The sequence below is a fragment of the Streptococcus sp. CCUG 71758 genome, from assembly GCF_011714815.1.
Lineage (GTDB): Bacteria > Bacillota > Bacilli > Lactobacillales > Streptococcaceae > Streptococcus > Streptococcus halitosis.
In genome coordinates, this window is sequence record NZ_RXXO01000008.1 from 7512 (window position 1) to 51323 (window position 43812).

Below are 43812 nucleotides of genomic sequence, written 5' to 3' on the forward strand. Positions count from 1 at the left end.
GTAGGCACATGGGAATTTACAGCAAGCCCGGTTCCAACAGTGACTCATAAAGCAGTTCACGAGTTTGTCAGCGGAACTTCAGGCAAAGAACTTCCACAAGAAGTGAAAACCTTGCTTCCAGCAGACCAAACAAACTTGAAAGACGGTAGTCAAGCGACTCCAACTCAACCAAGTCAAACAGAAGTGAAGACCGCAGAAGGTACGTGGAGCTTCAAGTCCTATGACAAGACATCGGAAACCATCAATGGAGCAGATGTTAAGTTTGTAGGCACATGGGAATTCACCCCAGTTCCAACAGTGACTCATAAAGCAGTTCACGAGTTTGTTAGCGGAACTCCAGGTAAAGAACTTCCACAAGAAGTAAAAGCCTTGCTTCCAGCAGACCAAACAGACTTGAAAGACGGTAGCCAAGCGATTCCGACGCAACCAAGTCAAACAGAAGTGAAGACAGCAGAAGGCACATGGAGCTTCAAGTCTTATGACAAGACATCTGAAACCATCAATGGAGCAGACGCACACTTCGTAGGAACTTGGGAATTCACTCCGGCCCCAATTAAAGATTCTGGAAATACTAGTCAACCAGAAGAAAGAAGTAGTCAAAATCAGAACTTGTTACCAAACACGGGTTCAGCAGTATCTGGTCTTCTTTCAATCATCGGTCTTGCCTTTGCAAGCCTAGCAGCTTTTGTTCTTCGCAAGAAAGACTAAGCTACTCTTAGGAAATAACAAAATGACTTCTTAATTCCTGAGTCTAAGAAGAGAGAACGAGAAATCGTTCTCTCTTTTTCGTTTTATACACTTGTTTAATTTCTTATCTAATCTACGGCTTTTTCAGACTTAAAAGGAAATACCAAGTAGATGAGAAGTAAGTTTCTAGGTCTGTAGACTGATTTTTAGCACTCTTAACAAAAGAGTGCTAATTTTTTGAGTTTTTGTCTTGACATTCTCTTCTAAGGGTGTATAATAGAATCATGAGTTAGCACTTGAATGCATAGAGTGCTAATCGATCAGACAGAGAGGAGTGATAAGATGGTTACAGAGCGTCAACAGGATATTTTAAATCTGATTATTGACATCTTTACCAAAACGCACGAACCTGTCGGATCCAAGGCGCTACAAGAGTCTATTAATTCTAGTAGTGCTACCATTCGTAATGACATGGCAGCTCTAGAGAAGCAGGGTTTGCTTGAGAAGGCTCATACCTCAAGCGGTCGGATGCCAAGTGTCACGGGGTTTCAGTACTATGTGAAACATTCGCTTGCTTTTGACAGACTGGCTGAAAATGAGGTATACGAGATTGTCAAAGCCTTTGATCAGGAGTTCTTCAAACTGGAGGATATTCTGCAAGAGGCTGCTAATCTACTGACAGACCTGAGTGGCTGTACGGTAGTGGCTCTGGATGTTGAGCCGAGCAGGCAACGGTTGACAGCCTTTGATATTGTTGTCTTGGGGCAACATACAGCCTTGGCAGTATTTACCCTAGACGAGTCCCGAACGGTTACCAGTCAATTTCTGATTCCAAGGAACTTCTTGCAGGAAGATTTGCTGAAACTGAAGAGCATCATTCAGGAACGTTTCCTCACTCATACCGTTCTGGATATTCACTACAAGATTCGGACGGAGATTCCGCAGATTATCCAACGTTACTTTACAACAACGGACAATGTCATGGATCTCTTTGAACACATTTTTAAAGAAATGTTCAACGAAAACATTGTGGTATCGGGCAAGGTCAATCTCTTGAATTTTGCCAATCTAGCGGCCTATCAGTTCTTTGACCAACCGCAAAAGGTGGCTCTGGAGATTCGTGAGGGTCTGCATGAAGATCAGATGCAAAATGTCCGTGTTGCGGACAGTCAGGAATCCTGTCTAGCTGACTTGGCGGTGATTAGCAGTAAATTCCTCATTCCTTATCGAGGTTTTGGAATTCTAGCGATTATCGGTCCGGTTAATCTGGATTACCAGCAATTGGTCAACCAAGTCAATGTAGTCAACCGTGTATTGACCATGAAGTTGACGGATTTTTATCGCTACCTCAGCAGTAATCATTACGAAGTAAATTAATTTTGAAATCATTAAAGGAGGCGAAAATGGCCCAAGATAAAAAGAACGAAGAAATGAAAGAAGAGGAAGTTGTGGAAACAACTGAAGAAACAACTCCTGAGAAGTCTGAGTTGGACTTGGCAAATGAACGCGCAGATGAGTTCGAAAACAAATACCTTCGCGCTCATGCAGAAATGCAGAATATTCAACGCCGTGCCAATGAAGAACGTCAAAACTTGCAACGTTATCGTAGCCAGGACTTGGCAAAAGCAATCTTACCATCGCTCGACAACTTAGAACGTGCACTAGCAGTTGAAGGTTTGACAGACGACGTCAAAAAAGGATTGGAGATGGTGCAAGAGAGCTTGATTCACGCTTTGAAAGAAGAAGGAATCGAAGAAATTGCAGCTGAAGGCGAATTTGACCATAACTATCACATGGCCATCCAAACTCTCCCAGCAGACGATGAACACCCAGCAGATACCATCGCCCAAGTCTTCCAAAAAGGCTACAAACTCCATGACCGCATCCTACGCCCAGCAATGGTAGTTGTCTACAACTAGGCAATTCTGACGGTTGCAACATACATAATAGAAAACTTGTCCGAAACGACAATAAACTATGAAAGAAAGATAAGAAATTGTTCAGCTTTGCAATAGTGAGCGAAGCGAACAAAAGACGATACTCTTCGCCGTGGCGCTATTTGCGCAAACTTTGAAACCTTAGGCTCAAAGTTTGGTCAAAGAGATTGACGAGTCAAGCTCTGACGGCGCCGCCACCTAAGAAGAGTACCAAAAAGAAAGAATATAAAATTTAAGGAGAAAAACACATGTCTAAAATTATCGGTATTGACTTAGGTACAACAAACTCAGCAGTAGCAGTTCTTGAAGGAACTGAAAGCAAAATCATCGCAAATCCAGAAGGAAACCGCACAACTCCATCTGTAGTTTCATTCAAAAACGGTGAAATCATCGTTGGTGATGCCGCAAAACGTCAAGCAGTTACAAACCCAGATACAGTTATCTCTATCAAATCTAAGATGGGAACTTCTGAAAAAGTTTCTGCTAACGGAAAAGAATACACTCCACAAGAAATCTCAGCTATGATCCTTCAATACTTGAAAGGTTACGCTGAAGATTACCTTGGTGAAAAAGTAACTAAAGCTGTTATCACAGTACCTGCTTACTTCAATGATGCACAACGTCAAGCTACAAAAGACGCTGGTAAAATCGCTGGTCTTGAAGTAGAACGTATTGTCAACGAACCAACTGCAGCAGCTCTTGCTTATGGTTTGGACAAAACCGACAAAGAAGAAAAAATCTTGGTATTTGACCTTGGTGGTGGTACCTTCGACGTCTCTATCCTTGAACTCGGTGACGGTGTCTTCGATGTATTGGCGACTGCAGGGGATAACAAACTCGGTGGTGACGACTTTGACCAAAAAATCATCAATCACATGATTGCAGAATTCAAGAAAGAAAATGGTATTGACTTGTCTACTGACAAGATGGCTCTTCAACGTTTGAAAGATGCGGCTGAAAAAGCGAAGAAAGACCTTTCTGGTGTAACTTCAACTCAAATCAGCTTGCCATTCATCACTGCTGGTGAATCTGGACCTCTTCACTTAGAAATGACCTTGACTCGTGCGAAATTTGACGATTTGACTCGTGATCTTGTTGAACGTACAAAAGTTCCAGTTCGTCAAGCCCTTTCAGATGCAGGTTTGAGCTTGTCAGAAATCGATGAAGTGATTCTTGTTGGTGGTTCAACTCGTATCCCAGCCGTTGTAGAAGCTGTTAAGGCTGAAACTGGTAAAGAACCAAACAAATCAGTAAACCCTGATGAAGTAGTTGCCATGGGTGCTGCTATCCAAGGTGGTGTCATCACTGGTGATGTTAAAGACGTTGTCCTTCTTGACGTAACGCCATTATCACTCGGTATCGAAACAATGGGTGGAGTATTTACAAAACTTATCGATCGCAACACTACTATTCCAACATCTAAGTCACAAGTCTTCTCAACAGCAGCAGACAACCAACCAGCCGTTGATATCCACGTTCTTCAAGGTGAACGCCCAATGGCAGCAGATAACAAGACTCTTGGACGTTTCCAATTGACTGATATCCCAGCTGCACCTCGTGGTATCCCACAAATCGAAGTAACATTTGATATCGATAAGAACGGTATCGTGTCTGTTAAGGCTAAAGATCTTGGAACTCAAAAAGAACAAACAATTGTTATCCAATCTAACTCAGGTTTGACAGACGAAGAAATCGACCGCATGATGAAAGATGCAGAAGCAAACGCTGAAGCAGATAAGAAACGTAAAGAAGAAGTTGACCTTCGTAACGAAGTAGACCAAGCTATCTTTGCGACTGAAAAGACCATCAAGGAAACTGAAGGCAAAGGCTTCGATGCAGAACGTGATGCTGCCCAAGCTGCCCTTGATGACCTTAAAAAAGCTCAAGAAGACAACAACTTGGATGAAATGAAAGCAAAACTTGAAGCGTTGAACGAAAAAGCTCAAGGCCTTGCTGTTAAACTCTACGAACAAGCCGCAGCTGCTCAACAAGCTCAAGCAGGAGCAGAAGGCGCGCAAGCAACAGGAAACGCAGGCGATGATGTCGTAGACGGAGAGTTTACTGAAAAATAAGATGCAAAGCCCGTTAAAACCTCACAGTGAAAATAGGAAATCTAACGCAGAAACTTTAGTTTCTAGGAAGATTTGTCTTTTTCACCAAGAGGTTAGGGCGTGCTTGATTCGGTAAGATGTTGAGGCGTTAAGAAAACGAAAGAAAAATAGGAAGCCATCGCCTTGTGCGATGCACAAAAGATGGCTTATCTTTTTTCCGAAGTTTTTAGCCGAAACTCAGTTAAGCATTACTAGTTTGATTTTTGAAACTCGAACGTCGTAATGATAAGAAGAAATCCAGAGGTTGCAACCCAGCCTCTGTTTTTCGGTAAAAAGGGACTGAACCTATTTTATTTGAGTTTTTATCATCAATATACAAAGAAAGGAATTGAACCCGACCTAAATCGTGGTCTCGTTCCGCAATATTAACAGAAAGGAACAAAGAGTGTTCGTAACTGAACACGGGCTACGGACTGTGCCAAAAAGATAGTTTTTTCTAGGACGCAAGCGTCCGTCGTCAAAACTCCTAGATGGTTGTGTCCGTTTGACGCCCTTTGTATTTTGAATTATGAACAATACTGAATTTTATGATCGTCTGGGGGTGTCAAAAAACGCTTCGGCAGACGAGATCAAAAAGGCTTATCGTAAGCTTTCCAAAAAATACCACCCAGATATCAACAAGGATCCTGGTGCTGAGGAAAAATACAAGGAAGTTCAAGAAGCCTATGAGACTTTGAGTGACGACCAAAAACGTGCAGCCTACGACCAATATGGTGCTGCAGGTGCCAACGGTGGCTTTGGTGGTGCTGGTGGTTTTGGTGGCTTTGACGGAGCAGGTGGCTTCGGTGGTTTTGAGGATATCTTCTCAAGTTTCTTTGGCGGAGGCGGTGCTTCGCGCAATCCAAACGCTCCTCGTCAAGGGGATGACCTCCAGTACCGTGTGAACTTGACCTTTGAAGAAGCTATCTTCGGAACAGAAAAGGAAGTTAAGTACAACCGTGAAGCAAGCTGTCGTACATGTAATGGATCTGGTGCTAAACCAGGGACAAGTCCAGTCACTTGTGGACGCTGTCATGGCGCCGGTGTTATTAATGTCGATACGCAGACTCCGCTTGGTATGATGCGCCGCCAAGTAACCTGTGATGTCTGTCATGGTCGCGGAAAAGAAATCAAAGATCCATGTACAACTTGTCACGGAACAGGTCATGAAAAACAAGCTCATAGCGTACATGTGAAGATCCCTGCGGGTGTGGAAACAGGCCAACAAATCCGCCTAGCGGGTCAAGGTGAAGCAGGATTTAACGGTGGACCTTATGGTGACTTGTATGTGGTGGTTTCAGTAGAAGCTAGTGATAAGTTTGAACGTGAAGGAACCACTATCTTCTACAATCTGAACCTCAACTTTGTCCAAGCAGCTCTTGGTGATACTGTGGAAATTCCAACCGTGCATGGTGATGTTGAATTGGTCATTCCAGAAGGAACTCAGACTGGCAAGAAATTCCGTCTACGTGGTAAGGGAGCACCGAGCCTTCGTGGCGGTGCCGTTGGTGACCAATACGTGACTGTCAATGTCGTGACTCCGACAGGTTTGAACGACCGCCAAAAAGCTGCGCTTAAAGAATTCGCAGCTGCAGGTGACTTGAAAGTCAATCCAAAGAAAAAAGGCTTCTTTGACCATATAAAAGATGCCTTTGAAGGAGAATAAAGTAAAAAGAGCCGATTGGCTCTTTTTTGTGTTATCATTGAACATTTAGCGTCGAAAAATCATTTTCCAGATAGTCTACTATTTATACTTTTGAATGAGCAAGCCAGCTGCATCCATATCTTGGATGAGCTGCTTGAGTTCCGCTTCCTTGCCAGGCTTCACAGTGACAGTATCAATATGCTTGATTGCCGAATTATCCTGAATATCCACTAAAGTCAAAGCTTTTTCATAGAATGCAATTCCCTTTTTAAGACTTTCCTGATCATCCCAAAAGAGAATTGAGTAATTAGGGTTAAATGTCTTCCCGATTTCTTGGAGATACTTCTTGCTCTCCTCCTCTAAAAACTGAAATAAACCGTGATTGAACAAGTTGTCTCCCACCTTATAGTAGGAAATATCTCCTGTCTGTAGGACATAGACTTCGAGTCGGTTTTTGGTGAGTTTTGGACTTTCTTTTAGGACGGGGTGGCTATTGACAACCTCATCTGAGAAAGTAACATAAAAATTTAAGCCTCCACCCTCGTATTGATAGTGTCCATCTGATTCGACTTTCTCGGGAGGGAGATCAAGGGAGATAAAGATTTGTTTTAAGGTTTCATTCCCCTCACGGATGTCACTCGGTGAAGCCTTGAAAAGATTCATCAGTACTAGAAATGCCAGGACTGCAAGAAGGCTAAGGCAGCCACAAGGGATCGCGATGACCTTCGCTAGAACTTTTAAAGACTGTTTCATTTTCATTCCCTCCCTTTTCTGTTCGAATCTAGTAACCCAAAATGGATTTAAGGAAAGTTGGAGGCTTTCTTATTTTTGTTTTTCTTCTTGGAGGACCGCCATTCTAGTCTGGAAATCCTTTTCCAAGACTTTGAATTTATAGGTTAAATCTTTTTGGTATTCCTTGATAAGGGATTTTTGTTGGTCGATGATTTGTAGGCTGTTTTGGATGATATCCAAATCATCCTTGATAGCTTCGACGCGGTCAGTTGTATCTAGCACTTCATCCTGAATGGCTTGGCGATTTTTCACGACAAAATAACTTCCAGCTGCAGCTCCTGCAAATAGCAATAGATTGGATAGTTTCATGGCAACTCCTTAAGCATTTTTAATGGTTTCAGCGACTTGGGCGAGTTTGTCAAAGTCTGGTTCGTGGGCGATAAAGTCAATCTTAAGGTCATCTTCTGCACTGTAGCGAGGTACGAGGTGCACGTGTGTATGAAAGACCGTTTGACCCGCGACTTCCTCGCAGTTGGCGATGATATTCATGCCGACAGCTTTGGTAGCCTTCATAACTTTTTGAGCTACTAGTGGCACTTGGGCAAAGAGTTGGCTGGCACTTGCTGCATCCATCTCCAAAAGATTGCGATAATGTTCTTTTGGTACGACTAACGTGTGTCCAGGCGTTACTTGAGAGATATCAAGAAAGGCAAGAACCTGCTCATCCTCGTATACTTTTGAAGCAGGAATCTCCCCTGCGATGATCTTACAAAAAATGCAATCTGACATAAAATCCACCTCTACTGTATTGAATTTTGATATAATATAGCTACATTATACCAGATTCGGAGAAAATATGTTAGAAATTAAAAACCTGACAGGAGGCTATGTTCACGTTCCTGTCTTGAAAGATGTGTCCTTTACAGTTGAAAGTGGGCAGTTGGTCGGTTTGATTGGGCTCAACGGTGCTGGGAAATCAACGACAATCAATGAGATTATTGGTCTGTTGACACCTTACAGTGGAGAAATCAAGATTAATGGTCTCACCCTGCGAGAAGATGCGACCAGCTATCGCAAGCAGATTGGCTATATCCCAGAAACGCCTACTCTGTATGAGGAATTGACCCTCAGAGAGCATATCGAGACGGTTGCCATGGCCTATGGTATTGAGCAAAAAGAGGCTTTTGATCGTGTGGAACCTTTGTTAAAAATGTTTCGTTTGGATCAAAAATTAGACTGGTTTCCAGTACATTTCTCAAAAGGGATGAAGCAGAAGGTCATGATTATCTGTGCTTTTGTCGTAGATCCGAGTCTTTTCATCGTTGATGAGCCTTTTCTTGGCCTCGATCCGCTGGCCATTTCTGACTTGATTCAGCTTCTAGAAGTGGAAAAGCAAAAAGGCAAGTCCATTCTCATGAGTACCCACGTGCTAGACTCAGCAGAAAAGATGTGTGATGCCTTTGTCATTCTCCACAAGGGAGAGGTTCGGGCTCAGGGGAACCTCCAGCAACTCCGCGAAGCCTTTGCCATGCCTGATGCTAGTTTGAATGATATTTACTTGGCTCTGACCAAAGAGGAGGAGCTATGAAAGACTTGTTTTTAAAGCGAAAACAGGCTTTTCGTAAGGAGTGTGTCGGTTATCTCCGTTATGTTCTAAATGACCACTTTGTCTTGTTCCTGCTAGTTCTCATCGGTTTTCTAGCTTACCAGTACAGTCAACTCTTGCAACATTTTCCTGAAAATCACTGGCCTATCCTCTTGTTTTTGGGGATTGTATCTGTCTTACTTTTGGCTTGGGGAGGAATCGCGACCTATATGGAAGAACCGGATAAGCTCTTTCTCTTAGTCAGTGAAGAGGAGGTTAAGTCTCACCTCAAAGGGCAGACAGTGCGCTCACTGGTCTTTTGGCTTTTTGTCCAGACCCTTTTCTTGCTTTTATTTGCGCCCTTATTTTTAGCCATGGGCTATGGCTTGCCAGTTTTTTTCATCTATGTGCTTTTATTGGGAGCTGGGAAATATCTCCTCTTTCGCCAAAAAGCTAGTAAATTTTTTACTGATACTGGTCTCGACTGGGACTTTGTCATTTCCCAAGAAAGCAAACGCAAGCAGGTCTTGCTTCGTTTCTTTGCTCTCTTTACTCAGGTCAAGGGCGTTTCCAATAGTGTCAAACGTCGCGCTTATCTGGATTTTATCCTTAAAGTAGTTCAGAAAGTGCCGAGCAAGATTTGGCAAAATCTCTATCTTCGTTCTTACTTGCGAAATGGAGACCTCTTTGCCCTCAGTCTCCGCCTCCTCTTCCTATCCTTGTTAGCTCTAGTCTTTATCGAACAAGCTTGGATCGCGACGGCAGTGGTGGTTCTATTTAATTACCTCTTGCTCTTTCAGTTACTGGCCCTCTATCATGCCTTTGATTACCAATACTTGACCCAGCTCTTTCCACTAGAAAAAGGGAAGAAAGAAAAGGGATTGAAACAGATCATACTCGGTGTGGGAAGTGCAGTTCTTTTGTTAGAATTGCTGGTCGGAGCAGTGGTTTTTCAAGAAAAAATAGCCTTGTTGGCTCTTGTAGGAGCAAGTCTCTTCCTACAATTGTTTTATTTGCCTTACCAACTAAAAAGATTGGTTGACGAATAGACCAAAAACTAGTAGAATAGTAAGGAAACTTTATACGGAGGAAAGAAATGGACTTGGGTGATAATGAGCTAACGCTGACCCCTATCCCTGGGAAGAGCGGCAAAGCTTATATGGGAAGCTACCCTGATGGGAAGCGCGTCTTTGTAAAAATGAACACCTCTCCAATCCTACCTGGCCTAGCCAGAGAACAAATCGCTCCTCAATTACTATGGACTCGTCGTTTGCCAGACGGCCGTGATATGTGTGCTCAGGAATGGCTGACGGGCAAAATCTTGACCCCTTACGATATGAATCGCAAGCAGATTATCAATATCTTGAACCGCCTTCACCGCTCGCGTCCTTTGATGAAGCAGTTGAGCCGTTTGGGATACACCATGGAAACACCAGTTGATTTGCTACGTTCTTGGCAGCAAGGAGTTCCAGAAATCTTGAAGCAGAATCACTTTTTGAACAGTGTGATTGCTGAGCTAGGTAAGACGGTTCCAAGTTTTAGGGAAGACCATGCAACGATTGTGCATGGGGATCTTCGCCATAGTAATTGGATTGAGACAGAGAGTGGACTTGTTTATCTAGTGGATTGGGATTCGGTTCGCCTGACGGATCGTATGTTTGATGTGGCGCATTTGCTATGCCACTACATTCCAGATCATCAGTGGCGCCAATGGTTGAGAGACTATGGCTATAAGTACAATCAGACAGTGTTAGATAAATTGTATTGGTATGGTCAGTATTCTTACTTGAACCAGATTGCCAAATACTGTGAAAATCAAGATTTAGACAATGTAAACCGGGAGATTTACGCCTTGCGTGTCTTCCGCGATAAGTATGGAAAGAAGAGATGAGAGTTAGAAATCGTAAAGGGGCGACAGAATTACTAGAGGCCAATCCTCAGTATGTGGTCCTTAATCCCTTGGAGGCTAAAGGGAAATGGCGAGACTTGTTTGGAAATGATCATCCTATTCATGTTGAGGTTGGAAGTGGGAAAGGGGCCTTCATATCAGGAATGGCCAAGCAAAACCCTGACATCAACTACATCGGGATTGACATCCAAAAGTCGGTATTGAGTTATGCCTTGGACAAGGTGCTTGAAGTTGGAGTTCCCAATATCAAATTGCTGTGGGTAGATGGTTCAGATTTGACTGACTACTTTGAAGACGGTGAGATTGATCGTCTCTACCTCAACTTTTCAGATCCCTGGCCTAAAAAACGCCATGAAAAACGTCGTTTGACTTACAAGAGTTTCTTGGATACTTTCAAGCGCATCTTGCCTGAGAATGGGGAAATCCATTTCAAGACAGATAACCGTGGCTTATTTGAGTATAGTCTAGTGAGCTTTTCTCAGTATGGGATGAAACTCAATGGTGTCTGGCTAGACTTACATGCCAGTGATTTTGAAGGCAATGTCATGACAGAGTATGAGCAAAAATTCTCCAGCAAAGGTCAAGTGATCTACCGAGTTGAAGCAGAATTTTAAGAAATAGCTTGAAAACCAGCTGTTTGAGTGCTAATACTTTACATAAATTGACAAACGTGCTATACTGATAGTAAGAATATGAGAAAGAGAGGCGGGGAAATATCTTCGCCTCTTGCTTATGAGGAGGTGGACGCAATCGCAACAATCGTAGAATTAGTCAGAGAAGTTGTAGAACCTGTCATCCAAGCACCTTTCGAACTCGTGGATATCGAGTATGGAAAGATTGGCAGTGACATGATTCTCAGTATTTTTGTAGATAAACCTGAAGGAATTACCTTGAACGACACGGCAGACCTGACAGAAATCATCAGTCCTGTCCTAGATACCATCAAGCCCGATCCCTTCCCAGAACAATATTTCCTAGAAATCACCAGTCCAGGCTTGGAACGTCCTTTGAAAACCAAGGATGCTGTCGCTGGAGCTGTTGGGAAATACATCCATGTCGGGCTCTACCAGGCCATCGATAAGCAAAAAGTCTTTGAAGGAACCTTGGTATCCTTTGAAGAGGACGAGTTGACCATGGAATATATGGACAAGACACGTAAGAAAACCGTCCAAATTCCATACAGTTTAGTATCAAAAGCACGTTTAGCAGTAAAACTATAGAAAAGAAAGGATAGCTTTTGAGGATTCAAAAGTAAAAAGAACATGAGTAAAGAAATGCTAGAGGCCTTCCGCATTTTGGAAGAAGACAAGGGAATCAAAAAAGAAGACATCATCGACGCAGTAGTAGAGTCACTTCGTTCCGCTTATCGCAGACGCTATGGCCAATCAGACAGCGTAGCCATCGACTTCAACGAAAAAACAGGTGATTTTACAGTTTATACTGTCCGTGAAGTGGTTGATGAAGTATTTGATAGCCGTTTGGAAATCAGCTTGAAAGATGCTCTTGCCATTAATTCAGCCTATGAGCTTGGTGATAAAATCAAGTTCGAAGAAGCACCAGCTGAGTTTGGTCGTGTAGCAGCCCAATCTGCCAAACAAACCATCATGGAAAAAATGCGCAAGCAAACACGTGCTATCACTTACAATACTTATAAAGAACATGAACAAGAAATCATGTCTGGTACAGTAGAAAGATTTGACAACCGCTTTATTTACGTCAACCTTGGCAGCATCGAAGCCCAATTGTCCAAACAAGACCAAATTCCTGGAGAGGTGTTTGCTTCCCACGATCGTATCGAAGTTTATGTCTACAAGGTTGAAGACAACCCTCGTGGTGTCAACGTCTTTGTTAGCCGAAGCCATCCAGAAATGATCAAACGTTTGATGGAGCAAGAAATTCCAGAAGTCTACGATGGAACTGTTGAAATCATGAGCGTAGCTCGTGAAGCTGGTGACCGTACGAAAGTAGCCGTTCGTAGCCACAATCCAAACGTGGATGCTATCGGGACAATCGTTGGACGTGGTGGTGCCAATATCAAGAAGATCACCAGCAAATTCCACCCAGCTCGTTACGATGCTAAGAGCGACCGCATGATTCCTGTCGAAGAAAACATCGATGTTATCGAGTGGGTAGCAGATCCAGCTGAGTTTATCTACAATGCCATCGCTCCTGCTGAAGTTGACCAAGTTATCTTTGATGAAAATGACAGCAAACGAGCCTTGGTCGTTGTACCTGATAACAAGCTTTCTCTTGCGATCGGTCGTCGTGGACAAAACGTTCGCTTGGCTGCTCATTTGACAGGTTACCGTATCGATATCAAGTCTGCAAGTGAATTTGAAGCTATGGAAGAAGCAGGTCAAGTGGATTACGCAGCTGCGGATGAATTGACAGAAGAATAAAAGCTGCTAGAGGAGGGAAAGATGAAAACAAGAAAAATCCCTTTGCGCAAGTCTGTTGTATCCAACGAAGTGATTGATAAGCGTGATTTGCTCCGCATTGTCAAGAACAAAGAAGGACAGGTCTTTATCGATCCGACAGGCAAGGCCAATGGCCGTGGCGCTTATATCAAGCTAGACAATACAGAAGCCCTAGAGGCAAAAAAGAAGAAAGTCTTTAACCGCAGCTTTAACATGGAAGTGGAAGAAAGCTTTTATGACGAGTTGATCGCTTATGTGGATCATAAAGTGAAAAGAAGAGAGTTAGGACTTGAATAAGCAAAAGATAAGCAATCTCTTGGGACTTGCTCAACGAGCAGGCCGGATCATATCGGGTGAGGAATTGGTGGTCAAGGCCATCCAAGCTCAGAAAGCCAAGCTAGTCTTTCTAGCCCATGATGCTGGCCCCAATCTAACCAAGAAGATTCAAGATAAAAGTGACTATTATCAAGTAGAAGTTATAACCGTGTTTTCAACACTGGAATTAAGCATAGCAGTCGGAAAATCGCGAAAAGTTTTGGCTGTGACAGATGCTGGATTTACAAAGAAAATGAGGTCTCTTATGGAATAGAAGAGGAGGACATGATTTGTCTAAGAAAAGATTGTACGAAATCGCAAAAGAACTTGGAAAAGAAAGTAAAGAAGTTGTAGCGCGTGCAAAAGAGTTGGGCTTGGATGTAAAAAGCCACTCATCGAGCGTGGAAGCTGCTGCTGCTGAACAAATCGCAGCTAGCTTTAAACCAGCTGCTCCGAAAGCAGAAGCAAAACCTGCGACACCAAAAGCAAGTGTAGAAAAGAAAGCGGAAAAGCCTGCATCAGCTAAACCAGTAGCTGTTAAGGAAGAAAGTAAACCAGCTACACCTGTAGCTCCTAAGGAAGAAAAAGTAGTGGCCGCAAGACCACAAAGTCGAAACTTCAAGGCGGAGCGTGAGGCGCGTGCCAAAGAGCAGGCAGAGCGACGCAAACAAAACAAGGGCAACAACCGTGACCAACAACAAAACGGTAACCGTCAGAAAAATGACGGCCGTAATGGTGGAAAACCTGGTCAAGGAAACCGCGACAATCGCCGATTTAACGACCAAGGGAAAAAACCACAAGGTCAGGGAAACCGTGGCAATAATCGCCGTCAGCAACAAGACTTCCAGCCAAAACAAGCTGGACCACGTGTTGACTTTAAAGCCCGTGCAGCAGCCCTAAAAGCAGAGCAAAATGCAGAGTACGCACGCTCAAGCGAGGAGCGCTTCAAACAATCGCAAGCTGCTAAAGAAGCCTTGGCTCAAGCTAATAAACGCAAGGAGCCAGAGGAAATCTTTGAAGAAGCTGCTAAGTTAGCTGAACAAACGCAACCAGCAGTAACAGTAGTTCCTGTAGCGAAAGAAGCGCCAGTGGATACACGTCGTAAAAAACAAGCTCGACCAGACAAAGAACGTGATGATTATGATCACGAAGAAGATGGTCCTAGAAAACAACAAAAGAATCGAAGTAGTCAAAATCAAGTGAGAAATCAAAGAAATAGTAACTGGAATAACAATAAGAAGAACAAAAAAGGCAATAACAAGAACAACCGTAACCAGACTCCAAAACCTGTTACAGAGCGCAAGTTCCATGAATTGCCAACAGAATTCGAATATACAGATGGTATGACTGTTGCGGAAATCGCAAAACGTATCAAACGTGAACCAGCTGAAATCGTTAAGAAACTCTTTATGATGGGGATTATGGCCACACAAAACCAATCTTTGGATGGAGAAACCATTGAACTCCTCATGGTGGATTATGGTATCGAAGCCAAACAAAAGGTTGAAGTGGACAATGCCGACATCGAACGTTTCTTCGTCGAAGATGGTTATCTCAATGAAGATGAATTAGTTGAGCGTCCACCAGTTGTCACCATCATGGGACACGTTGACCATGGTAAGACAACACTTTTGGATACCCTTCGTAATTCTCGTGTTGCAACAGGTGAAGCGGGTGGTATCACTCAGCATATCGGTGCTTACCAAATCGTGGAAAATGGCAAGAAGATTACCTTCCTTGATACACCAGGACACGCGGCCTTTACATCTATGCGTGCGCGTGGTGCTTCTGTTACCGATATTACCATCTTGGTTGTAGCGGCCGACGACGGGGTTATGCCTCAAACTATCGAAGCCATCAACCACTCAAAAGCAGCGAACGTTCCAATTATCGTAGCCATCAACAAGATTGATAAACCAGGTGCCAACCCAGAACGCGTTATCGGTGAATTGGCTGAACACGGTGTTATGTCAACAGCTTGGGGTGGAGATTCTGAATTTGTTGAAATCTCAGCTAAATTCAACCAAAACATTGATGAATTGTTGGAAACAGTCCTTCTTGTAGCTGAAATCCAAGAACTCAAGGCAGACCCAACAGTGCGTGCTATCGGTACCGTTATCGAAGCGCGCTTGGATAAAGGAAAAGGTGCGGTCGCAACCCTTCTTGTGCAACAAGGTACTTTGAATGTCCAAGATCCAATCGTTGTCGGAAATACCTTCGGTCGTGTCCGTGCTATGACCAATGACCTTGGTCGTCGTGTTAAGGTTGCTGGACCATCAACACCAGTATCTATCACAGGTTTGAACGAAGCACCAATGGCGGGTGACCACTTTGCCGTTTACGAAGATGAAAAATCTGCGCGTGCAGCAGGTGAAGAACGTGCGAAACGTGCTCTTATGAAGCAACGTCAAGTAACTCAACGTGTCAGCCTTGAAAACCTCTTTGATACGCTTAAAGCAGGCGAGCTCAAGTCTGTTAACGTCATCATCAAGGCCGACGTACAAGGTTCAGTTGAAGCCCTTTCTGCCTCGCTTCAAAAGATCGATGTAGAAGGTGTCAAAGTTACCATCGTTCACTCAGCGGTCGGTGCCATCAACGAATCTGATGTGACTCTTGCGGAAGCTTCAAATGCCTTTATAATCGGTTTCAACGTGCGCCCTACACCACAAGCTCGTCAACAAGCAGAAGAAGATGATGTAGAAATCCGTCTCCACAGCATTATCTACAAGGTTATCGAAGAGATGGAAGAAGCCATGAAAGGGATGCTTGATCCAGAATTCGAAGAAAAAGTTATCGGTGAAGCAATCATCCGTGAAACCTTCAAGGTATCTAAAGTGGGAACCATCGGTGGATTCATGGTTACGAGTGGTAAAGTTACCCGTGACTCTAAAGTCCGTGTTATCCGTGACGGTGTCGTTATCTATGACGGTGAACTTGCAAGCTTGAAACACTACAAAGATGACGTCAAAGAAGTTACGAACGGCCGTGAAGGTGGTCTCATGATTGATGGCTACAATGATATCAAGATGGATGATGTGATTGAGGCATACGTCATGGAAGAAATTAAACGTTAAGATTTTTGCTCCTTTCTTAGGTGGTGAGGGACGCAAGCAAACCGATGGTTTCATTGCTTGTTTTTGAGCCTAGTGTCTCAAAAATCCCCTGTGATGGGACTGATAAATCAGTTCCATCACTTTCACCACAGCGAAAGAAGCAGACAAGTTCAAATTGAACTTCGTTTCAATTTGAACTGAAAATCAATAAATTTAAAAATAGCTAGGTCTGCTGGCCTAGCTTTTGGTTCAAAGTAGAGAAAGGAATATCATGGCAAATCATTTCCGTACGGATCGTGTGGGCATGGAAATCAAGCGTGAAGTCAATGAGATTTTGCAAAAGAAAGTCCGTGATCCGCGTGTCCAAGGTGTGACCATTACAGATGTTCAGATGCTAGGTGACTTGTCTGTTGCTAAGGTTTACTACACCATTTTGAGTAACCTTGCTTCGGATAACCAAAAAGCTCAAATCGGGCTTGAAAAAGCAACTGGTACCATCAAACGTGAACTTGGTCGCAATTTGAAATTGTACAAAATCCCAGATTTGACTTTCGTCAAAGACGAATCCATCGAATATGGAAACAAGATTGACGAGATGCTACGCAATCTGGATAAGAACTAAGAAAGAGGGGCAACCCTCTTTTTTGGTGTATGCTAATCGTCCTTATGGTATAATATAAGCAGGAAAATCATTTTAGAACATACATGGAGGTCGTCATGGACAATATCATCGATGTGTCAATACCCGTTGCAGAAGTGGTAGACAAGCACCCGGAAGTCTTGGAAATCCTAGTGGAGCTCGGTTTTAAACCACTTGCTAATCCCTTGATGCGCAATACAGTCGGTCGCAAGGTATCGCTTAAGCAGGGTTCTAAACTTGAAGGAACTCCTATGGACAAGATTGTCCGCACGTTGGAAGCGAACGGCTATGAAGTGATTGGATTAGACTAATGGCAGATGAACGGATTCATATCCTACGGGATATTTTGTTAGAATTGCACAACGGCGCCTCTCCCGAGTCAGTTCAGGAGCGTTTTGATGCGACCTTTACAGGTGTGTCAGCCATCGAGATTTCCCTCATGGAGCACGAGCTGATGAACTCAGACTCAGGTGTCACCTTTGAAGATGTCATGGAACTCTGCGATGTCCATGCTAATCTTTTTAAAAATGCTGTTAAGGGCGTCGAAGTGGAGGATACTGAACACCCTGGCCACCCAGTTCGCGTCTTCAAGGATGAAAATCTGGCTCTCCGTGCTGCCTTGATTCGCATTCGGAGATTGTTGGACACCTATGAGTCTATGGAAGACGAGGAAATGCTGGCAGAGATGCGTAAGGGTTTGGTTCGTCAAATGGGGCTGTTGGGCCAATTTGATATTCACTATCAGCGCAAGGAAGAGCTCTTCTTTCCCATCATGGAGCGCTATGGACACGATTCACCTCCTAAGGTTATGTGGGGAGTGGATGACCAGATCCGAGAACTCTTTCAAACAGCTTTAACGACAGCCAAGTCACTACCTGAAGTATCGATTAGCAGTGTAAAAGAAGATTTTGAAGCTTTTGCGACAGAGTTTGAAAGTATGATTTTCAAGGAAGAGTCCATCCTCCTCATGATTCTCCTTGAGTCTTTCACCCAGGATGACTGGATTCAGATTGCGGAGGAGAGCGATGCCTACGGCTATGCCATCATCCGTCCGTCAGAGAAATGGGTGCCAGAGCGCCAGAGTTTCGTTGAGGAAAAGAGTGCAGAGGAGCCCGTGCAACTAGACACGGCTGAAGGTCAAGTTCAGCAAGTTATCGATACACCAGAAGGCCAGTTCACCATTACCTTTACCCCTAAGGAAAAGGAAGCAGTGCTGGACAGCCATAGCCAACAGGCTTTTGGCAATGGCTATCTCTCAGTCGAGCAGGCCAACCTCATCCTCAATCACCTCCCTATGGAGATCACTTTTGTTAATAAGGACGATATTTTTCAGTATTACAATGACAATTCGCCAGCTGATGAGATGATTTTCAAACGGACACCGTCCCAAGTCGGGCGCAATGTCGAATTATGTCATCCTCCAAAATATTTGGAGAAAGTCAAAGCCATCATGCAAGGTCTTCGTGAAGGGCTCAAGGACAAGTATGAAATGTGGTTCAAGTCGGAGTCGCGAGGCAAGTTTGTCCACATCACCTATGCTGCAGTACACGATGAGAACGGGGAATTTCAAGGAGTCCTAGAGTATGTTCAGGATATCCAGCCTTACCGTGAGATTGATACGGACTACTTCCGTGGATTAGAATAAGGAGAATCAATGAGTTACGAACAAGAATTTATGAAGGAATTTGAGGCCTGGGTGAACACCCAGATCATGATCAACGACATGGCGCATAAGGAAAGTCAGAAGGTTTACGAAGAAGACCAAGACGAGCGTGCCAAAGATGCCATGATTCGCTACGAAAGCCGCTTGGATGCTTATCAGTTCTTGCTTGGTAAGTTTGAAAATTTCAAAGCAGGCAAGGGATTTCATGATTTGCCAGAAGGATTGTTTGGCGAGAGAAACTATTAATCGTTGTAAATCAAAAAGTGCGTATGAACGCACTTTTTCTGTTTATACGTGATGTGTGTGTTTGGTAATCCATTGTTCCATTTTAATATGCAACCAGAATGAATAGATGCCCAAAGTGATGATGGTGAGCAAGAACCACTTGATCCAGTTCCCGAATAATTGAGAACCTGTTCCGTCAAAATAGAGGCGACGCCCATCGATGACAGTGTGATTGACTTTCCAGTTTTGCATCATACAAACTGCCCAAGGCGTAGCGATTCCAATAGTAAAAACTATGATAAGCATGGCTAGGATAGCATATCCAACGTAGCTCAAAAGACCACCATCAAAGTAACTTTCATTATTCATATTCTTCTCCTTATCAGCTTTTTACGTGAATTAGTCTTGCACATTACTGCATGTTTTATCAAGAAGTTGAATCATTGTCAAATTAGATTGAAAGAAAAAACGGCTAGATTTTTAGGAGCAATCTCGTTTCCTTTCTTGATTTTTTCCCAAAATCTTGATAGAATATCTTTATTAAATCCTTGTCAGAACAGGGATTTTTTATTGAAAGGATTTTATCATGTCAAAGAAACTCCAACGGAAAAAACAATTACGAAACAGCCTTCGTCGTTCAGGTGCATTTTCAAGTACGGTGACCAAGGTTGTCGAAGAAACAAAAAAAGTTGTGAAACATGCAGAAAAATCTGCTAGCGAAGCAGGGAAAGTTGTCTCTAAAAAAGTGGAACAAGCAGTAGAAGCAACTAAAGAGCAAGCTCAAAAAGTTACAAGCTCTGTAGAAGAATTCGCATCCAACCTAGGTGGACTTTCAGTCGACCGTGCCAAGACTTTCTACGATGAAGGAATCAAGTCTGCTGCTGATTTCAAAAATTGGACAGAAAAAGAACTCCTTGCCTTAAAAGGAATCGGTCCAGCTACCATCAAGAAATTAAAAGAAAACGGCATCAAGTTCAAGTAATCTTTCTTGCCCCTTGCATTTCCGTCAAAAACTTGTTAAAATAAAGCCATTAGAGGTGTTTTGAGTTCCACATTTTACAGAAAGTGGCGGTGTTGAGAAGTCCACAAATGTGTCGAAACTGGTTGCTAATGGATGAAAAATTGAAATAAAAGTGTCTTTTTGTTTTAAAGACGAGAGTTGCGGGCTCTGCCCGAAATTGGGTGGTACCGCGGATAAACACATTCGTCCCTGTCATGGATATGGCAGGGGCTTTTTTTTGCGTCTTAGTCAAAGGAGGTTTTCATGAAGCAATCCTTTAAAACCAGTAAGCTCTACTATGGTTTTCCTATCTTTATTTTAGGCTATCAGGACCAGAACTTTGGTCACAATATTACGACCTGCAGTTCCTCTTATAGCCTAGGAGATTGACTAGTCATCGGTGTCGGCGCTGAGGAAAATGCAGCTAAGCAAATCAAGCATTATCAACAGTTCACGGTGAACATACCTGATGAAAACCTCATGCTCGAAATGGAGCAGGCTGGTTTTATTAGCCACCGAGAAAAGTTGGGACACTTGGGGCTTGACTACGAGATTTCTGAACGGACTCAGGCACCGATTTTAAAGGTCTGTCCAGTCGTATTGGACTGTCAGGTAGATAGGATTATCGATGAAGACGGCATCTGCCATATCTTTGCTAAGATTATCGAGCGACTTGCTGATCCTGAGCTCTTAGATGACAAGGGGCATTTTAAAAATGACCGTTTTTCGCCAACTTACTTTATGGGGGACGGCTACCAGCGCGTTTATCGTTATTTAGATGATCGTGTCGACCCTATGGGGAACTTCATCAAGAAAGCGAGGAGGAAGGATGGCAAGAGTAACATTACCTGAGCGAATCGAAACGGAGCGACTGGTCTTGCGAGTCCGCACCGTTGCTGATGCCGAGGATATCTTTGACTATGCCAGTCGGCCAGAAGTCTCCTATCCAGCAGGCTTTCCGCCCGTCAAGACCTTGGAAGATGAGATTTATTATCTGGAGTACATTCTTCCCGAGCGCAATGAAAAGGACAATCTCCCAGCTGGTTACGGCATTGTGGTCAAAGGAACTGATACAATCATCGGCTCTGTTGATTTCAACCATCGACACGAAGACGATGTGCTGGAAATTGGCTATACCTTGCACCCAGACTATTGGGGTCTAGGTTATGTTCCAGAGGCGGCACGTGCCTTGATTGACCTAGCTTTTAAAGAACTTGATATTCACAAGATTGAACTGACTTGCTTTGGGTATAACCTTCAAAGTCAACGAGTTGCAGAGAAGCTTGGCTTTACCCTCGAAGCTCGCATAAGAGACCGCAAAGATGCCCAAGGAAATCGCTGTGACAGTCTGATATATGGCTTGCTGAGGAGTGAGTGGGAAATTTAGTAATGAAAAGAGATGAATAATGGCAAAAAAAGAAGTAAATACTGATTTATGGGTTCATGAACTTTTAAAAGAAGCAGGAATCCGTGAAAATTTTGATGCGCAGGGAAGTAATGTTAAAGAGATTAATGAAGCACTGAAGACTGCTTCGAAAAAAGGGACTGGAAATTCAGGCTTCCCAGAATACGTTGGAATTGTTAAAGACTTCTTAATCATTATTGAAGATAAACCTGGATTATCAAAACATATCAATTATACAGATGATGATTTGATTGCTGATGATGTCAAATCAAATACAGACTATGCAGTAAACGGAGCGGTCTTTTATGCTAAACATTTAGCAGATAAGGTTAGTTACAAAAAAATCATTGCTGTTGGAATTAGTGGCAATGAAAAAAAACATCGCATTACTCCTGTTTTTGTAAATGAACGTGGTGAATATTTTGAACTTGCGGATATTGAGACCCTTATTTCCTTTTCAATAGATAATATTGATGAGTATTACGTAAAAGAGATTCTTCAAGAAGAAACCAATTTTGAAAAAGAAACTGCTGAAATTTTAAAAGATGCCGCGACTTTACACAATGATTTGAGAAATTACGGCAATATTGAGGAAAAGAACAAACCTCTGATTGTTTCAGGAATTCTGTTAGCATTGAGAGAAACGGAGCATGGAAACTTCTCTCTGGAAAGTTTAACTGGAGATACTGTAAAAACAGACGGCTCAAAGATTTATACTGCCATCAAGTCTAACCTTCAGCGCGCTAATGTGTCTCCTGAAGTAAAAAAAGATAAACTACTTAGTCAGTTTGCTATCATCAGAGACGATGTGAAAATTAATGAAAAAAATGCTAATCTAGGTAAAACACCTATCAAACATTTCACAGAATTTCTTTATAAGAGTATTTATCAAAGTTTAAGATATAACAGTTCTGCTGAAGATTATCTAGGTCGTTTTTACGGAGAATTCATGTCTTACTCTGGAGGAGATGGCCAGAACTTAGGCATTGTTTTAACACCAAAGCATATCACGGAACTGTTTTGTGATTTGGTTGATTTGAAACCGACGGATAAGGTTTTTGATCCGACTTGCGGTACAGCAGGCTTCCTAATCGCTGCTATGCATGATATGTTAACAAAAGCAGAAAATGATTCTCAACGTGACCAAATTCGGAAACATCAGCTCTTCGGGATTGAAGAACAATCTTATATGTTTACAATTGCTACGACGAATATGATATTACGAGGTGATGGGAAAAGTAACCTTGAAAACCAAGACTTTCTACGCCAAAATCCTAGTAAGCTTCAGCTAAAACAATGCAACGTTGGTATGATGAATCCGCCATATTCAATGGGTTCGACAGCCAATACAGATTTGTATGAAATCAACTTTACAGAACACCTGTTAAATTCTTTAGTTGAAGGTGCTAAGGCGGTTGTCATCGTTCCTCAGTCCACCTTTACAGGGAAGACCAAGTTTGAAAAAGAAACTAAACAAAATATTTTAAAACACCATACTTTAGAAGGTGTTATTACACTTAATAAAAATACCTTTTATGGCGTGGGAACAAACCCTTGTATTGCAGTATTTACAGCTGGTATACCGCATCGTCCGGAAAAAGAATGCAAATTTATCAACTTTGAAAATGATGGTTTTGAAGTCTCTAAACACATCGGTCTAGTTGAAACAGCTACGGCTAAAGATAAAAAACAACACTTGCTTGATGTCTGGTTTGATCGCACTGAAGCAGAAACTAAGTTCTGTGTTCAAACAACGATTGAAGCTGATGATGAGTGGCTCCACTCTTTCTATTACTTTAATGATGAAATTCCTTCTGAGGAAGATTTTCAAAAGACCATTGCAGATTATCTAACTTTTGAAGTCAATATGATTACTCATGGACGAGGTTATCTTTTCGGAATAGAAGAGAAAGAGAATTACCAAGAAATTACCGATATTGAGGAACTTCCGATGGTAGCGGAAAAAGGTGACGATTATGAATGAAATTTCTAATTTTGTCCTATATACGACACCTAATGGTGATGTTAATTTAGATATTCTATTACAAGATGAAAATCTTTGGTTGACACAAAAAGAGATTTCTGACTTGTTCGGAGTTTCTAAATCAACGGTTAGTCACCATTTATCAAATATTTATAGTGATGGCGAGTTAGACAAGCTGGCAACTGTTCGAAAATTTCGAACAGTTCAAAAAGAGGGTAGTAGAGCGGTTCAGCGCGAATTAGAGTATTACAATCTTGATTCCATTATATCAGTTGGTTATCGCGTCAATTCAACTAAGGCGACACAATTTCGAATTTGGGCAACGAATACCTTAAAAGAATTTATTATTAAGGGGTTCGTACTTGATGACGAGCGTCTTAAACAGGGACAAACGGTCTTTGGTAAAGATTACTTCCGTGAGCTCTTAGAGCGAATCCGTTCAATCCGTGCCAGTGAACGCCGTATTTATCAGCAAATAACCGATATTTTTGCGGAATGCGCTATTGACTACGATAGAAACTCTGAAATCACTAAGAATTTCTATGCTATGGTGCAGAACAAGTTTCATTTTGCTATTACAGGTAATACCGCTGCTGAGATTATTTATCATAAGGCAGACGCTGATAAGAAACAAATGGGATTAACGACTTGGAAGAATGCACCAGATGGTCGAGTACTGAAATCGGATGTGACAGTTGCTAAGAATTATTTGCAAGAAACCGAAATCCGTCAACTAGAGCGTACCGTAACCTCTTACTTCGACTATATTGAAGGTTTGGTTGAACGCCGTAATACCTTTACCATGCAATCTTTGGCGGAAAGTATTGACCGCTTCCTTTCTTTTAATGAATATGAAATTCTAGAAGGAAAAGGATCTATTTCGAAAAAACAGGCAGACGAGAAAGCCAGTCAAGAATATGAGAAGTTCAACCGTACCCAGAAAATCGTATCGGATTTTGACAAGCAAATCAAAAAACTAATGGCAGGTGACAAAGATGAGTAAGTTAAAATTGACGGATGTGGAGTGGGGAGAGTTTAAGATAGGGAATATTTTTGAAATAGCTAGAGGTAAGCGCCACATTGAAAAAAACAGAAAAAAAGGGAGTATCCCGTATTACTCAGCTAGTTCAGTAAATAATGGAGTAACTGATTTTATATCTAATCCACTGTTTGTGATGAGGAATAAAATTATTGTAACTACATTTTGCGATGCTTTCTATGCAGGAAACACCTTTACAGCTAGTGATGAAATAACTATTTTAGATAATAAATATATCAATAAACATAATGGATTATTTGTTTCAAATAGTATAATGTCTAATAAGTCCAAATATGCTTTTGGGAGAAAAGCATTTACTGAGAGAATTAAAGAACAAATTATTATGCTCCCTATCGATTTCCAAGGTCAGCCGAACTGGCAGTTCATGGAAGACTACATCAAGCAAGAACAGAAACAACAAGCTCAGAAAATCATTGATTATTATGAGCGTAAATTGGTTGAACTAGCTGGAGATGTGGCAGGACTAGACAAGGTAGAATGGAAAACATTTCGTTTCACTGAAGTTTTTCAAGAAATTCAAAGAGGAAAACGTCTGACAAAAGCTAATCAGACAGATGGTCCTAAACCTTATATTTCCTCAACTTCCGAAAACAATGGTGTAGATGCCTTTATTGGAAATGAAACAGGGGTTCGGAAATTTGAAGATGTCCTCACTCTTGCCAATAGCGGAAGTGTCGGTTCCACTTTTTATCAGCAATTTGAGTTTGTGGCTAGTGATCACGTAACAGCTTTAAAGTCTGAGAATGCAGACAAATACGCTTATCTATTTTTATCTACCGTTGTTAAACGCTTAGAAGAAAAATATTCTTTTAACAGAGAGATTAACGACACCCGTATAAAAAGAGAAAAACTCATTCTTCCAGTTGATAAAGAAGGTAACCCTAATTTCCAATATATGTCTGACTTTGTGAAAAAATTAGAACTGGATAAAGCCCAAGAAGTGCTCGAATATATATATATATATATATATATCAGAGTGAAGAACATTCTTGAAGAAAAAGTTTGTGAAATTTCTTGGAAAGATTTCTGGATTGAGGATATTTGTGAGATTAAATCAGGCGTTCGTTTGACAAAAGCAAATCAAGAAATTGGATTGAGACCATTTGTAGGTGCTAGCGATAGTGATAATGGAGTTACAGCTTTTGTATCTAATACAAATAAAAGTCTTGATGCAAATGTACTCGGTGTAAATTACAATGGTAGTGTTGTTGAAAATTTCTATCATCCCTACGAAGCCATTTTTTCTGATGATGTCAAACGTTTGAAATGGAAGGACGAGATATACGGAAACAAATATACCTACCTTTTCTTGAAACAAATGATTTTGTCGCAAAAAATCAAGTATGCCTATGGTTATAAATTCAATGGCGAACGCATGAAACGTCAAAAGATTATGTTGCCAGTTACTAAAACTGGATTGCCAGATTATGACTATATGACTTCTTATATGAAAAAACAAGAATTAGAACAAATTTTTAAGATATTGAACTACTTAAACAAGGAGAACACACATGTCTAAAGAACTTTCACCTAAATACAATCCAGCTGAGGTTGAGGCTGGTCGTTACCAAAAATGGCTTGATGCTGATGTTTTCAAGCCTTCAGGCGATCAAAAGGCTAAGCCTTATTCAATCGTCATTCCACCACCAAACGTAACTGGGAAACTCCACCTGGGTCACGCTTGGGATACAACTTTGCAAGATATCATCATCCGTCAAAAACGCATGCAAGGTTTTGATACGCTTTGGCTTCCAGGTATGGACCACGCTGGAATTGCCACTCAGGCTAAGGTTGAGGAGCGCTTGCGTGGTGAGGGCATTAGTCGTTATGACCTCGGTCGTGAAAAATTTCTAGATAAAGTCTGGGAATGGAAAGACGAGTATGCGACGACTATCAAGGAACAATGGGGCAAGATGGGGCTTTCTGTAGACTACTCTCGCGAGCGTTTCACCCTTGACGAAGGTTTGTCAAAAGCCGTTCGCAAGGTCTTTGTGGACCTTTACAAGAAAGGTTGGATCTATCGTGGTGAATTTATCATCAACTGGGATCCAGCAGCTCGCACAGCCCTTTCTGATATCGAGGTGATTCACAAGGATGTCGAAGGTGCCTTCTACCACATGAACTACATGCTAGAAGACGGCTCACGCGCCCTTGAAGTGGCGACTACTCGTCCTGAGACCATGTTTGGGGACGTTGCCGTTGCGGTCAATCCAGAAGACCCACGCTACAAGGACTTGATTGGTAAAAATGTCATCCTTCCAATCGCTAATAAATTGATTCCAATCGTTGGAGATGAGCACGCAGATCCCGAGTTTGGTACTGGTGTCGTGAAAATCACGCCTGCCCACGATCCAAACGACTTCTTGGTTGGTCAACGTCACAACTTGCCGCAAGTCAACGTCATGAACGACGACGGAACTATGAATGAGCTTGCCTTCGAGTTTGCAGGTATGGACCGTTTTGAAGCTCGTAAGGCAGTCGTTGCCAAGTTGGAAGAAATTGGTGCCTTCGTTAAAATCGAAAAACGTGTCCACAGTGTTGGTCACTCAGAGCGTACAGGTGTAGTGGTTGAACCACGCTTGTCTACGCAGTGGTTCGTCAAGATGGACCAATTGGCTAAGAATGCCATTGCCAACCAAGATACAGAGGACAAGGTAGAATTCTACCCACCTCGTTTCAACGATACCTTCCTCCAATGGATGGAAAATGTCCACGACTGGGTCATCTCTCGTCAGCTCTGGTGGGGTCACCAAATCCCTGCTTGGTACAATGCTGAGGGTGAAATATATGTCGGCGAAGAAGCTCCAGAAGGTGACGGTTGGACTCAGGACGAAGACGTCTTAGATACTTGGTTCAGCTCTGCCCTTTGGCCATTCTCTACTATGGGCTGGCCTGATGTCGACTCAGAAGACTTCAAACGTTACTTCCCAACATCAACTTTGGTGACTGGTTATGATATTATTCCGTTCTGGGTGTCTCGGATGATTTTCCAAGGTTTGGAATTTACTGGCAAGTCGCCATTCAAAAATGCCTTGATTCATGGTCTCATTCGTGATGAGCAAGGACGCAAGATGTCGAAATCTCTTGGTAACGGGATTGATCCAATGGATGTTATTGATAAGTACGGAACAGATAGCCTTCGTTGGTTCCTTTCAAACGGTTCTGCACCAGGCCAAGACGTGCGCTTCTCTTACGAGAAAATGGATGCTTCATGGAACTTCATTAACAAGATCTGGAACATCTCTCGCTACATCCTCATGAACAATGAAGGCTTGACCCTTGAGCAAGCAACTGCTAATGTCGAAAAAGTGGTCAACAAGGAAGCTGGAAATGTCACTGACAGCTGGATCCTCCACAACCTCAACGAAACAATCGGAAAAGTCACTGAAAACTTTGATAAGTTTGAGTTTGGTGTGGCTGGACACATCCTCTACAACTTTATCTGGGACGAGTTTGCGGACTGGTACGTTGAGTTGACCAAGGAAGTCCTTTATAGCGATAACGAAGAAGAGAAAGTCATTACACGTTCTGTTCTCCTTTACACTTTGGACAAGATCCTTCGTCTCCTTCACCCAATTATGCCATTCGTGACAGAGGAAATCTTTGGACAAATCTCAGAAGGTTCTATCGTTACAGCAGAATACCCAACTGTCAACCCAGCCTTTGAAGACCTTGCAGCCCACACTGGTGTGGAAAGCCTCAAAGACTTGATTCGTGCCGTTCGGAATGCGCGTGCGGAAGTAAACGTAGCACCAAGTAAGCCAATCACTATCCTTGTTAAGACAAGCGATAGCGACTTGGAAGCCTTCTTTAACAGCAATGTCAACTACATCAAACGCTTCACAAATCCAGAACACTTGGAAATCGCATCAAACATCCCTGCACCTGAACTCGCTATGTCAAGCGTCATCACAGGAGCAGAAATCTACCTGCCACTCGCTGACCTCCTCAATGTCGAAGAAGAACTGGCTCGTCTCGACAAGGAACTGGCTAAATGGCAAAAAGAACTGGACATGGTTGGTAAGAAGCTCTCTAACGAACGCTTCGTAGCCAATGCCAAACCAGAAGTCGTCCAAAAAGAACGCGACAAACAAGCCGACTACCAAGCCAAGTACGACGCGACCGTCGCACGTATTGATGAGATGAAGAAACTCGTTAAATAAATATAGAAACACGGTGATGAACCGTGTTTTTTACTTTAATTTGTGATAAAATTGTAATAATAAATTTTAATGACTGAAAGAGAATTCATGAGATATATAGATTTATTTGCAGGTTCCGGTGGTTTATCTTTAGGGCTTTATAATGCTGGGTTGCATGGAATATTTGCAGTTGAAAAAAATAAGGATGCTTTTAGTACTTTAAAATACAATTTAATTGAAAGAAAAAATCATTTTTCATGGCCGAATTGGCTTGAAATGAAAAATTGGGATATAAATGAACTTCTAGAAGTTCATAGTAAGGAACTTGCTGAATTAAACGGTTCTGTTGATTTAGTTGTAGGTGGTCCACCATGTCAAGGATTTTCCATGGCTGGAAAGAGAAAAAATAATGATATCAGAAATCAATTAATGCATTCGTATATTGAGTTTATCAAATTAGTTCAACCTACTATGTTATTTTTTGAAAATGTTCAAGGATTTACTGTAGGGTTTAAGGATCATAAGGATAAACAAAAATATTCTGATATTCTTGTTTCGGAATTACATGAATTAGGATATAACTTAGAATATAAAATTGTTACTATGTCAGAATACGGTGTTCCTCAAAATAGGAAACGGTTCATTCTATTTGCATCAAAAAATGGGGCCTATGAGATATTTTTTGACGAATTATTGAAAAATAAAGATTGTTTTTTGAGGGATAGAGGACTAAAAATACCAATTACAATTTCTCAAGCTATTAATGACTTGAAAAAAAGTCATGGAGAAGTTGATAGTAAAGACACTAAGGCATTTAAAAATGGGAAGTATGGTCGAGCAACTTCAGCATATCAAAAATTAATGAGAAATAACATTGAACGAGGCGCATTCCCCGATAGTCATCGATTCGCGAAACATAAAAGTGCAACAATAGATGTATTTAAACGTTTAATGACTGCTTCCGAAAAAAGTATACGAATTACACCGTCTATGAATCTGGTTGAAGGTTTAAAGAAGCGTGGAGTAACTCCTTTAAAGAAAAATTCAATTTGTAATACGATTACTTCTATTCCAGATGATTATATACATTATGATGAACCTAGAATAATGACAGTTAGAGAACACGCTAGAATCCAAAGTTTTCCAGACGATTATGAATTCAAAGGACCGTATACTACAGGTGGTGAACGACGAAAAATGGATGTTCCTCGATATACTCAAGTCGCTAACGCAGTACCGCCTTTGTTTGCAGAACAAGTTGGAGAAGTTATTTTGAAAATCTCTGAATAAGGAGTTAAGATGGAAGAAAAATTACACTTTAAAGTCAGTTCGGGTTTAAAGGATATAATTGGTAAAGACCTAATTACAAATGAATTAGTAGCTATCTTCGAGTTGGTAAAAAATGGTTATGATGCTGATGCAACCGAAATAAATCTTATTATAAATAGTTATGAAAATTACATTATCATTCAAGATAACGGTAAGGGAATGAATCGTAATGATATTGAAAATAAATGGTTGTTCGTTGCTCATTCAGAAAAAAAAGATAGTGATAAGGTATATGCTGGATCCAAAGGAATAGGTCGTTTTTCTTGTGATAGATTGGGAACTAAGCTTAAACTTATTAGTCATAAAGATGATGAAGTTAGTGAATTAAAAATTGATTGGGGTGAATTCGAAAAGGATTCTCTAACAAAATTTGAAGAGTTAGATGTCACATATACTAGCTTAGATGTAGTAGAAGATAGTTTTATTCAAAAATCAGGGACTATCTTAACCATCTCTAAATTAAGAGAGACATGGGACTTAAATAGAGTTAATAAGGTTATATCGGCGCTTCAAAGACTTGTAAATCCATTTGTGGATGATGGTAAAATAAAAATTAATGTTAAGTATATTTCATCCTCCTCAGGAATTGCTGAGGAGGATGAGTATATTAGTAATAATGTTGCTTCGGTATTAGATAAAAAAACAATTTATATTGAGTGTGAAATAAAAGAAAAGGAAATTAGTATCACTCTATACGATCAAGAAAAGATAATTTACTCTTTTAAAATTGAGAATAATACAATTTTAAAAGATATTTACTTCAAAATTTATTATTTAAGTACGGCAGCAAAGAACAATTTTACAAGAATAATGAAAACGACACCAAAAGATTATGGTTCTATTTTCTTGTATAAGAATAATTTTAGGATTTTTCCATATGGAGAGGTTGATTTTGATGCTTTTGGTTTAAACTTACGTAAGACACAAGGTTATAATCGATATCTAGGACATAGGGAATTGCTAGGTTGGATTAACATAATAGATTCTGAAAATCATTTTAATGAAGTTACATCACGTGATAGAGGATTTGTCACTAATTCTTATACTATAGAACTTGAAAAAGTGTATATGGAATTTGTTCACAGACCTTTAGAGTCCTATGCGCAATTGATAAATTTCGGTAGTAGTGATATTGATGAGATTGAAACTGATGATACTGATGCCATCCAAAAGCTAATTCAAAGATTTAAAAAATATAAGTTTACTGTAGCACCAAAAGTTTATGAACTTCCAAAAATAGCACAACCATTAGAAAAGAAATTCGAACTTCTCGACGATGTGAATACAAGCTCATCGGAAAAAAAAGAAATTCAAAAGAATTTAAAACAGGCTGCTGTTGAGTTAAGAAAAGAGAATCAAGAAGTAAAAAAAGAAAAACAAAGAATTTATAAAGAGAATAGTAGATTAAAAAATGAAATCGAGATTAAGGAAAAAATAATCTTAAATGAAAAACCAGCACGTCAAGATATGCTTTTTCACGAATTAGGAAAAGCTGGTAAAGAACTAACAGCCACTTTACAGAAAATGATTCGGCTTATGACACCAGAAGAGTATCAAAAATTTTCAGACTCAATCTATAAAATTAGAAGAACATCTGATAAACTATCATCAATAAAAAAACAAATACTACGATTAAATTTTGAATCTTTTAGTAATCTTGAAAATATAGAATTGAAGTCATACTTAAAAAGCTATGTTGATAATCTCATCGATGATACAGTGAAATTAAAGGTTAGCTTGGGAATTGGAGAACTATATCAAAGCATCAATGTTTATGATTTTGGTACTTTACTTGATAATTTAATAATTAATGCTCAAGATCGTAATGCAAAAGATATACATATTTTCTTTGATGAGGATAATAAAATCATGCACTTTACTTCAGATACAGGACCTATTGATATTGAACCTATTGAAAATATATTTAACATTGGAGTAACCTCAAAAAGAAGAGGCACAGGGTTAGGTATGTATATCTGCCAACAAATTTGTAAAGATTTTAATTGGGAGATATCAGTTCAGCAACTAAAAAATAACGTTGTTGATTTTCAAATTAAGTTTAGTGAGGTTTAAATTGAGACAAGAAATAAATATTCTGTGGTTAGAGGATGATTTACTATCAGATGCACATAGCAATAGAAGAGAGCTTGTAGAAGAAATCTTAGGTGACAAAGGTTATGAGGCTCGAATTGTTGAACTTAGAACATTTGGAGAAGCAAAAATAGAGTTGGACTCTATTAAAAGATATGACTTCTTTATTTCAGATTTTAACTTAGATTCATCTGAAACTGGTTTGAATTACCTAGAGGAAATAAGATATAAGAATGGCTTCAAACAATTTGTTATTTTATATTCTAATAATGACTATAACACTATAAAATCAGATGTTATTAATATTCTACAACAAAAGAATCTAGATATTTTTTCAAATTTCACTTTCTTTTCTGTTTCTGATAGTTTAGAAGAAAAACATTTTGAAGATGCAATTAATGTTATTCTTTGTCGCTGGGATGAATTAAATGCGCTTCGTGGTAGATTTATGTGTGAAAATGCAGAAATCGAACATTTATTACGGGAAAAACTAGAAGTAACTCCAGAAAATGATTCTTATAGAGAAAATTTTGATAGATTTTTTAGAGAAAAGGTCAGACTAAGTAGACCTAACTTGACATCTGATAAAAAAAGAAAGTATGAGTCTTTAAAACAAAGATGGTCCGATCTAATTGATAAAAGAAATGCCCTTGCACATGTGGAAGAAGGGTTTACATCCGAGGAAGGATACTATATTTGTTCACTTAAAGATTCCTCTATAAAAATTATGGAAAGCAACTTGGATGAAGAACGTCGTAACTTAGTATCTTTGAAAAAAGATATAATGGAATTTTTGAATAAAACTTACTACTAATTTTAAAAAATAAGATAACTGTTCTAAAAAATACTCTTACGATTTATTTAGGAGTAATATGAATCACTTTCCCCCATTTAACCTTTGACTATTCCGCAAAATTATCGTACAATAAAGAGTACATGATAAAATGAGGTCAGAGTCTGTTCGCTCTGGCGATAGTAGTAAAAATGAGGAGAAACGCTTTGGAATTAGAAGTATTTGCTGGGCAAGAAAAAAGTGAACTATCTATGATTGAGGTAGCGCGTGCTATCTTGGAACTTCGTGGTCGCGATCATGAGATGCATTTTAGCGATCTTGTAAACGAAATTCAAAACTACCTTGGAACATCAAACAGCGATATTCGTGAAGCCTTGCCTTTGTTCTACACAGAGTTGAACTTTGACGGTAGCTTCATCTCTCTTGGAGATAACAAATGGGGTCTTCGTTCATGGTATGGTGTGGACGAAATTGACGAAGAAATCATCGCTCTTGAAGAAAGTGACGACGATGAAGTAGCACCAAAAACTAAGAAAAAACGCGTCAATGCCTTTATGGATGGTGATTCAGATGCTATTGACTACAATGCGGATGATCCAGAAGACGAAGATGCATACGAAGCAGACCCAGCTCTTTCATACGATGATGAAAATCCAGATGATGAGAAAAATGAAGTGGAAGCTTACGATGCAGAAATCAACGAAATCGCCCCTGATGACTTGGGTGAAGACGTGGATCTCAACGAAGAAGACGACGAGTTTTCTGACGATGACGCTGAAACGAGTGAAGAAGAGTAAAAGACTTCACAGAGGAGATCGTAAGATCTCCTTTTTTTTGTTGCTTGAGCGTGTTGTCCGTTTGGATGCGAATCTTTAGTTGGTTTTCTGAAAACAATCTCCTTTTTTCATCTTTTACCGATTCGGGTTGACAAATGTTCTGCTTTAAGGTATTATATTGTTCGGGCACCTCTTTTAGAGGTCGGGGCTCCCTAGTTACTAGGGAGCTATTTTTGTTTTTCAGGAAGTTTTCTTGAAGAGTCGTTATTCATAAGGGTCTTGTTTTCTATCTCCCCTCGTAGTTAACAAGGCCTTGAGCATTTTAGAAAGAGGAATCTATGTCTACGAAATATATTTTTGTAACTGGTGGTGTGGTGTCGTCTATTGGGAAAGGGATTGTCGCAGCAAGTCTGGGGCGTCTCTTGAAAAATCGTGGTCTAAAAGTGACTATTCAGAAGTTTGACCCTTATATCAATATCGATCCGGGAACCATGAGTCCTTACCAGCATGGGGAAGTCTTTGTGACAGATGATGGGGCTGAGACAGATTTGGACTTGGGTCACTATGAACGTTTCATCGATATCAATCTCAACAAATATTCCAACGTGACAACTGGGAAAATTTACAGTGAAGTTCTTCGTAAGGAGCGCCGTGGAGAATACCTTGGGGCAACTGTTCAGGTTATTCCTCATATCACAGATGCTTTGAAGGAAAAAATCAAGCGTGCCGCTGTAACGACCGACTCTGATGTCATTATCACAGAGGTTGGTGGAACCGTTGGGGATATCGAGTCCTTGCCATTCCTAGAGGCCCTTCGTCAGATGAAGGCAGATGTGGGGGCAGATAATGTCATGTACATCCATACAACCTTGCTTCCTTATCTCAAGGCTGCTGGTGAGATGAAGACCAAGCCAACTCAGCATTCTGTAAAAGAATTGCGTGGTTTGGGAATCCAGCCAAATATGTTGGTCATTCGTACAGAAAAACCAGCTGGTCAAGGTATTAAAAACAAGCTAGCTCAGTTTTGTGACGTGGCTCCAGAAGCTGTTATCGAGTCTTTGGACGTTGAACACCTTTACCAAATTCCATTGAACTTGCAGGCACAAGGTATGGACCAGATTGTTTGTGACCACTTGAAATTAGATGCACCAGAAGCGGATATGACAGAATGGTCAGCCATGGTGGACAAGGTCATGAACCTCAAAAAACAAGTTAAAATTTCCCTTGTCGGTAAGTATGTGGAGTTGCAAGATGCCTACATCTCAGTGGTCGAAGCCTTGAAACACTCTGGGTATGCCAACGACGCAGAAGTGAAGATTAATTGGATCAATGCCAATGATGTGACGGCAGAGAATGTAGCAGAGCTCTTGTCGGATGCGGACGGAATCATCGTACCAGGCGGTTTTGGCCAACGTGGTACGGAAGGGAAAATCCAAGCCATCCGTTATGCGCGTGAGAATGACGTTCCAATGTTGGGAGTCTGCTTGGGAATGCAGTTGACTTGTATCGAGTTTGCTCGCCACGTTTTGGGTCTTGAAGGTGCCAATTCTGCAGAACTTGCACCAGAAACAAAATATCCTATCATTGATATCATGCGTGATCAGGTTGATGTTGAGGATATGGGTGGCACCCTTCGTTTGGGACTTTATCCGTCTAAGTTAAAACGTGGTTCTAAAGCAGCGGCTGCTTATCATAATCAAGAAGTGGTGCAACGCCGTCATCGTCACCGTTATGAGTTTAACAACGCCTTCCGTGAGCAGTTTGAGGCAGCAGGCTTTGTCTTCTCAGGAGTTTCTCCAGACAATCGTTTGGTAGAAATTGTGGAGATTCCTGAAAATAAATTCTTTGTGGCTTGTCAGTATCACCCTGAACTTTCCAGCCGTCCAAATCGTCCAGAAGAACTCTACACTGCCTTTGTCACTGCAGCGGTTGAAAATAGTAACTAGTTATCTTCTAATCTCTGAGAGCAATCTCAGAGATTTTTCAATTGCCTTGCTCGTATGCGGCTTCCCTATTTGTCCTAGAGCCCTTTTTGTGTTACAATGAATGGTATGAAAGCTAAGAAATTATGGATGACTGGCTTGACTGTGGCTGGTCTAAGTGCCCTCGCTTTGGGTGCCAAAAAAGCAGCAGATAACCACAAACTCATGAAGACTCAGGAAGAGTTGACAGCTATCGTGCGCGAACTTTTCTCAGATATGGGTGAGATTGCGACTCTCTATGTTCAAGTCTACGAGAGTAGCCTAGAGCGACTGGTCGGAGGAGTCGTTTTCGAGGATGGCCGTCACTATACCTTTGTCTATGAAAATGAAGGCCTAGTCTATGAGGAGGAAGTCTTATGATACAACCTGCAAGTTTAGAAGAATTGGCATCTTTAGTAGAAAAAGATGGCAAGAAAGTCTTCCTTTTTGTGGCAGACTGGTGTGGTGATTGTCGTTATATCTATCCTGCCTTGCCAGAAATCGAGAAAACTAATCCAGAGTTCACCTTTATTCGAGTAGACCGAGACCAATATATAGATTTGGCCAAACTTTGGGATGTTTATGGAATCCCTAGCCTTGTTGTGCTAGAAAAGGACAAGGAAATCGGTCGTTTTGTCAATCGTGACCGTAAAAGTAAGGAAGAAATTAACAACTTTTTAGCAGAACTGAAATAGGAGAAAAAGGAAAGAATGATTTTTACATATAATAAAGAGCATGTCGGCGATGTCCTTATGATCATCGTGAAAAACAGCGGAGATGCCAAGTTGGACGTGGAGCGAAAAGGCAAGGTAGCCCGTGTTTTCCTCAAAGAAAATGGGGAAACAGTAGCTTGGAATATTTTCGAAGTTTCAAGTTTGTTTGAAATTGCAGAGCGCGGTCAAGTCTTTTTGACAGATGAGCAAGTCGCTCGTTTGAACCAAGAGTTGCAGGCGGAAGGTTTTACAGAAGAAATTGTCAATGACAAGGAACCTAAGTTTGTTGTTGGTGAGATTGTCGAGATGGTCGCTCACCCAGATAGTGACCACCTTAACATCTGCCAAGTTGCAGTTGCAAGTGACAAGACAGTGCAAATCGTTGCAGGGGCTCCCAATGCGCGTCTTGGCCTGAAAACCATTGTAGCTCTTCCTGGAGCAATGATGCCAAAAGGAAATCTCATTTTCCCAGGCGAACTTCGTGGTGAGAAGAGTTTTGGCATGATGTGTAGCCCTCGTGAATTGCATCTACCAAATGCTCCACAAAAACGTGGGATTATTGAATTATCAGAAGACCAAGTTATCGGAACTCCATTTGACCCAGCCAAACACTGGACTGCCTAGGAAATTGTCAGTATTTGATAGACCAGATAGAGGGGGAAAAGATGGCAAAAAATGTAGTAATTACAGGAGCGACCTCAGGAATCGGTGAAGCGATTGCGCGTGCTTATCTAGAGCAGGGGGAGAATGTCGTTCTAACAGGGCGACGGACAGACAGACTAGATACCCTCAAGTCAGAGTTTGCAGAAATTTTTCCTAATCAAACAGTTTGGACATTTCCACTGGATGTCACGGATATGACCATGGTCAAGACTGTCTGCTCCGATATTCTGGAAACGATAGGGCAGATTGATATCTTGGTCAATAACGCTGGACTAGCTCTTGGCTTGGCTCCCTATCAAGACTATGAAGAGTTGGACATGCTGACCATGTTGGATACCAATGTCAAGGGGTTGATGGCAGTCACTCGCTGTTTCTTGCCTTCTATGGTAGCAGCCAATCAAGGTCATATTATCAATATGGGATCGACCGCAGGAATCTATGCCTATGCTGGGGCAGCTGTTTACTCAGCCACCAAGGCTGCTGTCAAGACTTTTTCAGATGGTTTGCGAATTGATACCATTGCAACAGATATCAAGGTAACTACTATTCAGCCAGGAATTGTCGAAACAGATTTTTCTGCGGTACGTTTCCACGGTGACAAAGAGCGTGCTGCGACGGTTTATCAGGGGATCGAAGCCTTGCAGGCACAAGACATCGCAGACACTGTTGCCTATGTGACCAGTCAACCCCGTCGTGTGCAGATTACAGATATGACTATTATGGCCAATCAACAGGCGACAGGTTTCATGGTTCATAAAAAATAAAAAATTTCTTCGAAAAGTTACAAATTTCTGTAACTTTTTTTGATTTCCTGCGAATAGATAAGTAGGAGGAAGAAAATATGTATAATAAAGTTATTCTTATTGGACGTTTAACGTCTACACCAGAATTGCACAAAACCAACAATGACAAGTCAGTGGCGCGAGCAACTATCGCTGTGAACCGTCGTTACAAAGACCAAAACGGTGAACGTGAAGCCGATTTTGTAAATATGGTCCTATGGGGCAGACTAGCAGAAACTTTGGCAAGCTACGCAACCAAAGGCAGTCTCATTTCCGTTGATGGAGAATTGCGTACCCGTCGCTTCGAGAAAAATGGCCAGATGAACTATGTGACCGAAGTTCTTGTTACAGGATTCCAACTCTTGGAAAGCCGCGCCCAACGTGCCATGCGTGAAAATAACGCAGGTCAAGACTTAGCAGACCTAGTCTTGGAAGAGGAAGAATTGCCATTTTAAGCATTAAAAAGTCTGAGTTTGTCTCAGGCTTTTTATCTTGCCAAAGTCAGACTTTTTTCTTGACTATTTCTGACCAAGTGATACAATAGAACTATAAATTAGCACTCAGATATAAAGAGTGCTAATAATATGTAGTTTATCATGGAGGAAAACAGATGTTGAAACCATTAGGAGACCGTGTGGTCTTGAAAATCGAAGAAAAAGAACAAACTGTTGGAGGCTTTGTCCTTGCAGGCTCAGCCCAAGAAAAAACAAAAACAGCCCAAGTTGTAGCTACTGGACAAGGTGTTCGTACCTTGAATGGTGACTTGGTTGCTCCAAGCGTTAAGCCTGGGGACCGTGTCTTAGTTGAAGCTCATGCAGGTATTGATGTCAAAGATGGCGATGAAAAGTACATTATCGTAGGCGAAGCCAACATCTTGGCAATCATTGAAGAATAGAAGGAGAAAGTAAGTATGTCAAAAGAAATTAAATTTTCATCTGATGCTCGTTCAGCGATGGTCCGTGGTGTCGATATCCTAGCGGACACAGTTAAAGTAACCTTAGGACCAAAGGGTCGTAATGTCGTTCTTGAAAAATCATTTGGCTCACCATTGATTACCAATGACGGTGTTACTATTGCCAAAGAAATTGAATTAGAAGACCATTTTGAAAATATGGGTGCCAAATTGGTATCAGAAGTAGCTTCAAAAACAAATGATATTGCAGGTGACGGAACAACAACTGCAACTGTTTTGACTCAAGCAATCGTCCGCGAAGGAATCAAAAACGTCACAGCAGGTGCTAATCCAATCGGCATTCGTCGTGGGATTGAAGCAGCAGTTGCCGCAGCTGTAGAAGCCTTGAAAAACAATGCCATTCCAGTTGCTAATAAAGAAGCCATCGCTCAGGTTGCTGCCGTATCTTCTCGTTCTGAGAAAGTCGGTGAATACATTTCTGAAGCCATGGAAAAAGTTGGTAAAGATGGTGTCATCACTATTGAAGAATCACGTGGTATGGAAACAGAACTTGAAGTTGTTGAAGGAATGCAGTTCGACCGCGGTTACCTATCGCAGTACATGGTGACAGATAGCGAAAAAATGGTGGCTGATCTTGAAAATCCATACATTTTGATTACTGATAAGAAGATTTCAAATATCCAAGAAATCTTGCCACTTCTAGAAAGCATTCTTCAAAGCAATCGTCCACTCTTGATTATTGCGGATGATGTAGATGGCGAAGCTCTTCCGACTCTTGTATTGAACAAGATTCGCGGAACCTTCAATGTCGTAGCTGTCAAGGCTCCTGGATTTGGTGACCGCCGTAAGGCTATGTTAGAAGACATCGCTATCTTGACAGGTGGAACAGTCATCACAGAAGATCTTGGTCTTGAGTTGAAAGACGCTACTATTGAGGCGCTAGGTCAAGCAGCGAGAGTAACTGTGGACAAAGATAGCACGGTTATCGTAGAAGGTGCTGGAAATCCTGAAGCTATTTCTCACCGTGTTGCGATTATCAAGTCTCAAATTGAAACTACAACTTCTGAATTTGACCGTGAAAAATTGCAAGAACGCTTGGCAAAATTGTCAGGTGGTGTCGCAGTCATCAAGGTCGGAGCTGCAACTGAAACTGAGTTGAAAGAAATGAAACTCCGCATTGAAGATGCCCTCAACGCTACTCGTGCAGCCGTGGAAGAAGGAATCGTTGCAGGTGGTGGAACAGCTCTTGTAAATGTCATCCCAGCCGTAGCTGATTTGGAATTGACAGGAGATGAAGCAACAGGACGTAATATTGTTCTCCGTGCCTTGGAAGAACCTGTTCGTCAAATTGCCCACAATGCAGGATTCGAAGGTTCTATTGTTATTGACCGTTTGAAAAATGCTGAAGTTGGTACAGGCTTCAACGCAGCAACTGGCGAATGGGTCAACATGATTGAAGAAGGAATCATCGACCCAGTTAAAGTGAGCCGTTCAGCCCTTCAAAATGCAGCCTCTGTAGCCAGCTTGATTTTGACAACAGAAGCAGTCGTAGCCAATAAACCGGAACCAGCAGCCCCAGCTCCAACAATGGATCCAAGCATGATGGGCGGGATGATGTAAAAGTAACTTATAAAAAACACAAAAGAAGGGAATACATATCCCTTCTTTTTATGATAATCACTTCTAAATTGGATTGAGCTCTCCTAACTTATATGATAAAATAAGACTAGAAAAAGGAGAAGAACATGATCGATGTAGAAGAAATTCTGAGCAAGATGAATCCCAATCAGAAGATTAATTATGACCGTGTCATGCAGAAAATGGTTCAGGTTTGGGAAAAAAATGAGGAACGTCCCACTATTCTCATGCATGTTTGCTGTGCTCCTTGTAGTACCTACACCCTAGAATACCTGACAAAATACGCTGATGTGACTATCTATTTTGCCAATTCCAATATCCATCCCAAGGCAGAATACCACAAGCGAGCTTACGTCACCAAGAAATTTGTCAGTGATTTCAATGAGAGGACAGGAAATACGGTCCACTATTTAGAAGCGCCTTATGAACCCAATGAATACCGGAAGTTAGTCAGAGGACTGGAAGAAGAACCCGAAGGTGGCGATCGTTGCAAGGTTTGTTTTGATTACCGTTTGGATAAAACAGCACAGGTAGCTATGGACTTGGGCTTTGACTACTTTGGTTCAGCTTTGACCATCAGTCCCCATAAGAACTCTCAAACCATCAACAGCATCGGAATCGATGTGCAAAAGATTTATACCACCCACTATCTTCCAAGTGATTTCAAGAAAAATCAAGGCTATAAGCGCTCGGTGGAGATGTGCGAGGAGTATGATATCTATCGTCAATGTTATTGTGGATGCGTCTATGCGGCTCAAGCTCAGAACATTGACCTTGTTCAGGTTAAGAAGGATGCCACGGCTTTCTTGTTGGATAAGGATGTTGAAAAAGACTATTCCCACATCAAGTTTACTGTGACTAAATTAGATATATAGAAATCAACCCAGTCGAAAAGCTGGGTTTTTCAAATAAAAAAACCAGGGCTCTCACCCCGGCTTGACAACTTTACCGATTCTTTAGTTCTATGTAGCGTTTGTACCAAATGTTGACATAGGCCTCTGAGAAAGGACCGCGTCCATTGTTGATCCAATCAACAAGGATTTTAACATGCTCTTTCAAAATATAGTCTAAATCATCAGAATACTTCATTTTGCGTTTATGGCGCTCATACTCTTCAACGTCCAAGAGACGCTTTTCACCATCAGTGAAGACCTTGACATCCAAATCATAGTCAATGTATTTCAGGGCTTCCTCATCTAGATAGTAGGGACTAGCCATATTGCAATAGTAGGAAATCCCATTATCGCGAATCATAGCAATGATATTAAACCAATATTTTTTGTGAAAGTAAACAATAGCCGGTTCTCGAGTCACCCAACGACGACCGTCACTTTCGGTAACTAGTGTGTGGTCGTTGACGCCGATAATGGCGTTCTCTGTTGTTTTTAGTACCATGGTGTCTCGCCAAGTACGGTGAAGACTCCCATCATGCTTATAACTTTGAATTGTAATAAAGTCGCCTTCTTTTGGAAGTTTCATAACTAACCAACTTTCTACAATTTATAAGTTTATCGTTTACTATTATATCATAAATCGGTCTATTTTTTTTGAATTTTACACGAAAATGTTAAAGATATTCTCTGAGAGCGCTGGCTATATCCGAAAAATCATAGCCTTTTCGGGCTAAAACTTGGGTTAAACGCTGTTTAAGTTCGTATCCTTCATACTTTCGAGCATACTTAGCATATTGTTTGTCTAGCTCTTTAAAAATGAGTTCTTGAGTCGTTTCTTGGCCGACTTGACTATCCAAGTCATCAAAAGCATTTTTAGCATCAGAATAGGAGAAGCCTTTGTTCGTCAAGCTTTGAATGATCTTATCCTGCAAGGCACGAGCGGGAAGCTTTCCCATGTATTTTTTAAGAAGTTTCTCCGCCACACGTTGAGCAACCTCTGAAAAATCAAAATCCTTTAAAACCTCTTCAATCGTTGATTTGACAATCCCTTTTTGAGACAGTTTTTGAGCTAGCACATAAGGTCCCTTATCTCCAGAAAGTTGATTTGCGTTGATAATAGAGTAGACATACTGACGATCATTTATCCAGTTGTCTTCTTTAAGGTTAGCGATAACCTGACTAGTGATTGTTTCATCAATATCATACTTTTTCAGATACTCTCTCACTTCCTTTTCAGTACGAGCCTTGAAGGATAAATGGTAGAGAGCGAGGTTCTTACCATAAGAAAACTGAGCAAAGCCCTGTATCTTGGTCAGTTCCTCTTTGCTAATGACCTTATCTCGAGACAGCATAAAACGGACAATAGTATCTTCCGTGATATAAGAGGTTTGCTGATGATCTAGCTCCATCAGGTAGAGGCGTTTTTTCTTTTCAAGTTTTGTGATTTTCATAGTTCTATTATACCTTAAAATGTGATAAGATAGGGGTATGAATCTGAAAGTCAAACAAAAAATACCTTTAAAAATCAAGCGGATGGGTATCAATGGTGAGGGAATCGGTTTCTACCAGAAAACCCTCGTTTTTGTGCCTGGCGCCCTCAAAGGAGAAGATATCTATTGTCAGATTACTTCTATTAAACGTAACTTTGTCGAAGCCAAATTGCTAAAGGTTAATAAGAAGTCTAAATTTCGAGTCGTGCCAGCTTGTACCATTTATAATGAATGTGGTGGTTGCCAAATCATGCACCTCCACTATGATAAACAGTTAGAGTTTAAAACGGATCTGCTCCATCAAGCCCTGAAAAAATTTGCTCCTGCAGGATATGAAAACTATGAAATCCGTCCAACTATCGGAATGCAGGAACCAAAGTACTACCGTGCTAAGCTTCAATTCCAGACTCGAAAATTTAAAAATCAGGTCAAGGCAGGTTTGTATGCGCAAAACTCTCATTACCTCGTAGAGTTGAAAGACTGCTTGGTGCAAGATAAGGAAACCCAGACAATTGCGAATCGCCTAGCTGAACTTCTTACTTACCATCAAATCCCCATCACCGATGAGAGAAAAACGCTCGGCGTTCGCACCATCATGGTACGTCGAGCAAGAAAAACAGGACAAGTCCAGATAATCATCGTCACGAATCGCCAGCTAAATTTGAATCAACTAGTCAAAGACCTAGTCAAGGATTTTCCAGAAGTCGTCACAGTTGCAGTCAATACAAATACAGCAAAAACAAGTGAAATCTATGGTGAAAAGACGGAAATTATCTGGGGCCAAGAGAGTATTCAAGAAGGAGTACTTGACTATGAGTTTTCTCTCTCGCCCCGAGCTTTTTATCAGCTTAATCCTGAGCAGACAGAAATTCTCTATAGTGAAGCAGTTAAGGCTCTGGATGTCAGCGAAGAGGATCATCTGATTGATGCATATTGCGGTGTTGGGACAATCGGATTTGCCTTCGCAAATAAGGTCAAGAGTCTCAGAGGGATGGATATTATTCCAGAAGCCATAGAAGATGCTAAGCGAAATGCTCAAAAAATGGGATTTGACAATACCCATTACGAAGCGGGGACAGCAGAAGAGATTATTCCACGCTGGTATAAAGAAGGCTACCGAGCGGATGCATTGATAGTTGACCCTCCTCGTACAGGCTTAGATGATAAGCTGTTGGATACCATCCTGACCTATGTCCCAGAAAAGATGGTCTATGTATCCTGCAATGTTTCGACCTTGGCACGAGATTTAGTTAAACTGGTAAAAGTCTATGATCTCCAGTA

Annotated in this window: 44 protein-coding genes and 1 pseudogene (1 of these 45 cut by a window edge); 39 read left to right on the plus strand and 6 right to left on the minus strand. The window is 41.2% G+C overall.

The window, feature by feature from the left end; genetic code table 11:
* The 5 genes from EKB01_RS09015 to dnaJ form a co-directional block, all read left to right on the plus strand.
* Window positions 1-708, plus strand: partial view of an LPXTG-anchored SHIRT domain periscope protein gene (locus EKB01_RS09015; protein WP_167266683.1) — the final stretch only. The gene continues 2796 nt to the left of window position 1, outside the view; 708 of the gene's 3504 nt are visible here — the last part of the coding sequence; its start codon lies beyond the left edge, outside the window; it ends in the stop codon at window positions 706-708.
* A 321-nt stretch (window positions 709-1029) separates the two neighbouring features.
* On the plus strand, window positions 1030-2064 hold the full coding sequence (gene hrcA / locus EKB01_RS09020; RefSeq protein WP_109290315.1) for a heat-inducible transcriptional repressor HrcA: 1035 nt from the start codon (window positions 1030-1032) through the stop codon (window positions 2062-2064).
* A 26-nt stretch (window positions 2065-2090) separates the two neighbouring features.
* Window positions 2091-2606, plus strand: a complete 516-nt coding sequence (gene grpE, locus EKB01_RS09025; RefSeq protein WP_109290314.1) for a nucleotide exchange factor GrpE — start codon at window positions 2091-2093, stop codon at window positions 2604-2606.
* 266 nt (window positions 2607-2872) lie between these two features.
* Complete coding sequence (gene dnaK / locus EKB01_RS09030) at window positions 2873-4696, plus strand: molecular chaperone DnaK (RefSeq protein ID WP_009730619.1); 1824 nt, start codon at window positions 2873-2875, stop codon at window positions 4694-4696.
* Between the two features lie 547 nt (window positions 4697-5243).
* Window positions 5244-6380, plus strand: a complete 1137-nt coding sequence (gene dnaJ, locus EKB01_RS09035) for a molecular chaperone DnaJ (protein ID WP_167266686.1) — start codon at window positions 5244-5246, stop codon at window positions 6378-6380.
* Between the two features lie 78 nt (window positions 6381-6458).
* On the opposite strand, the gene EKB01_RS09040 is transcribed toward dnaJ, so the two are convergent.
* The 3 genes from EKB01_RS09040 to EKB01_RS09050 all read right to left on the minus strand — a co-directional run bounded on the left by EKB01_RS09040 (window position 6459) and on the right by EKB01_RS09050 (window position 7880).
* A complete protein-coding gene (locus EKB01_RS09040) occupies window positions 6459-7112 on the minus strand; it encodes a hypothetical protein (RefSeq protein ID WP_007522798.1) in 654 nt (217 codons plus the stop codon).
* Between the two features lie 69 nt (window positions 7113-7181).
* Window positions 7182-7460 (minus strand): hypothetical protein, encoded by a 279-nt coding sequence (locus tag EKB01_RS09045; protein WP_007522796.1) that lies wholly within the window; start codon window positions 7458-7460, stop codon window positions 7182-7184.
* A gap of 9 nt (window positions 7461-7469) precedes the next feature.
* A complete protein-coding gene (locus tag EKB01_RS09050) occupies window positions 7470-7880 on the minus strand; it encodes an HIT family protein (RefSeq protein ID WP_007522794.1) in 411 nt (136 codons plus the stop codon).
* Between the two features lie 67 nt (window positions 7881-7947).
* Here EKB01_RS09050 and EKB01_RS09055 point away from each other — a divergent pair, with 67 nt between their 5' ends.
* The 13 genes from EKB01_RS09055 (at window position 7948) to EKB01_RS09115 (ending at window position 18919) form a co-directional block, all read left to right on the plus strand.
* Window positions 7948-8679, plus strand: coding sequence for an ABC transporter ATP-binding protein (locus EKB01_RS09055; RefSeq protein WP_007522792.1), 732 nt, complete (start codon window positions 7948-7950; stop codon window positions 8677-8679).
* Window positions 8676-9725: an ABC transporter permease gene (locus tag EKB01_RS09060; RefSeq protein WP_007522790.1), complete on the plus strand. Its 1050-nt coding sequence runs from the start codon at window positions 8676-8678 to the stop codon at window positions 9723-9725. Before EKB01_RS09055 ends, EKB01_RS09060 begins: the two co-directional genes overlap by 4 nt.
* A gap of 47 nt (window positions 9726-9772) precedes the next feature.
* The gene (locus tag EKB01_RS09065) at window positions 9773-10567 is read left to right on the plus strand and encodes a phosphotransferase family protein (RefSeq protein WP_007522788.1); all 795 of its coding nucleotides are present in this window, start codon (window positions 9773-9775) and stop codon (window positions 10565-10567) included.
* Window positions 10564-11199: a tRNA (guanosine(46)-N7)-methyltransferase TrmB gene (trmB, locus tag EKB01_RS09070; protein WP_033583646.1), complete on the plus strand. Its 636-nt coding sequence runs from the start codon at window positions 10564-10566 to the stop codon at window positions 11197-11199. Before EKB01_RS09065 ends, trmB begins: the two co-directional genes overlap by 4 nt.
* A 126-nt stretch (window positions 11200-11325) precedes the next feature.
* Window positions 11326-11805: a ribosome maturation factor RimP gene (rimP, locus tag EKB01_RS09075; protein WP_000338695.1), complete on the plus strand. Its 480-nt coding sequence runs from the start codon at window positions 11326-11328 to the stop codon at window positions 11803-11805.
* Between the two features lie 42 nt (window positions 11806-11847).
* On the plus strand, window positions 11848-12984 hold the full coding sequence (gene nusA / locus EKB01_RS09080) for a transcription termination factor NusA (RefSeq protein ID WP_000032278.1): 1137 nt from the start codon (window positions 11848-11850) through the stop codon (window positions 12982-12984).
* Window positions 12985-13005: 21 nt separating this feature from the next.
* Window positions 13006-13299 (plus strand): YlxR family protein, encoded by a 294-nt coding sequence (locus tag EKB01_RS09085; RefSeq protein ID WP_000857568.1) that lies wholly within the window; start codon window positions 13006-13008, stop codon window positions 13297-13299.
* The gene (locus tag EKB01_RS09090) at window positions 13292-13591 is read left to right on the plus strand and encodes a YlxQ-related RNA-binding protein (RefSeq protein WP_070526466.1); all 300 of its coding nucleotides are present in this window, start codon (window positions 13292-13294) and stop codon (window positions 13589-13591) included. The genes EKB01_RS09085 and EKB01_RS09090 overlap by 8 nt, the downstream gene beginning before the upstream one ends.
* A gap of 16 nt (window positions 13592-13607) precedes the next feature.
* The gene (infB, locus tag EKB01_RS09095; RefSeq protein WP_167266688.1) at window positions 13608-16391 is read left to right on the plus strand and encodes a translation initiation factor IF-2; all 2784 of its coding nucleotides are present in this window, start codon (window positions 13608-13610) and stop codon (window positions 16389-16391) included.
* A 250-nt stretch (window positions 16392-16641) separates the two neighbouring features.
* On the plus strand, window positions 16642-16992 hold the full coding sequence (rbfA, locus tag EKB01_RS09100) for a 30S ribosome-binding factor RbfA (protein WP_001273601.1): 351 nt from the start codon (window positions 16642-16644) through the stop codon (window positions 16990-16992).
* A gap of 95 nt (window positions 16993-17087) precedes the next feature.
* A complete protein-coding gene (locus tag EKB01_RS09105) occupies window positions 17088-17321 on the plus strand; it encodes a DUF1858 domain-containing protein (protein ID WP_000368739.1) in 234 nt (77 codons plus the stop codon).
* Window positions 17321-18655 carry a DUF438 domain-containing protein gene (locus tag EKB01_RS09110; protein ID WP_167266691.1) on the plus strand — a complete coding sequence of 445 codons (1335 nt, stop codon included), beginning with the start codon at window positions 17321-17323 and terminating at the stop codon, window positions 18653-18655. The genes EKB01_RS09105 and EKB01_RS09110 overlap by 1 nt, the downstream gene beginning before the upstream one ends.
* Before the next feature lie 9 nt (window positions 18656-18664).
* Window positions 18665-18919, plus strand: a complete 255-nt coding sequence (locus tag EKB01_RS09115; protein ID WP_000119707.1) for a DUF1912 family protein — start codon at window positions 18665-18667, stop codon at window positions 18917-18919.
* A 42-nt stretch (window positions 18920-18961) separates the two neighbouring features.
* On the opposite strand, the gene EKB01_RS09120 is transcribed toward EKB01_RS09115, so the two are convergent.
* On the minus strand, window positions 18962-19267 hold the full coding sequence (locus EKB01_RS09120; protein ID WP_033583653.1) for a DUF898 family protein: 306 nt from the start codon (window positions 19265-19267) through the stop codon (window positions 18962-18964).
* A 217-nt stretch (window positions 19268-19484) separates the two neighbouring features.
* Between EKB01_RS09120 and EKB01_RS09125 the strand changes: the two genes are divergently transcribed.
* The 20 genes and pseudogenes from EKB01_RS09125 to EKB01_RS09220 all read left to right on the plus strand — a co-directional run bounded on the left by EKB01_RS09125 (window position 19485) and on the right by EKB01_RS09220 (window position 41023).
* Window positions 19485-19880: a helix-hairpin-helix domain-containing protein gene (locus EKB01_RS09125; protein ID WP_109290310.1), complete on the plus strand. Its 396-nt coding sequence runs from the start codon at window positions 19485-19487 to the stop codon at window positions 19878-19880.
* Between the two features lie 282 nt (window positions 19881-20162).
* Window positions 20163-20750: pseudogene (locus EKB01_RS09130) on the plus strand (flavin reductase family protein).
* Window positions 20728-21285, plus strand: coding sequence for a GNAT family protein (locus tag EKB01_RS09135; protein ID WP_109290308.1), 558 nt, complete (start codon window positions 20728-20730; stop codon window positions 21283-21285). Before EKB01_RS09130 ends, EKB01_RS09135 begins: the two are co-directional and overlap by 23 nt.
* Before the next feature lie 19 nt (window positions 21286-21304).
* On the plus strand, window positions 21305-23287 hold the full coding sequence (locus EKB01_RS09140) for an N-6 DNA methylase (protein WP_045618122.1): 1983 nt from the start codon (window positions 21305-21307) through the stop codon (window positions 23285-23287).
* Window positions 23280-24290: a RhuM family protein gene (rhuM, locus tag EKB01_RS09145; protein ID WP_109290307.1), complete on the plus strand. Its 1011-nt coding sequence runs from the start codon at window positions 23280-23282 to the stop codon at window positions 24288-24290. The genes EKB01_RS09140 and rhuM overlap by 8 nt, the downstream gene beginning before the upstream one ends.
* Entirely contained in the window at window positions 24283-25866 is a 1584-nt protein-coding gene (locus EKB01_RS09150) for a restriction endonuclease subunit S (RefSeq protein ID WP_084936670.1), read from the plus strand. The genes rhuM and EKB01_RS09150 overlap by 8 nt, the downstream gene beginning before the upstream one ends.
* Window positions 25859-28510, plus strand: a complete 2652-nt coding sequence (locus EKB01_RS09155) for a valine--tRNA ligase (RefSeq protein WP_167266694.1) — start codon at window positions 25859-25861, stop codon at window positions 28508-28510. Before EKB01_RS09150 ends, EKB01_RS09155 begins: the two co-directional genes overlap by 8 nt.
* Window positions 28511-28597: 87 nt before the next feature.
* Window positions 28598-29779 (plus strand): DNA cytosine methyltransferase, encoded by a 1182-nt coding sequence (locus EKB01_RS09160; RefSeq protein WP_057489405.1) that lies wholly within the window; start codon window positions 28598-28600, stop codon window positions 29777-29779.
* Window positions 29780-29788: 9 nt separating this feature from the next.
* Window positions 29789-31891, plus strand: a complete 2103-nt coding sequence (locus tag EKB01_RS09165) for an ATP-binding protein (RefSeq protein ID WP_167266697.1) — start codon at window positions 29789-29791, stop codon at window positions 31889-31891.
* Between the two features lies 1 nt (window position 31892).
* Window positions 31893-32723 (plus strand): hypothetical protein, encoded by an 831-nt coding sequence (locus EKB01_RS09170; RefSeq protein ID WP_057489417.1) that lies wholly within the window; start codon window positions 31893-31895, stop codon window positions 32721-32723.
* 185 nt (window positions 32724-32908) lie between these two features.
* On the plus strand, window positions 32909-33499 hold the full coding sequence (rpoE, locus tag EKB01_RS09175; RefSeq protein ID WP_000418421.1) for a DNA-directed RNA polymerase subunit delta: 591 nt from the start codon (window positions 32909-32911) through the stop codon (window positions 33497-33499).
* A 317-nt stretch (window positions 33500-33816) separates the two neighbouring features.
* The gene (locus tag EKB01_RS09180) at window positions 33817-35424 is read left to right on the plus strand and encodes a CTP synthase (RefSeq protein ID WP_167266699.1); all 1608 of its coding nucleotides are present in this window, start codon (window positions 33817-33819) and stop codon (window positions 35422-35424) included.
* A 96-nt stretch (window positions 35425-35520) separates the two neighbouring features.
* Window positions 35521-35820 carry a DUF4651 domain-containing protein gene (locus EKB01_RS09185; protein WP_167266702.1) on the plus strand — a complete coding sequence of 100 codons (300 nt, stop codon included), beginning with the start codon at window positions 35521-35523 and terminating at the stop codon, window positions 35818-35820.
* The gene (locus tag EKB01_RS09190) at window positions 35817-36134 is read left to right on the plus strand and encodes a thioredoxin family protein (protein WP_167266705.1); all 318 of its coding nucleotides are present in this window, start codon (window positions 35817-35819) and stop codon (window positions 36132-36134) included. Before EKB01_RS09185 ends, EKB01_RS09190 begins: the two co-directional genes overlap by 4 nt.
* 15 nt (window positions 36135-36149) lie before the next feature.
* Entirely contained in the window at window positions 36150-36776 is a 627-nt protein-coding gene (gene ytpR, locus EKB01_RS09195; protein WP_167266710.1) for a YtpR family tRNA-binding protein, read from the plus strand.
* A 41-nt stretch (window positions 36777-36817) separates the two neighbouring features.
* Complete coding sequence (locus EKB01_RS09200; protein ID WP_109290301.1) at window positions 36818-37579, plus strand: SDR family NAD(P)-dependent oxidoreductase; 762 nt, start codon at window positions 36818-36820, stop codon at window positions 37577-37579.
* Window positions 37580-37656: 77 nt separating this feature from the next.
* Window positions 37657-38052, plus strand: a complete 396-nt coding sequence (locus EKB01_RS09205; protein ID WP_000282442.1) for a single-stranded DNA-binding protein — start codon at window positions 37657-37659, stop codon at window positions 38050-38052.
* A gap of 155 nt (window positions 38053-38207) precedes the next feature.
* Window positions 38208-38492 carry a co-chaperone GroES gene (gene groES, locus EKB01_RS09210; protein ID WP_000917326.1) on the plus strand — a complete coding sequence of 95 codons (285 nt, stop codon included), beginning with the start codon at window positions 38208-38210 and terminating at the stop codon, window positions 38490-38492.
* A 15-nt stretch (window positions 38493-38507) separates the two neighbouring features.
* Window positions 38508-40130 carry a chaperonin GroEL gene (groL, locus tag EKB01_RS09215; RefSeq protein WP_167266715.1) on the plus strand — a complete coding sequence of 541 codons (1623 nt, stop codon included), beginning with the start codon at window positions 38508-38510 and terminating at the stop codon, window positions 40128-40130.
* A 125-nt stretch (window positions 40131-40255) separates the two neighbouring features.
* On the plus strand, window positions 40256-41023 hold the full coding sequence (locus tag EKB01_RS09220) for an epoxyqueuosine reductase QueH (RefSeq protein WP_033583681.1): 768 nt from the start codon (window positions 40256-40258) through the stop codon (window positions 41021-41023).
* Between the two features lie 70 nt (window positions 41024-41093).
* On the opposite strand, the gene EKB01_RS09225 is transcribed toward EKB01_RS09220, so the two are convergent.
* Window positions 41094-41627, minus strand: coding sequence for a DUF402 domain-containing protein (locus EKB01_RS09225; RefSeq protein ID WP_000775318.1), 534 nt, complete (start codon window positions 41625-41627; stop codon window positions 41094-41096).
* Between the two features lie 88 nt (window positions 41628-41715).
* Window positions 41716-42492, minus strand: coding sequence for a recombination regulator RecX (gene recX, locus EKB01_RS09230; protein WP_000705078.1), 777 nt, complete (start codon window positions 42490-42492; stop codon window positions 41716-41718).
* Window positions 42493-42529: 37 nt separating this feature from the next.
* On the opposite strand from recX, the gene rlmD reads away from it, so the two are divergent.
* Window positions 42530-43812, plus strand: a 1283-nt coding sequence (gene rlmD / locus EKB01_RS09235) for a 23S rRNA (uracil(1939)-C(5))-methyltransferase RlmD (protein ID WP_109290299.1), incomplete at its 3' end; no start/stop codon positions are given.

Bases quoted from the DNA above. Each gene is read 5' to 3' on its own strand.
- hrcA (WP_109290315.1), top strand. From the start codon at position 1,030: ATGGTTACAGAGCGTCAACAGGATATTTTAAATCTGATTATTGACATC.
- grpE (WP_109290314.1), top strand. From the start codon at position 2,091: ATGGCCCAAGATAAAAAGAACGAAGAAATGAAAGAAGAGGAAGTTGTG.
- dnaK (WP_009730619.1), top strand. From the start codon at position 2,873: ATGTCTAAAATTATCGGTATTGACTTAGGTACAACAAACTCAGCAGTA.
- dnaJ (WP_167266686.1), top strand. From the start codon at position 5,244: ATGAACAATACTGAATTTTATGATCGTCTGGGGGTGTCAAAAAACGCT.
- EKB01_RS09040 (WP_007522798.1), bottom strand. From the start codon at position 7,112: ATGAAACAGTCTTTAAAAGTTCTAGCGAAGGTCATCGCGATCCCTTGT.
- EKB01_RS09045 (WP_007522796.1), bottom strand. From the start codon at position 7,460: ATGAAACTATCCAATCTATTGCTATTTGCAGGAGCTGCAGCTGGAAGT.
- EKB01_RS09050 (WP_007522794.1), bottom strand. From the start codon at position 7,880: ATGTCAGATTGCATTTTTTGTAAGATCATCGCAGGGGAGATTCCTGCT.
- EKB01_RS09055 (WP_007522792.1), top strand. From the start codon at position 7,948: ATGTTAGAAATTAAAAACCTGACAGGAGGCTATGTTCACGTTCCTGTC.
- EKB01_RS09060 (WP_007522790.1), top strand. From the start codon at position 8,676: ATGAAAGACTTGTTTTTAAAGCGAAAACAGGCTTTTCGTAAGGAGTGT.
- EKB01_RS09065 (WP_007522788.1), top strand. From the start codon at position 9,773: ATGGACTTGGGTGATAATGAGCTAACGCTGACCCCTATCCCTGGGAAG.
- trmB (WP_033583646.1), top strand. From the start codon at position 10,564: ATGAGAGTTAGAAATCGTAAAGGGGCGACAGAATTACTAGAGGCCAAT.
- nusA (WP_000032278.1), top strand. From the start codon at position 11,848: ATGAGTAAAGAAATGCTAGAGGCCTTCCGCATTTTGGAAGAAGACAAG.
- EKB01_RS09085 (WP_000857568.1), top strand. From the start codon at position 13,006: ATGAAAACAAGAAAAATCCCTTTGCGCAAGTCTGTTGTATCCAACGAA.
- rbfA (WP_001273601.1), top strand. From the start codon at position 16,642: ATGGCAAATCATTTCCGTACGGATCGTGTGGGCATGGAAATCAAGCGT.
- EKB01_RS09105 (WP_000368739.1), top strand. From the start codon at position 17,088: ATGGACAATATCATCGATGTGTCAATACCCGTTGCAGAAGTGGTAGAC.
- EKB01_RS09110 (WP_167266691.1), top strand. From the start codon at position 17,321: ATGGCAGATGAACGGATTCATATCCTACGGGATATTTTGTTAGAATTG.
- EKB01_RS09115 (WP_000119707.1), top strand. From the start codon at position 18,665: ATGAGTTACGAACAAGAATTTATGAAGGAATTTGAGGCCTGGGTGAAC.
- EKB01_RS09120 (WP_033583653.1), bottom strand. From the start codon at position 19,267: ATGAATAATGAAAGTTACTTTGATGGTGGTCTTTTGAGCTACGTTGGA.
- EKB01_RS09125 (WP_109290310.1), top strand. From the start codon at position 19,485: ATGTCAAAGAAACTCCAACGGAAAAAACAATTACGAAACAGCCTTCGT.
- EKB01_RS09135 (WP_109290308.1), top strand. From the start codon at position 20,728: ATGGCAAGAGTAACATTACCTGAGCGAATCGAAACGGAGCGACTGGTC.
- EKB01_RS09140 (WP_045618122.1), top strand. From the start codon at position 21,305: ATGGCAAAAAAAGAAGTAAATACTGATTTATGGGTTCATGAACTTTTA.
- rhuM (WP_109290307.1), top strand. From the start codon at position 23,280: ATGAATGAAATTTCTAATTTTGTCCTATATACGACACCTAATGGTGAT.
- EKB01_RS09150 (WP_084936670.1), top strand. From the start codon at position 24,283: ATGAGTAAGTTAAAATTGACGGATGTGGAGTGGGGAGAGTTTAAGATA.
- EKB01_RS09155 (WP_167266694.1), top strand. From the start codon at position 25,859: ATGTCTAAAGAACTTTCACCTAAATACAATCCAGCTGAGGTTGAGGCT.
- EKB01_RS09160 (WP_057489405.1), top strand. From the start codon at position 28,598: ATGAGATATATAGATTTATTTGCAGGTTCCGGTGGTTTATCTTTAGGG.
- EKB01_RS09165 (WP_167266697.1), top strand. From the start codon at position 29,789: ATGGAAGAAAAATTACACTTTAAAGTCAGTTCGGGTTTAAAGGATATA.
- EKB01_RS09180 (WP_167266699.1), top strand. From the start codon at position 33,817: ATGTCTACGAAATATATTTTTGTAACTGGTGGTGTGGTGTCGTCTATT.
- EKB01_RS09185 (WP_167266702.1), top strand. From the start codon at position 35,521: ATGAATGGTATGAAAGCTAAGAAATTATGGATGACTGGCTTGACTGTG.
- EKB01_RS09190 (WP_167266705.1), top strand. From the start codon at position 35,817: ATGATACAACCTGCAAGTTTAGAAGAATTGGCATCTTTAGTAGAAAAA.
- ytpR (WP_167266710.1), top strand. From the start codon at position 36,150: ATGATTTTTACATATAATAAAGAGCATGTCGGCGATGTCCTTATGATC.
- EKB01_RS09200 (WP_109290301.1), top strand. From the start codon at position 36,818: ATGGCAAAAAATGTAGTAATTACAGGAGCGACCTCAGGAATCGGTGAA.
- EKB01_RS09205 (WP_000282442.1), top strand. From the start codon at position 37,657: ATGTATAATAAAGTTATTCTTATTGGACGTTTAACGTCTACACCAGAA.
- groES (WP_000917326.1), top strand. From the start codon at position 38,208: ATGTTGAAACCATTAGGAGACCGTGTGGTCTTGAAAATCGAAGAAAAA.
- groL (WP_167266715.1), top strand. From the start codon at position 38,508: ATGTCAAAAGAAATTAAATTTTCATCTGATGCTCGTTCAGCGATGGTC.
- EKB01_RS09220 (WP_033583681.1), top strand. From the start codon at position 40,256: ATGATCGATGTAGAAGAAATTCTGAGCAAGATGAATCCCAATCAGAAG.
- EKB01_RS09225 (WP_000775318.1), bottom strand. From the start codon at position 41,627: ATGAAACTTCCAAAAGAAGGCGACTTTATTACAATTCAAAGTTATAAG.
- recX (WP_000705078.1), bottom strand. From the start codon at position 42,492: ATGAAAATCACAAAACTTGAAAAGAAAAAACGCCTCTACCTGATGGAG.